Origin of the sequence: Campylobacter ureolyticus ACS-301-V-Sch3b, assembly GCF_000413435.1 — a bacterium.
In the GTDB taxonomy this organism is placed as follows: Bacteria; Campylobacterota; Campylobacteria; order Campylobacterales; family Campylobacteraceae; genus Campylobacter_B; species Campylobacter_B ureolyticus_A.
This window is the reverse complement of sequence record NZ_KE340327.1, coordinates 1-57671: the sequence shown is the minus strand read 5'-3', so window position 1 is coordinate 57671 and position 57671 is coordinate 1. Positions and strand designations below refer to the sequence as shown.

Below are 57671 nucleotides of genomic sequence, written 5' to 3'. Positions count from 1 at the left end.
GTTTTTACAAAAAGTTTTTGAATTTGTCCACTAACTTGAGCTCCAACATCTATTAAATTTTGCGCACTAACTTCACCAGTTGCAACCACAACATTTGCAAAATCCCCTTTTGTTGGTTTAATAGTAAAATAATCAACCTCTTCTTTTTTATTAAAAAACTTAAAACAGGCTAAAACAACAAGTAAAATTACTATAAAAAATATCCACTTTTTTTTCATAACTCTCTTTTCATATTTTATTTTATCATTATTTTAAAAAGATGATACTACTAAAATGTAAATAATATATAAAATTAACTGTTTTTTAGCCCATAATATTTCATTATTTTTTTATGAACGAGTAGCGAAAGATAGATTATACCACCACCAATTATAAGTTTTAAAATATCAGCTTTTGCTCCAAAAAATATTAAATTTACTAAAATTGCAGTTGGGATTAAAGCGTTATTCATAATAGCCAAAACACCACTATCAACTTCGCAAGCTCCTTTGTTCCATAAGAAATATCCAACTGCACTAGCTCCTACACCAAGCCATAAAATAACTAAAATTTGAGTTAAGTTAAGAGCTGTTTTTGAACCATCTCCAAAAATCAAAAATGCTACAAAACAAGGTATTATCGCTCCTAAAAAGAAAAATCCAAAATTATGCATTTGGTCTTTAAGTCCCTTTTTTTCAAGTATAAATTTATAAGCACTTTGACCAAAACCAAAACAAATATTTGCTCCTTGAATAAGTAAAAAACCTTTTAAAAACCCCTCATTTATATTTCCAAATTTAATTATAAAAGCTCCAAATACTGCAAGTCCGACGCTTAAAAGATAAAGTTTTCTAAATTTAAAACTAAATAAATCATAAAAAATAGTAACATAAAAAGGAGTAAAAATAGTAAATAATGCAACTTCAACAACGCTTAAATATGAAAAACTTGCATAATAAAACAGATACATCACACCAATTTGAAAAGCTCCTATAAATGCTGTTGTAAAAGCTAATTTAGGATTATTAAACCGCATAAATGGTAAAAAGCAAATTAATGCAACACCAACTCTTAAAAGTGCTAAAAATGTGCTATCAACACCTTTTAAACAAACACCAATCAAACTAAAACTAAAAGCCCACATAATGGTAACAAAGATGAGTTTATTCATATTTTTCCCAAATTTAAAATTTTCGCATAATTATAAAAAGTTAAATTAAATAAAAACAAAAGACATAAAAATGTCTTAAAAATCATCTATCATAGACCAAAAAGGAGGGTTAAATGATCTCTTATGAAGTTAGCATAAAACAAGGTGATTTACTTGATGAAAAAGCTGATATTTTAGTAAATCCATCAAATACTCTAATGCTACTTGGTAGTGGTGTTTCAAGGGCATTTTTTTGTAGATGTGGCGGTGGAGAGCTTGAATGTTTGATGCAAGAAAAGCTTAAAAATAGCCCTTTAAAGCCAGGTGAAGTTATAAAAACCATATCAAATAATGAAAATTTCACTCATATTTTTCACGCAGCTGTTTTAAACTATACATTTAAAAATCTGCCAAAATATCCAAATTTAAATGTTATTAAAAATATTCTAAACAATATTGATAATGAAATTTTAAGATATGGCAAATTTGACATTAGGCTTGGAATTCCTCTCATTGGGTGCGGTATTGGTGGGCTTAGTAAAAAAGAGGTGATAAATTTGTATAAAAAACATTTTATTAAAAACAATAGTGCAAATATAAAGTGTAGAGTTGTGATATATGGATATACAAAAGAGGATTTTAATCTAATTTAAAAGATACTTTTTATTTTGCACTATTGCAATATGACTTATTTTAAAAACTATAGACTAATATAGCCCAAAACCACACATGCAAAAACTCCAGCAGCAATAACTAAGAGCTGTGCTTTTCGCTCTTTTTTATTGGCAAAGAAAGTTATCATCAAACCAGAGAGATAAAAAAGCATCAAAGAAAAGCCAAAACTTATTGATAAAATCCTAAAATACCAGCCAGTTTTGTCTTTGTGAAGCATGATGATATTGCCCAAAAAACTTCTTTTCGTAGTAGTTACAACAAGCTCATCTTTTGCCTGCTTGACGTTTATGCTATAACTTGCAGTTCCCATAGTAAGCCCACCTTGCTTTTTGTCTTTTTTGAGCCCTACATCGCTTGGAATTCTTATATTTTGCTCTTTTAAAAATTGCAAAACCGCCTCTTGTTCCGCTCCTTTTTGCAAAACCAAATTTGTTTTATAGCTGTTTTTTGTAGCCATAAAATCTTGATTGGCGCCAAAGATATAAGCAAGCCCACTAACTGCATAAAGCAAAGCAACTGGTAGAAAAAATAGACTCAAATAGATATGAAACTGACGAAAAAATTTATATCTGTTCATAATGCACTCCTTTTATGATAATGAAAATTATAACATAATAATTAAATTTTTTATTGAAATTCGGATAGATAAAAGGATAATTTTAAAATGAAAGATGATAGTTGTATAAACTCAAATTCTGCTGTTTTTACCCCTCTTGCAAAAAGACATAAAAATGTCTTAAAAATCATCTATCATAGACCAAAAAGGAGGGTTAAATGATCTCTTATGAAGTTAGCATAAAACAAGGTGATTTACTTGATGAAAAAGCTGATATTTTAGTAAATCCATCAAATACTCTAATGCTACTTGGTAGTGGTGTTTCAAGGGCATTTTTTTGTAGATGTGGCGGTGGAGAGCTTGAATGTTTGATGCAAGAAAAGCTTAAAAATAGCCCTTTAAAGCCAGGTGAAGTTATAAAAACCATATCAAATAATGAAAATTTCACTCATATTTTTCACGCAGCTGTTTTAAACTATACATTTAAAAATCTGCCAAAATATCCAAATTTAAATGTTATTAAAAATATTCTAAACAATATTGATAATGAAATTTTAAGATATGGCAAATTTGACATTAGGCTTGGAATTCCTCTCATTGGGTGCGGTATTGGTGGGCTTAGTAAAAAAGAGGTGATAAATTTGTATAAAAAACATTTTATTAAAAACAATAGTGCAAATATAAAGTGTAGAGTTGTGATATATGGATATACAAAAGAGGATTTTGATCTAATAAATGAAATTTTTAAAAAGGATATATAATGCAAAATTTAGCTAAATTTCGTTCTATTTCAGATATGCATGAGTGGGCAAAAGCAAATAATGCTCTAAATTTCAGAACTTATAAAGAAATTTATGAGTTAAAAATAAAAATTTATGATGAGATTGTAAAAAATGATGTAAGTCATTTAGTAAGTCTTGATGGGCTTTTTGATGATGAAAAGTTGGTGGAGTTTATAAATCCTAAAATGATCTTGTTTTTATCTATCTCTATACCAATAACACTTGCTCATCTAAAGATAGAATATGCACATAATGAAAACTGGAGAGAGGAGATGAATGATGAAAATCGTAAAAGATTTTACAATACAAATGATCTATATGATGATTATTTTGATTTAAAAGAGTCTTATAAATTTATAAATTTAACCCCTAGAGTTCCTAAAAATCCAAAAGATTTTAGAAATAGAGATATTGCAAAAAAACATAGGCAATATCAAACAGATCTTCATTGGCTATGCCAAAAAGAGATAGGACTTCTTGCTGAAATGCTAAAAGAAAGTAGATACTTAGTCTCACAAGTGTGCCAAATGAGCTCTAATATAACTTTACAAATTTTACAAAGAAGGTTGGAGTCTGATTTTTTAAAGTATTTGGAGAGGTGAAATTTAGTCTATCCTAGAAAAACTAGGATAGACTATTTCAATTTGTAGCTAATTTAGGCTATCTTTTAGCAATTCAATCATTTTTTCTCTATGTTCAAATGAATTTTTACAATTCCAATCAGGATATTTTTCTAAAGCTAAAAGCATTTTAAGGCTTTGGATAGATTCACCTTTATATATCCACTCTTTTATGGCTTCTTTTTTCATCCCAACACTTTTATTTCCCAAAGATGAATTTCTACTACTAGTAATCAAAGCTAAATTTCCAAAATAGTTTATTTTTTCATCATCAAAATAATGCTCTTTTTCTTTACTTTGTGGCTGTATATGCTCAACCGAACCAGTTTTTGTTATGTAAAATCTATCATAAATGTTTTGTCTGTTTTTAACATCTTCCCAAAAATTAGATTTGCTTTTATTTTCTATCTCTTCGCCTAATTTTTTCCACAAAAGATAGTCAAGCTTGTAGAAAAAATAGTGAGGCGTGTCAGTTCCTTGATCTAATAAATCTTCTAAGTTTTTATCTTTTATCAAAGCTTGCATTCTTTCTTTGTCTATTTCTTCCAATTTACCAATATGTTTGTCTACATCACCCAAAGTTTCGCACTTTTCTAGATATTTTACTAGCCACTCATTGCTGCTTTGAACTTCAAATAAAAGTTGTATCATTAATAATTTTTTATCTCCAAATTTTTGGATATATTTGTTTTCCAAATCTCTTTTAAAAACATACTTATCAAAAAGTTTTCTATATTTTTCAAGTTCGGTAATAAAATTCTTATTTAATTTTTCTTCATTAAATATATATTCTTTAAAGTTTTTTATAAGATTTTCAGGGTCAAGTGGCATTTTTTCATTTAAAATTTTAGCTACAATTGCCAAAAACTCTTCAAAATCAACTATGCTTTTTACTTCTAAAATCTCACTATTATCTGGGCTATTTTTTTGATTTTCTTTTTCATCTGCATCAGTAGAAGCTAAAATATCATTTATTGAGGCTTGCTCAATTGAGCCAATATTATTTAATTTTTCATCATCATAATAATGCTCCATATCCTCGCATTTTTCCCAAATTTTTGCTAAATTTTCTCTCTTGCACTCATCGGCTTTACTTAAAAACAGGGCTTTTAAAATATCACTTTTTCTAAGTTGTATTTTATTTAAATTTATAGCTTCAAAATAGTGTTTTTCATCCATATTTTCATCTAATGTAGTCATTGTAAAATAAACTTTTTTAAGCATTTTTTGTATTTGTGCTTTATCACTATCTTGTTTATATTGTCTAAATATAAATTTGCAAATTTCGTTTAAACTTTGCATTTTGAAATTTAGGTTTTTAAAATCAATATTTTTTAAATTTTCATTATCCTCATCATCTACCAAATATCCAATTTTATAAAACTCCAAGTCAGAGTCAGTAAATTTAGCTAGCAAATACAGAGTCATAAGACGTTGCTGTCCATCTATTAGCATAAGTGTGCCATCTTTTTGCTCTTTAACAACAATATTTCCTATATAGTAAGAACTTTCATCGTCTAAATTTGAAACATCATTTTCATCTAAAGAGTGTCCTAAAGCATCATTTATCAAATTTTCAACATCTCCATCATCCCAAGAATACTCTCTTTGAAAAAATGGTATTTTAAAGTTAAATTTTTTTTCTGCTAAATTGTCTAAATTATATTTTTTTATTAATTCACTCATTTTTTATCCTTTATTTAATTTTTATGTTATTAAAAGAAATTCTTTCAATATTTTTTATTGCAAAATCTTTATCTTTTAAAAAGGTTTTATTTTTTAGTAAATTATCTATATTTTCTTGATATTCGTTTATCTCATAAAATTTGAAAAAATCAAATTTCAAATCATACTCTAGTCTTTCTATTAGATAAAAACTATAATCACTACTTAAAATTTTATTAAAAACACCTTTTGTAATATAGACCAGCTCTATAGAATTAACATCAATTCTGCCATACCTAGCAAGCACTACAAACAACCTAACAAAAACATTTTCATAAAATTTTTCAAAATTTTCATCAAAGCCGAATTTATCCACATAAACTAGTAAAAGCATCATCATTGCTTGATTTAAAAGCCATTTAGTGGAAAAATCAGCTTTTTGTTTTAATATTTCATAAATACGGGCATACTTGAAAGTATAGTCAAAAAACATCATTCCGCCGACTATGTTTGAGCTAAATTTAAAATCTTGTAAATTTAAATTTTTGCCCTTTATCTGGGTTTTAAACTCATCTAAAACAAAATTCTGACGATTTATCCAAGTGCCAAAAGTAAAATTCCTATCATAAAACATTAGTCTTAAAATATAAAGATCATTTATAACACATTTTAATAATTCTCTCATACTCCAATGATATGAATCTACACGCATATTTTCATACTTTTTCCACTCTTTTGCAATCTGCTTTTGTATGGAAATATCCATATCACCCAAATGCATAAAATGGTGATTTTTTAGCAAATCAACATCATCGAGCTTTTTACCACGAGAATTTTGTGTATCAAAAAACTTAAAAGCCTCATCTAGGTCTTTAGTTTTTATATAGGTCACCACTAGGTTATTTAAGATAAATTCTATAAGATCACCTTTTCTTTCAAAATTTGAAAAATAGCTTTCTATAAAACTATAATTTCTTTTTAAAGCCTCGTTTGAGTTTATGTTTATATTTTCTAGTAAATTTATCTTTTTCTTCAAACTTTTTAATATCAAAGCTATTGTAGTAAGGCGTTGCTGCCCATCAACGATATTTAATTCATCATTTTCCTCATGTAAAATTATATTTCCTAAAAGATATTTATTATTTTTCAAAAAACCATCTTTTATATCTTCACAAAGATATCTTACATTTTCAAGTTTCCATTTATATGGTCTTTGATAAAATGGAATTTTTATATTTTTACTATAAATATCTTCCATGCTTATTTCGCCTATGTTATTTAAGATATTATCCATCCCACTCTCCTTAAATTTAAAATTTATTTGTAATTATACATTTTGAAAGTTAGCTTTTGTCTTTAATAAACATCTCTGTTTTAAGAGGTCAAAATACTCATCTGCGCTATTTACATCTAAAAATTTCATACTTCTTTTTACTGATTCAAAATCACCAATTGTTATATTGCTTAGCTCCAAAAATGAGTTTAAAAGCTCCTCTTTTGGCTTAAAGCCTAAATTTTCACATCTATTTTGAAAGATATCTTTAGCTTGCATGAAATTTAAAGGCTTTAACTCCACCATAAAATCAAATCTTCTTAAAACCGCGCTGTCTATTAGCTCAAATAAATTTGAAGTTGATATAAAAATGCCATCAAAACTTTGCATTGAGGTTAAAAACTCATTTACCATAGTTAGCTCCCAACTTCTAGCAGCTTTGTTTCTACTAAATAAAAAGCCCTCTATCTCATCGATTAGCAAAATCGCATCTTTTTGCTTAGCCAGTAAAAAAGCATTTTTTATATTTCTCTCATTCTCGCCGATATAAGGTGACAACAGATCACTTCCAGTCTTTATAATAAGCTCTTTTTTAAGCTTATCAGCCAAATAAAAAGCATAAGCACTTTTACCACTTCCACTTGGCCCATAAAGACAAATTCTTACATCATTTTTTACTTTATTGGCTAGGTTTTCAAGATCATAATCAGAGTTTAAAAGTGAGATATCATACTCTTTTGGAGCGTATTTTATCTCTTTTTTAAACTCCACGCCGCCATACCCAAAAGCATTGAGAGTATTGTTTGTAAGAAGCTTAAACTCATTTGAAGCATTTTTTAAATTTAGAGTTTCTATGACTTTGCTAACTTTGGCAATAGTAGCTGGTTGTAGATCGGGTGAGCTGCTAAAAAGCTCTTTTGTTTTATCATCTACCATATTTTTGGAGTATTTATTGATGATTTTGAGTTTTTGGTTTTTAGGGATATCTTTAAACTCCATTATGAAGTCAAATCTTCGTAAAATCGCCTCATCGATACATCCAACATCATTTGTGATATAAATAACAACTCTTTTATTGTTTTCAAGAGCGTAGTTTACAAAAGCTTTATTGTCTTGTTTGTCGTTGGAGTTAAGATTGAAAATATCCTCAGCCTCATCGTAGATAAAAATTGTCTCTTTGCTAACGAAATTTGATATAAAATCTATACTTGCTATCCTTGCCATAGAATTAACAATGTCATAATCATCGAAATATGATTTTATACCAAGCCCCAAAACATTGCATTTGTTTGCTATTAGTGAGCAAATTTCGCTTTTTCCAACACCTGGCTTTCCATAAAACAAAATATTTACCCCTTTAAGCTCATTTTCAATAGAGTATTTTAAATATGGGATTAAAACAGCTAAATCTTGCTTTATATGGTCAAAATCATTAAATTTAAGATTACTAGAAGATAACTCATAAGTGTAGTATTTGATAAATTTATATATGCCGTTTTCAACAAGCAGATATTTTAAAAAATCATTCTTTGTGTCGATTATATTTGCACGGTACCTGGAGCCGCCGCAAAGCTCTACCATATATCTAAAAGAGTTTTTTAACTCAAATGCCTCTTTTATCTTTTCTATTGGCTCGTTTAATATCCTGGAGATAAAGGTGTAAATTTCTAACTCGCTTTTATAAGATGATGTCATTTGATCCAATATATAAGAGCTATAATTTAAGACAACAGCGCCCATTCTAATGATATTTACTTGCGTGCTTGTAAGGTTTAGGGTATTTTGCAAGAAATTTAGATTTTTTTCCAAAATATCGTCTTTGTCTATCTTAAACTCTTTTTCATAAACATCAAGCTTTTCTTTTAGTTTGTTTAAAATCAGAGGAATTTGATCTTTTTCAAGCTTTATATCTTTATCCAAATACTCATACAAAATAGCCACTCTACCATCCATGAGTTTTAAAATAGTATCCAAATGAACAGCTACTCTAAGTTCCATTAATCTTATAATCTTTTGATAATAACTCATAAAGCCCTCCTTGATAAATTTATGATAAAATTATAAAGTCTTTCAAAGACATTTTTTTGTCATCATCTTAAAAAGGATAAAAATGGCAACGCAAGAAACTTTAGAAAAAGTAGCAAAAATTTATGAGCTACTTACAAAATCGCCAGTTAGCGAGGATTATTTATGCAAAATATTTAATAAAGATAAAAGAACTATCGCAAGATATATAAAAATTTTAAAAGATGATGGAATAAATATAAGGCTAAACAATAAAATTTATAGCATAACAGATCTAAAAAAAGATGAAAATGATGTTGTTTTTAGCCTTGTAAAAAACTTCACCCAAAATCAAGGGTATGAAATTTATCAAAAATCAAAAGGTCTATTTAAAGAGATCAATAAAGAGTATAAAAATGCTTTTTTTATACAGCTAAAAAACGAAAATTTAGATAGCAACGACCTGGGGTTTTTTAAAAGTTTGGCTTTGGCAATTGAGAATAAAGAGATTATAAACTTTACTTACAATGACTATAAATTCAGAGTCAAACCGCTTAAAATTGCAAATTTTGATGGTTTTTGGTATCTGCTTTGTTTGGATGCAAATAAAGATGATAAATTTAAAAAGTTTCACCTAAAAAGTATAAAAAACTTAACTATTTTAAATGAAAAATTTATAAATACAAAAGATATCGAGGTAAAACTTAAAAATGCCAACTCAATCTGGTTTGATATAGATAGCCAAGGTTTTATAGTTGAACTTTTGGTTGATAACTCTATTTTAAAATTTTTAGAAAGAATTCCACTAAAAACACAAGCAATCATCCACAAGCAAGATGAGAGCGAAATGCATTTAAAAGTCTCAAACTACTATGAAATCGTGCCATTTATCTTACAATTTATCCCATTTATCAAAGTCATTGCCCCAAATGACCTTAATGAGTATTTAAAAAACTTACTAAGTGAGTATTTAAAGTCAATTTAGATCCAAAATAAAACTTATTAAATTAATCTTTTATATAAATTAAGGTAAAATAGCCAAACTATATAATTTTAAAAGGTTGATAAATGAGTGAGATTTCAGTTGTGATTTTGGCTGCTGGTTTTGGAACTAGAATGAAATCAAACAAGGCAAAAGTACTTTTTGAACTATCCGGAAAGCCTATGATTTGCCATATATTGCAAAAGGCTTATGAATTAAGTGATGATGTAAGTGTTATATTAAATTATCAATTTGATGAAGTTAAAAAAATAGTTTTAGATAGCTTTGCAAATACAAAAATTTATAAACAAGATGTTGAAAATTTCCCTGGAACTGCTGGAGCACTAAAAGATGTTAAGCTAAATTCAAAAAAAACTATTATTTTATGTGGCGATATGCCTTTAATAAAACCTGATGATATAAAAAAGCTTGCTAGTTTTAAAAGTGATGCTGCACTAAGCGTGTTTAGGGCAAAAAACCCAAAAGGCTATGGACGAGTTATAACAAACTATAATAATGAAATTTTAAAAATAGTTGAAGAAAAAGATGCAAATGAGGATGAAAAAGGCATAAATTTAGTAAATGCTGGATGCTATGCTTTTAAAAGTGAAGTTTTAGCTAAAATTTTACCACTTATAAACAATAATAACGCTCAAAATGAATACTATCTAACAGACAGCATAGAAATAGCTAAAAGTATGAGCTTAACTTGCCAAGCTATTGAGGTTAGTGAAAAAAATTTTATGGGAATAAATGATAAATTTGCTTTAAGTATTGCAGAAGAGATAATGCAAGATAACATAAAAGAAAATTTAATGAAAAATAGTGTTAAGATGAGACTTCCAAAAACTATTTATATAGATTGTGAGGCAAAATTTCAAGGAGAATGTGAGCTTGAAGAAAATGTAAGTATAATAGGAAAATGCGAGATAAAAGACAGCATCATAAAAAGTGGAAGTGTTATAGAAAGCTCTAAAATTGATAGCTCTGATATTGGACCACTTGCACATATTCGTCCAAAATGTGATATAAAAAACTCTCATATTGGAAATTTCGTAGAGCTTAAAAATGCAAAAGTAAATGATATAAAGGCTGGACATTTAAGCTATTTAGGTGATTGTGAAATTGATAGTGGCACAAATATCGGCTGTGGAACTATAACTTGCAATTATGATGGAAAAAATAAATTTAAAACTATAATTGGAAAAAATGTGTTTGTAGGAAGCGATACGCAATTAGTTGCACCTGTAAATATCGCTGATGATGTTATAATCGCCGCTGGCTCAACTGTTACAAAAGATGCTAAAAGTGGGGATTTAGTAATAAATCGAGTAAAACAAACTAATAAAAGTGGGTTTTACTATAAATTTTTTGGAGATAAAAAATGATATTAAAAGATAAAAAAATACTTCTTGGAGTTTGTGGAAGCATAAGTTTTTATAAGGCTTTTGAAATTTTATCAAGTCTGAAAAAACTTGGTGCTGATGTTTATGTAATGCTAAGCGATGGAGCTTTAAAATTTGTAAATTACGAGGCATTTGAAGCATTAAGCAATCATAAAGTATTATGCACTAAAACTGAAAATTGGCAAGAAGGAATTAACCACATTGAATATTCTAAAATGGACCTTATAGTTTTAGCACCAGCTAGTGTAAATTCTATAAATAAACTAGCTCATGGCTTTTGTGATAATATTTTCATCGAAACACTAATAGCTTCAAAAGCTCCTATTATCATAGCTCCAGCTGCAAATACAAATATGCTTGAAAATGAAATAACAAAAGATTCTATAAAAACATTAAAAGAAAAAGGTGTTAAATTTATTGAGCCAGTTACAAAAACTTTAGCTTGTGGAGATGTTGGAAAAGGAGCTCTTGCAGAAATTGAAAGCATTATAAACGCGGTAAAAAAAGAGTTTTTAAAAGATGATTTTTATACTGGAAAAACAGTTATTATTACAGGCGGATCAACAAGTGAAAAAATAGATGATGTAAGAGTAATAACAAATCTTTCAAGTGGAAAAACCAGCAAAGCTTTAGCTGATGCTTTTTACTTGCTTGGGGCAAATGTTATTTTTATAAGTAGCTATGAATATAATGTACCATACAAATTACTTAAATTTGATAGTTCTTTTGGACTTCAAAGTGCTCTTTTAACGCAAAAAATGAATGCTGGAGATATCGTTATAATGGCAGCTGCGGTGAGTGATTTTATCCCAAATAAAGTAAAGGGAAAAATAAGCAAAGATGATGTCGATGGTGTTTTAACTCTAAATTTTAGAAAAAACGAAGATATCATCTCTAAAATCACAACTCCTGGGGTTAAAAAAATAGGATTCAAACTCGAAGTAAAGCAAAGCTCATCAGTTGATTTGGCAAAAAAAGCATTAAAAGATAAAGGACTTGATGCAATTTGCTTAAATGTTTTAAACGATGTTTTGACCTTTGGTAGCGAGAACACAAAAATAAGTTTTATATCAAAAAATAAAGATATTGAAACTATTGAGGGTCCAAAACAAAGTGTTGCATTTAAATTAGCCGAACTTATAAAAAGCCTTTTTGATGAATAAATTAAATCACCTTGCCATTATAATGGATGGGAATGGTAGATGGGCAAAAAAAAGAGGATTTATTCGAACAAAAGGTCATGATAGTGGCGCAAATGTAGTTGAAAATGTAGCTAAATTTTGTATAGATAAAGATATAAAAAATCTAACTTTATATGCTTTTAGCACTGAAAACTGGGCTAGACCAAAAAGTGAAGTTGAGTATTTAATTAAGCTTTTTAAAGAATTTTTAATAAAAAAAGAGGAAATTTTTATAAAAAACGAGATTAAATTTGAAACAATTGGAGATTTGAGCAAATTTGATGATGAGCTTTTAAATTTAATCACAAAAATAAAAGAAAAAACGGCTATTTTTAATAAATTAACTTTCACCTTAGCTGTAAATTATGGCTCAAAAGATGAGATAGTAAGAGCGGTTAAAAAGTTAATCTCAAAAGGTGATGAGATAAATGAAACTACAATTAGTCAAAGCCTTGACACAGCAAAAATAGGCGATGTTGATTTGCTAATTCGAACAGGCGGAGAACAAAGGCTATCAAATTTTTTACTATGGCAAGCAAGCTATGCTGAGCTATTTTTTACCCCTACTTTGTGGCCTGATTTTTCATACAATGAACTTGAAAAAATAGTAGAAAAATACACAAAAATTCATAGAAAATTTGGAGGACTCTAATGATAATTTTATCAATTTTTTATTTTATAATTGGCATTTGTGTAGCATCTTTTAGCAATGTGTTAATTTATAGACTTCCAAAAAATGAAAGTATAAATTTTCCAGCATCACACTGCCAAAGTTGTAAAACTCCTTTAAAATGGTACCACAATATTCCACTTTTTTCTTGGATTTTTTTAGGTGGAAAATGTGCATTTTGCAAAAGTAAAATAAGTCCTCAATATCCATTAGTAGAGCTTATGGGTGGAATTTTTATGCTAATTGCGCTATATAAAGAGTTTGAATTTAATGGCTTTAATTTTTCACAAAATGAGTATCTTATGCTTTTTAAGGCCTTAATGATAGGATTATTATTTATAATTTTACTTGCTTCAAGTGTGGTTGATTTCCGTTACACTGCCGTTCCTGATGCTCTTTTAAACTCATCTGTAGTTATTTCCTTACTTTATGCATTTAGTTTTGATGGAGTTAAAAATGCTTTAATATTTGCAGCAATATTTTACGCAATAAGATTTATTTTAAGCAAGCTTAAAAAAATGGAAGCTATGGGACTAGCTGATATTTATCTGTTTGCTTGTATGGGTGCTGTTTTGGGTCTAAATTTAGGATTTTTTGCTATATTTATAGGTGCAATTTTAACTTTGCCATTTTATGCAGCAGTAAGGCAAAAAGACTATGAAATGCCATTTTTTCCATTTTTATCAATAGGACTTTTTGTGGTTTATTGCTTTGATGCTTACTCTTTAAAGTTTTTAAATTTTGTAATGTATGCATAAATAGATAAAATGAGTCCAGTATGAATAAAATAAATAGATATTTACTATCAAGTTTTATAAGTAGTTTTGCCTCACTTTTTAGTGTTTTATTTTTAATAATGTCGATTGTTTTTTTTATACAAATTGCAAAAATTACTTCTTTTATAGAGATAAATAGCTCTGAACTTTTTAAATTATATCTGTTTATGTTACCTAGAATTTTAATTTTTACAACACCAATTGCCTTTTTTGTTGCTCTAGCGGTTTCTCTTTTTAGGCTTTCAAGAGAAAATGAGAGTATTGTTATATTTACTTTTGGCTATCCATCTAAAAAAATAGCTAGATTTTTTTTGTTTCTTTCGGCTATTTTATCCATAATTTTACTTTTTACTTCACTTATAATGATGCCTTATGCAGAAAATTTAAAAGATAATTTTGTCGATTATAAAAAAACACAAGCAACTTTAAACCTTAAATCAAGCGAACTTGGACAAAAATTTGGTGAATGGCTTATTTTTATACAAAGCGATGAAAAACTTAATAAAAATACAATTTATAATGATTTAATAATGTATGCACCAAAAAAAAATGATGAAAAAGAAAAAATTATCTTAGCAAAAAAAGGCGAGTTTAAAAGCGAAGATAGTGTTTTTAAAATGATTTTAAGCAACGGACTTATCTATACAGTTGATAAAAATATTCATATAACTTCATTTAAAAATATGATAATTCGCTCAAATCCAACAGGCCAGATAAGAGATACAAACTCAATAATTAATTATTGGATGAGTGCAAAAACCGATAAAAAAAGAGCAAAAGATTTAAGCATTTACACACTTGTTTCACTATTTCCATTAGCTAGTGTTTTATTTGCGATAAGCCTTGGAATTGTTACTTATAGATATGAAAAAGGGTTTGTCTATGTTGGAGTTTTTGGAGTTTTATTTAGCTATTTTGCAAGTATTATGCTTTTAGCAAAAAAGCCATTTATTGCAATTCCTGTTGTTTTTAGTCTATTTTTCATAACCTCATTATTTGCTTTTTATCAAAAAATATCTAAAAAATACTGATGAAAATAAAATTAATATACTCTTATAATGGTTCAAATTTTAGTGGCTCGCAATCTCAACCACATAAGAATTCAGTTGAGGATAGATTAAAAATGGCACTTTTTAGGGTAGGAATATTTGAAAAACTTACAACTGCTTCAAGAACAGATAAAGGAGTTCACGCACTAAATCAAGTAAGCACTACAAATTGTGGGGAATTTTGGGATTTAAACAAACTAAAAGAGCAGCTAAATCGCCACGCAAGACCTCTTATAAATATAAAAAAAATTGAAAAAGTATCTAGTGAGTTTCACCCAAGATTTAGCGCTAAGAAAAGAAGTTATAAGTATATTTTAAATCACTCAAATTTTAGTCCTTTTTTAGAAAATTTATGCCTTTTTTATGATGAAATTGATGTAGAAAAACTTAATTTAAGTCTTAGTAAATTTATTGGAAAACATGATTTTAAAGAGTTTATGAAAACAGGAAGTGATATAAAAGATAGCATTAGAGAGATTTATAAAGCTTATGCGTTTTCATATAAAAATCTTACGATTATCAAATTTCAAGCAAATGGCTTTTTAAGATCACAAGTTCGCTTAATGGTAGCAAATGCCCTAAAAGAGCAAATTTCAAACCAAAAATTTAGCTTAGAAAAGCCAATTACACGAATTCCAGCCTCGCCAAACGCTCTTTATTTAGAAAGAATTTTTTATTAAAAATTTATATATTTACTACTTTTGTTATTGGTATTTTATAAATTTAGATAAACATTTATTTCACTTTTAAAATATAATGAGTTGTATAATTTTTTAATTTGCTATTTTTACAAATAACTATCTTTTACTTGTTTTTTTCAAGATAGTCTTTGTTAATTTTCTTTATTTTATATAATTTATTCTTTTATCATTCCAGCCTCTATTAAGAATTGGCTTGGTTTATACTCAATTTTTCTTATTTTATCATATTTTGCATAGCTTAAAATAAGCTCATCTCTAGCTCTTGTAACAGCTACATAAAAAAGCCTTCTTTCTTCTTCTAGACTGCCACCACTTGCCATAAGCTTTAAATTTGGAAAACGGTTTTGTGCAAGATCTACTACAAAAACTTGAGCAAATTCCAAGCCCTTACTTGCGTGAATACTTAGCAAATTTACACCCTCACCTTCACTCATCTCTCCAGCCCCAAGTGTTAAAAAACTATAAAAACTCTCTATGTCTTTATAATTTCTAGTTAAACTTACTAAAATTTCACATTTTTGATAAATTTTTTGAATATTTTCTTTTTTTAACTCTTCATCAACCTTGCCACTTTTTAAGGTTGCTCTTTTTGTAGCAATATCATCTACAATTATGGCAAAAGCATTAGAATAAACTATATCTTTTAGAATTTCTCTTGATGAGTTTATATTTGTTGTTTTTAACAAGAGATTATAAATTTCACTTAACATATAAGCTGCACTATTACTTAATTTTGCATATTTAAGTACTGGATTTTTTATAAAATTTTGATTTATTTTTACTTCATCAAACCTTGAAACTTCATCAAAAATATCTAAATCATCAAAAAGTCCAAGTTGATAGTTTTTCTTTTTAGTTTCATAAATTTTTGCTTCCTTATCTGGATTTAAAAACCCTCTTATTATATTTCCCCCTCCAAGAGAATTTAGTGCATCATAAACTTCCTTTGAAACGGCTGCGCCAACACCCTTTGCATATTCAAAAATCTGCATAAAAGCCATAATATCTTTTGGATTTATTAAAATTCCTATAAAATTTATTAAAGACTTTATTTCCCTGTTCTCAAAAAAACTAACACCTCCTTTTCTTTTTGAAGCAATGCCTCTTTCTCTTAAGCTAGCTTCAATACCATCGGCACTTGAATTATTTCTAAAAATAACAGCAATATTTGTTTTTTCAAATTTAGAAGATTTTATTATATCAGCAATTTTTGAGTATTGAGCATAAATTTCATCAAATATTAAAAGTCTAGGATTTTTAAACTCTCCATTTCTATTTACGCTTAAATGTTTTTCGTAAAGTCTTGGATTATTTTCAATTACCTTATTTGCGAGTGCTAAAATGCCTTTCGTAGAGCGATAATTAATATTTAAAGCATAAATTTTAGCATTTTCATAACGAGTCTTAAATGAAGCAATTATATCAATATTTGCCCCATTAAATGCATAAATACTTTGATCGTAATCTCCAACACAAAATAAACTTTTCGTGTTAAAGGAATCTATTAAGCTTCCCTGAAGAGAATTTGTATCTTGATATTCATCAACTAATATTTCATTAAAATTTAAAGGAGCTCCTTTTTTAAGCTCACGTTTCATTTTTAAAAGCAAATCATTAAAATCAACATATCCAAATTTTTCTTTTTCTTCTTCAAATTCATTTAAAATATCTTCATAAATTTCAACATAAACACTTTGTTCTCCATAATTTTCAACAAACCAATTATAAAAATTTCCATCTATTATTTTATTTTGAAAAAGTGAATATATATCGTATAGATAAGCTCCAGAATAAGGCTTAACATCACTGATATTGTTAAATTTACGTTTATCAACCAATGATTTAAGTAAAATTTTAAGCTCGCTTGGTTGTTTTAAAACAACATTTTTTCCAAGAGATCTTAAAAGCGTGTAAGAAACTGAGTGAAATGTACCAGCTGTAATATCTGCGGTTATTTTTTTATCAAAATACCGCTCTAGTCTTGCAATCATCTCTTTTGAAGCTTTATTTGTAAAAGTTAAAAGAAGTATTTTTTTAGGATCTACACCGTTATTTAAAAGATGTGCAATTCTTGCAACAATTGTGGATGTTTTTCCAGTTCCTGCACTTGCAATTACTAAATTTCTTCCAAGTGGTGCAGTAGCAGCTGCTAGTTGATCTTTATTAAGTTTTGAAAGTGGCAAATTTATCTCCTTAAAAACTGTAAATTATACTTATAAAGGATAAAAGAGGGGTAAATTTATCTTTATTTTTAAGAAAAAAAATAAATTAAAATATTTTTTATAAAAAGCTTGACAATAAGCTTATTTTATACTATAATTTGATTTCATTTTTAAGTAATGGGGTATCGCCAAGCGGCAAGGCAATTGGTTTTGGTCCAATCATTCGGAGGTTCGAATCCTCCTACCCCATCCACTTACTTTTATCGCAGAGTGGAGCAGTGGTAGCTCGTCGGGCTCATAACCCGAAGGTCGGAGGTTCAAGTCCTTCCTCTGCAACCAAATCACCATTTTATCGATGTTTTAAAGCATACTTAAATTATTCTTAATATTTAAATTTTAACTACTCTTATATTTGTTTAAGTTCATACTGAATTTATTAAACTTTCGATTGTTTTTTTAGAGTTTTTTATATCAGTTGTTATATATCTTTGAGTTGTTGTTATATTTGTATGACCCAATGTAAAACTAACCTGCCCTACTGACAAGCTTAAATAATTTATAAAATATATATAGCCATAGTTGATATTTTAATATCTAATTTTAAAAACTTCTTTGATTTTATTGTTTAAACAAACTTAAACCAAACAATATAAATTTTACTTTATTATATTTATATTTATAAAAATTATTGTATTATCTTTAATATATTTTGAAATTAAGGAGAAAATATGAAAAAAAGTTTAATTAGTTCTTTGGTGGCTGTAAGCTTAGCTACATCTTTATTTGCTGAGAAAATTACAGTTGGCGCTACACCTGTTCCACATGCTGAAATCCTAGAAGCCATAAAACCTGAACTTAAAAAAGCTGGATTTGATCTTGAGATAAAAGAATTTAATGATTATGTCATTCCAAATTTAGCTACAAATGATGGTGAAATTGATGCAAATTTCTTCCAACACATTCCATACCTTGAAGAATTTAATAAAAACAAAGGTACAAATTTAGTAAAAACAGTGGCTGTTCATTTAGAACCAATGGGAATTTATAGTAAAAAAATAAAAGATTTAAATGAGCTTAAAGATAAAGCCAAAGTTTCCATTCCAAATGATCCAACAAATGAAAGTAGAGCCTTGGATGTTTTAGCTGATGCTGGTCTTATAGAGCTTGATAGTAAAGTAGAGCTTAAAACTCCACTTGATATAACAAAAAATCCTAAAAATTTAAACTTTGTTGAAATTGATGCAGCAAGTGTTCCAAGAACCTTAGACGATGTTGATATCGCTGTTATTAATACTAATTTTGCTTTAAATGCAGGATTTAACCCTTTAAAAGATGCTTTAAAATTAGAAAGCAAAGATAGCCCTTATGCAAATGTTGTTGTTGTAAAAAAAGGCAATGAAAATAGTGAAAAAATAAAAGCTTTAGATGAAGCTATCACTAGCCAAACAGTAAAAGATTTTATTGAAAAGAAATATAACGGGGCAATTTTACCAGCATTTTAAATAATTAAAAAGACGGAAAAATTCCGTCTTTTTTTAACTTAGCCAAAAATTTTATAAATATCTTCTAGCAAGAAGTATTTTTGTTCAGCAGTTCCTTTATAGAATGGATCGATTGTATCTTTGAAAGTTTTTCTAAAAAAGCCTTCTTTGCTTAATTTAACCAAAGTATCGTTAACAAAATTTAATAAATCTTTATTTCCTTTTGCAACACCAACACCTAAGAAATCAGATGCACCTAAGTTTTTAATATTAACTTCCATGTTTCTATCAACAACAGGATAAGCTAAAACTATCAAATTATCGTTTGCGTAAGCGTCACCTGCTCCATCTCTTAGCATTCTATAGCACTCATTAGAGTTAGGACAACCTACAGTATCAAAACCTTTTGAAACAAAGTAAGCTTGACCTGTGGTTCCATTTTCGACTAAAACCTTTTTACCTCTAAGATCTGATTCTTTTTTTATGTTATCACTCTTTTTAGTTAAAACACCGATATTTACTGAAAAATAAGGTAATGAAAAATCAATTTTTTTCAATCTCTCATCGGTAATTGTAAAAGTAGCAAGTAAAATATCAACCTTATTTTTTTCTACAAAATCAAGCCTTTGATCGGCTCTTGTAGCAACAAACTCAACTCTTCCACCCTTATCTTTAAAAAGATTTTGGGCTATAGCATTAGCAAAATCAACTTCAAAGCCAGTAAAAGTACCATCAACTAATTGACCAAATGGGGGCTGTTCTGTAAAAACACCAACCCTTAAAATACCTTTATCTTTTATTTCAGATAAAGAATTTGCAAATAAACTACCTAGAAATATAACACTAGATAATAAAATCTTTTTTAACATTTTTTCTCCTTTAAAAAACAGTCACTATTATAATTAAATATATCTTAATGAGAGCTTTATTTTTGAGGATTTATCTATATAATTTATAAATTTCACCCATAAAATGGAGCTATTGTTTTCGCTTCTTATAAAAATAAAAATATACAATAAAAGTTAAAATTACAAAAAGTAGAAGTAGAATTGTTATGATATGAAGTTTTTCTTTTAAAATAGTTTCATTTTGACCTAAAAAATATCCAAGCCCAAGCAAAATAACTACCCAAATTCCAGCACCCAAAGTTGTAAATAAAGAAAATTTAAAAACATTCATCCTTGCTAAACCTGCTGGAAGGCTTATATATTGTCTAATTCCTGGAATTAAGCGGCAATTAAAAGTTGAAATTTCACCATGGCGTTTAAAAAAACTTTCAAATTTTTGCATTTTATCATCATCAATGCCTACATATTTGCCATATTTTTCAATCAAACTTCTACCAAAAAAATAACATAAATAGTAATTAAAAATAGCGCCTATAAGTGATCCAAATGTCCCAGCAAAAAAAGCTAAAAAAATATTCATCTTGCCTTGAAAAACAAGATATCCAGCTGGTATCATCGCAACTTCACTTGGAAATGGGAAAAATGAGCTTTCTAAAAACATCATACAAAATATACCTAAATATCCCCAACTTTCAACCAAATTTACTATAAATGTGATTATTTCACTCAAATTTTACCCTTGTTTTTTAATCAAAAAAGCGATAGCTCTTTTTTCTTGCTATTTAACATATCTATGACATCTTGTTTATTTGCCAAAACAACTGCGTACTTAAAATCATAACTTGTCTTTATCTCTTCTAAGCTGTCATATTCAATATCGCTTTTTAAATTTAGTTTTTTTGGTGACATTGAAATTATCTCTTTACCAAATTTATCTTTTAAAAACTTAACTTCTCTTAAAAAAAGCTTGGTATCACTCTCAACTATAAAAGCTCTATAGCTTTCTCCAAAAGCTTTTATATTATAAAATTTATCTATAAAAATGCTTTCAAAATGCCCAATATTTCTTAAATCTTTAAATTTGATAAAAACATTATTTTTATCCATAAAATTTAAAATAGAGTAAGCTTCAGGCAAAAAAATTTGTGGCAAATTTAAATTAAAAATTCTATCCTTATATTCAAAGTTTAGAAAAAATAAAGATCCATCGATTAAAATTTTAGCATCGTTTTTTAAATTCAAAGTCTCATAAACAGGTGAGATTTCTTTTAAAAATTCTAAATCATCATATAAAAAAACATCACCTTTTTTTGAATTTATAAAATTAATAAAAACTTCATCTAAATTTTTACTTAAAAATTTTGTATTTCTACTAAGAGTTGAATTTTTTAAAATTTCTTTTTCAACTGGTCTTAAAAATAGATTTTTAACAGAGTTTGAGACAGCAAAAAACTGCGCTATTCTAAGTTTTGCTTTGTTTAAGTTATCAACTTTTATATATGCGATTTCGTTATTTTTAACTTCACACTTTTTATCAAAAATAACAGCGTAAGCGCCATTTTCTATCGCTTGATAAATTTCTTTTTCATCACTACTTAAAAACGCACTTCCCAAACTCACATCTTTAAGGCTTATAGCAAAGTTATCAACACTTGAAATTTGTGGTTTTGCAACCAACTTTGCATTTATTAACCTTACAAGATTTTCTATTCTCATCCAACTATTGCTCCATTTTTAACTTTGGAAAGAGTTGAAAGCAAGGTTAATTTACCATCTTCAGCACTTAAAATCATACCCTCACTTAAATGTTTAAAAATTTTAGCAGGCTTTAAATTTGCCAAAACACAAACTTGTTTTCCTATCAAATCTTTAGGATTATAGTATTTAGCTATGCCTGAAATTATTTGACGAGGATTTTCTTCTCCTAAATCAATCTTAAATTTCAATAACTTATCACTACCTTCTATGTTTTCACATTCTAAAACTTCACCAACTTTTATAACTATATTTTTAAAATCATCAAGAGTTATTAAGTTTATTGTCTTATCTTCTTTTGTCTCAACACCAACAGGAGTTTGCATCAAAGGCTCTTCAATCTTAGCAAATAACGGCTCACACTCACTTGCTTTAAAATCCAAAAGTTTATTTTCATTAATTACTTCATTATATGTTTTTGTTGAAATTTCAAAATTTAAATTCGAAGCAATTTTTAAAGCTGTTTTTGGCATAGCTGGACTTAGTAAAATAGTTGCTCTTGCAAGCAAATTTGTAACCATCGAAACTAAAGCAAAAGCTTTTTTATCTTCACCATTTTTTATTAGATTCCATGGCTCATATTTTGCAATGCTTAAATTTGCTAAATTTAAAATTTTCCAAATTTCATCTAAATATCTACTTGTTGAAATTTCACTAATTTCTTTTAAGGCATTTTTTATATAGATTTCACTTTCATTAATTTCATCTTTAAAATACTTTAAAACATCGCTACTATCAATAATAAAATTTGAATATTTCTTACTCATTCCAACAATTCTATTTAATAAATTTCCCAAATCATTACAAAGCTCACTATTTATTCTTGTGATTAATGCCTTTTGAGAAAAATCACCATCTTGTCCAAAAGGAACCTCTCTAAGTAAAAAATATCTAAATTGCTCTAGCCCGTATGCATCTGCTACTTCTTTTGGATTTATTACATTTCCAAGAGATTTGCTCATTTTTTTACCATCTCTTGTCCACCAGCCATGAGCTGCAATAGTTTTTGGCAAAGGCATATCAAGGCTCATTAAAAAAGCTGGCCAATAAATCGCATGAAATCTTAAAATATCTTTACCGACCAAATGCAAAGTGTTTTGCCAAAAATCCATATTTTTTTCATCTCTTAAATATCCAAGAGCTGATGGATATATCAAAAGAGCATCAAGCCAAACATAAATAACATGTTTTGCTTCATTTAAATTTGCAGGTAATTTAATACCCCAATCAAAACTTGTTCTTGTAATGGAAAGATCTTTTAAGCCACTTTTTACAAAATTTATAACTTCGTTTTTTCTATATTTTGGCAAAATGCAGTCTTGCTCATACCATTTTAAAAGCTTATCTTCATATTTTGAGAGCTTGAAAAAATAACTCTCTTCTTCTAAAATACTAGTTTGCTTCCCACAATCTGGACAGCACTCACCATCAACAAGCTGATTTTCAGGGAAAAAACTCTCACAACTTACGCAGTAATGCCCTTTATATTTACCTTTATAAATATCACCTTTTTCAAGCATTTTTGAAAACGCACTTTGAACAGTTTTAATGTGATCTTTATCAGTAGTTCTAAAATATTTATCATAACTTATTTCAAAATAATCCCAAAGATTTTTAAATTTCATACTAACTTCATCTGCATATTCTTGTGGTTTAAAACCTCTTTTTTTAGCTGCTTCTTCTATTTTTTGACCATGTTCATCTGTTCCGGTCATAAAAAATACTTCATCGCCTTTTAATCTATAAAATCTAGCAATTGTATCAGCTATAATTGTTGTATAAGCATGTCCAATATGTGGAATATCATTTACATAATAAATTGGTGTTGTTATAAATCTTTTCATTGTTGTCCTTAATCTTAAATTTAAAAATCAAAATCGCCCTGCTTGCCTTCGCTTAAATACTCATATGTAGCTTTTACATACTCATCTCTAAGCTTGCAATCTAACAATTTATTACAATCAAAACAAGTTTTTAAATCATGATCTTTTTGGCAAGTTTGCACTTTTTTAAGCATTTCTTGTTGAATTTCTTCATAGTTATTCATTATTTTTTCCATAAAATGTGTGCATTTTTTCTATCTCATAAGATGATCCAAAAAAACAAGGTGTTGTTTGATGAATTTTATCTATCTTTATCTCAAAAAGAGATTTTGAAAATCCATCGCTTGTTTTTCCACCTGCGCTTTCATAAATTTTAGCAAAAGGAAGCACTTCAAAAACAACTCTTAATTTGCCATTTATATGATCACTTGTTGCAGGATAGCTAAAAAGCCCACCACCTTTTAATAAAATTTGGTGTAAATCAGCAACCATAGCACCACTATATCTAAGCCTATATTTTTCATCAAAAAGGCTTTTTACAAATTTTGCGTGAGTCTTACTCCATGCCCATTGACTAGCACCTGTGGCATTTAGATTTCCTTTTTCTTTTAGTTTTAATTCTCTAACTTTTTTAAACTCACTGTTTTCATCAAGTCTATATAAAATAGGCGTTTTATCACAAATCACCATTTCAAGTCTTGGACCATAAAGACTATAAAGTGAAAGTATCAAATTTTGAGGTTTTATTTCATTTTTATAAATTCCAAAAATACTTCCAACAGCGAAATTCACATCAACTAAGCTTGATCCATCAAGTGGATCGTAAGCTACGATAAACTCACCATTTTCATTTAAATTTAAAGCCTCATCTTTTTCTTCACTTACTAAAGCTTTAACACAGCTTAATTTTGATAATTTTTTTGTTATGATTTCATCACTTAAAACATCAAGCTTTAGTTGGGTATCACCGGTTTTATTTTGATGATTGCTATATGATAAATCAGCGTATTTTAAAGCTTTACTAATTTCTAAAACAGCTTCTTTTATTGAATTTATTAAAATATCCATATTATTCCTTTATAAAGTTTATTTTACAGTTTTTTAGCATTTTCTAAAATCCATTTTGAAATATTTAAATCGTCATTTACATCAAAATGCTTTAACTCTCCACTATATTTGAGATTATTTGTTGCAATAGCATTTGAAAATTTTAAATAACTTTCTTCAATACTATCTCTAAAAATAGAAATTCTAGGAAGTGGGAGCGTTTTTAAACCCTCAACTATCAAAATATCAAAATTATCTATCATTTTTACAATATCGTTTAAATTTTTTTGTGACTTATTAAAATAAGTTGTTCTTGTAGGGCTTGTAACAACCACGTCCACACCAAGACTTGAAAATTTATAACTATCTTTTCCCTCGACATCAAATTTAGCCTTATCGCTTGGATCGTGCTTTATAATAGCTACTTTTAAATTACTTTCCAAAAAGCGCTTTGCAACCTTTAAAATCAGAGTTGTTTTTCCAGAATTTGAAGGCCCTGAAAATGCAATGCCTAATCTTTTCATTAATTTTCCTTAAAAAAAGTTTTTAATTATATCTATTTTAGGCTATAAAAAGGCTAAATTTGATAAAATATATAAAAATTTATTAAAGGCGTTGCATGAAAAAACTAAATTTATTTATTTTAGTACTTATTTTTTTAACTGGTTGTGCTGAAAAAAAAAGTGATTTAGACCCAGTTAAAAACGAGCTTTTAGCCTATACACAAAAATTTGAAAGTATTAATGGTAAAAAACGATATTTGGCAGTTTCAACATACTTAAATCCTGTTTTAAAAAATAGCGATAAAGAAATTTTTATACTCTCATCTTACCCAAAAGAAGAGATTGTTTTACTAAATTCAATAAATATAAATAGTGATTTTGACTTAAATATCACAAAACTTGATTTAGATGATGAGCTTTTAAAAATGACAAATATAAATCTTCCTTGGAGTAACCACTATAAAATCACTTCAAATGTTAAAAATAGCGATTATTTAACATTAAATTATAAAACTCAAAGTGGGATAAATGCAAATTTGAAATTTCTAAAAGTTTCAAAATCGATGTATTGGAATCCACAAATTAAACTTGATAACTAAACAGCTTCCTTAATTTCGGAAGCTGTCACTTTTAGCTGGAACTAACAAATCACTCAAAAGCTCAATAATAGAGATATTTTTTTTGGGTTCTAAAATTTGAGAATAGATAAAATAATTTGATAAAACTCTTTTTGCATACTCTCTACTTTCTTCATAATAAACCAATTCCATTGATAAAAATGGCTCAAATTTACCAGCATTAAATAAATCCCCTCTTGTTAGCATTTTTTTAGTAAAACCAATGCCACCATTATATGCATAAGCTACAAAAACAGGACTATAAACAAGTTTTTCAAGCCAGTCTAGATGAACATTTGCCATATCATAAGCCATTTTTGGGTTAAACATATCATCTTGGTCAAAGTCTTTTAAACCGCCTTTTTTCGCCCAGTCATTTGCCACAAAAGGCATAAATTGCATCATTCCAAGCGCATAAGAGATAGAAACAGCACTTTGAATGAATCTACTTTCTTGTCTTGCAAGAGCTAAAATCATAGCTTTTCTATGTAAATTTTGCCCGTTTAAATAATCCAAAAAAGGAAGTGGATAAAAGTTATCTTTATAGCCTGATAAAATATTTGAGATATAAATATACTCGCCAAGGGTTTGTTTAGTGTCAAATTTATTGGCTTCATTTTTTAGATTTGCTTTATCCATTTTAGAAATTTTATTTTTAAGTCTTACCCAGCTAAATGGATCAGTTGGATCATAGCCTTTTGGAGCTTCATTTTTAGTTGGATTTGGAATAACCAAATTTAATGTTTTATTAAATCCAGCAAGCTCTTTTGCATACAAAGAATATATATTTATATTATCACTTTTTGCCGTATTTAAAAGATCAACTTCATTACTGCTTACTAAATACGCCCATAAATTTGTTTTGTCTTTATCAATGACAGACTTAAATGTTGAGTTTGCAACCTTAAAAAACTCATAAGCTTTATTCAAATCATCATATAAAACTGCATTAATCCCTAAGTAAAATGCCCCCAAAGAGTTAAATTTTGAAGCATTTGCATCTAAAAAAGACTTTCTTAAATTTGCATATCTTTTATTTATAACAATATCTGATATAAAAGAGTTAAAAGCTTTTTCTTTGCCTAGCTCGTTTGCAAATTCCTTACTTAAAGCAATGTTAAAATCACTATTTTTTTGACTTTGAGAAAGTGAGTTATAATAACTAAAAAAATTTTTTGTATCTAAATTTTTAGCAAAATAAACAGCTGGATTCTCAGAACTCATGCCTTTTAAAAGTCTTAATTTATCTGGAAAATTTGCAAAGTCTTTTTCTAGGGACTTTAATGTTTGTTTGTTTAATTTTTTTAAAAAAGTCGGAGTTGATCTTTTAAGCTTACAAGTTAAGTTTGCATCATTTATATTTTTAACCCAAAAATTTTTACACTCATCGTAAGGTTTTGGCTTTGGGATGATTTTATAAATTTCTTTATTAAGTTTTCCTCTATTTCTATAAATTTGCTTACTTAAAGCTTTTACCTCATCTTTTTTATAATTTGTCTCTGTAATATAACGATAAATATAATAATCTTTTGCCAAAGATTTAGGCTCATTTTTAATCTCATCATAGCTTTTTACATTTGCATTTAAAAAGACAAGGCTTAAAAACAAAAATAGTATAAACTTACATCTTATAGGCATAAATTTCAACCAATTTTATAAAGAATTTATCTATAAAAGTAAGGGCTAATAAAACTATCATCGGTGCAAAATCAAGCCCGCCAAATGAAGTCGGGATAATCTTTCTTATATATCCATAAACTGGCTCAGTTAGTCTAAAAACTACTTGAACTAGTTTGTTATATGGATCTGGATTTGTAAAGCTTATAACAGCGGCAACTATGATAACAAGCGTGTAGGCAAAAATCAAAATATGCAAAATATTAACAAGTGCTAGCAAAAAAGTTTTTAAAATTAACATTTACTTACTATCTCCTTTATATCATCTTTTATAAGTGGATAAAGCTCACTAAGTTCTGGTCCGTGAGTTTGGTTTGTAAGCAATATCCTTAAGCTCATAAAAAAGTTCTTTCCTTTAAGATTAGTTAATTTCATTAAATTTTGTTTAAATTCATTGAAATTTTCATAAATTTCCACTTTTGAAATTGCATTTTTTATCAAATCTACATATTCCTTGTATTCACTTGGAATAGTTTTTTTAGAATAAATTTGAGAAATTTTATTTTTAATTTCAGGGATTAAACTTCCTTCTTGAGTATAAAATCGTATCAAATCACCAAATTTAATATCCATTTCAAAAAGTTCGCTAAGTCTTTTATTGCTTGCTATTTTAATATGCTCTCTGTTTATTTGAGTTAGCTTTTCTATATCAAATTTAGCAGGACTTTTAGAGATATTTTTTATATCAAACCACTTAATTGCATCATCTAAAGTAAAAATTTCACATGGAGTTTTATTTCCTAAAAGAACTAGGTAATTAAGTATTGCTTCAGGCAAATATCCACTATCAAGTAAAAATTTAACTGATGAGTCTTTTTCTCTTTTACTCATCTTTTTACCCTCTTGATTTAAAATAATTGGAAGATGTGCGTAGCCTATTTTTTTATCATATCCAAGTGCTTGTCTTATTAAGTCTTGCTTTGGAGTGTTACTTACGTGATCTTCACCTCTTATTACATAGCTTACATCCATAAGCATATCATCAATACTACAAGCAAAGTTATAAGTTGGAGTTTTATCTCTTCTCATTATCACAAAATTATCTATATTTTCAGGCTCAAAAACAAGCTCGCCTTTTATATCATCTGTAAATTTCATAGCATGAGATGGCTTTTTCATCCTTATAACAAAAGGCTTTGTTGTATCTAAAACTTCCATATCGCTAAGCTTTTCACAAGTTCCATCATATCTATAAGCCACGCCCTCATCTTTAGCTTTTTGCTTTTTTGCTGCAAGCTCTTCTTCTGTGCAAAAACAACAAAACGCTTTTTTATCAATCAAAAGTTTATTTGCAAATTCTCTATGAAATTTTAAATTCTTACTTTGATAATAAAGCTTATCCCACTTTATGCCAAATTTTATTAAAATTTCTTTTATATCTTCATCTTTTCCATCTATATTTCTTTCTTTATCCGTATCTTCAATACGCAAAATATAACCTTCATTTTTCTGTTTGGCAACAATATAGTTAAATATCGCGGCTCTTAAATTTCCTATATGCATATCACCAGTCGGTGATGGTGCGAAACGATACATAAATTCTTCCTTTTTTAAAATATTTTGTAAGATTATATAATAATTTTTAAAATTTCAGTTTAAAAGAGCTTGTTAATTTAGCCTTGATATAATATTTATAAATTTAATTTGAGAAAAGAAGAAAAAATGTTAAGAGAAATTCCTATTTTTAAAGATTTATCCGATGAAGAGCTTGATAAAATAGAAAATATAAGCATTATAAAACACTATAAAAAAGGTGAAATATTTTTTTTAGAGGGAGAAAAACCACTTTATCTAAGCATACTTTTGGATGGAAAATTAAAAATTTATAAAACCTCTCCAAAAGGAAAAGAGATATTTATCCATGAGATACTACCTATAAATTTTGTGGCTGAGCTAGCAAATTTTGAAAACATAACTTATCCAGCAAGCTCATCTTTTAGCGAAGATAGCACAATTTTAAGGATAGATTATTTAAAATTTGAAGAGATGTTTTTAAAAAACTCACAAGTTGCATTTGCTTTATTAAAGTCATTTTCCGCCAAAATAAAAGCTATGAATAAAGTCATAATTAAAGAAATTATTTGGGATAGTGAGGGAAAAGTTGCAAATTTTATATGTGAGAATTTCGAAGCTTTTCAAACACTAAAATATTCAAATATAGCTAAAATTTTAAATATATCTCCTGAAACATTTTCAAGAGTAATTACAAAATTTAAAAAACTTGATCTTTTAAAAACAGATGAAAATGGAAAAATTGTAGATTTTAACAAAAAAGAGCTTTTAAAATATTTTAAATTCTAAATTTAACTATCTTTAAAGATATTTTTTAATAAAATAATATTAAATTTAAAGAAAGGAGAAGGCCGTTTTATGAGAAAAAGTAATATGAAAAAAGGTTTTACAATGGTAGAGCTAATTTTTGTCATTGTTATTTTAGGAATTTTAGCTGCTTTTGCACTGCCAAGAATGGCTGCTACAAGAGATGATGCTGAAATTGCGAAATTTGCTCAAAATTTATCGACTTTGATAACTGATATTGCAGCTTATCAAACATCTCAGGCAAATTATGATAAAAAAATATCTAATATGACCTATGTAGATGTTAAAGACAATCAAGATTATAAAGCAACGCTTGATATAAGAAATAAACCTTGTATTGAAATAATTGCTTATAACGATGATGATAGTGCAAACAATATAAGAGCTGGAATGTTTGAGATAAAAACAGTAAATAACAATGAAAAGCTCTGCAAAAGAGCACTTGAATTGCCTGCTATAAAATCATATTTGCAAAGTAGAAGCAAAATATTTTTAGGTGAAAAACCTAGTTTTTAATGGGTTTTTTTGATATAATTGTTTAAATTTCATATATGTATGAAAAAAAGGAGAAAATATGAATAAAAAAGCTTTTACTATGATTGAGCTAGTTTTTGTTATTGTTATTTTAGGAATTTTAGCAGGAGTTGCACTTCCAAAACTTTCAGTTACAAGAGATGATGCTACGATGGCTAAAGTCAGGGCTGATTTAGCCTCTATAAGAAGTGGTATAGCACTCGATAAAAGCAAGGCAATGATGGAAGGAAGATTAAGTGAATGGAAAAAAGATGCTAATATAGAAGCTCTTGCCAATGATGGCTTTAAAAGTGTGGTTCAAGGTGGTATAAAAGAAGGAAATGCAAGAAATGGTTGGACTTTTAGTAAGACAACCGCAACTGCTTGCGTAGCAGGAAAATGCGCCACTTTTGCATTAGTAGGAGATAAAAATGCTTCTGGACAAGCTGGTGATTTTATTTGTATAAAGGATTACTGTAATCTTTTTGAATAAATGTTTTACTACGAAGTCTTTATTTTAGGTCTAAATTTAAGACCTCTAGCATATCATTCTAAAACTAAGCTCGGAATTTATAGCTTAGTTTTAGTTTCTCTTTCAAAAAATACAAAACAAGCTGTAGTTTTAAAAGAAGTCAAAAAGCCAAAATTTCAAACTTTAGAGATTTTAAGTATTTGTGATGAGAAATTTAGTGATATTCAAAAAACTTTGGCTAAGTTTATAAACTACTATTATGCTTGTAATTTAGGCATGGTTTTTAAAATTTTTACTCCATTTAAAAGTTCAAATTTTATAAATCATAATTTTGATAAAACTCCAACATTAAGCCCACTTCAAAGCAAAGCTTTAAATTTTACAACAGAACATAAAACAAGCCTTATATTTGGTGATACTGGAAGCGGGAAAAGTGAAATTTATATTTCACTAATAGTAAAAGAGTTAAACTTAGGAAAACAAGTACTTTTTTTAATGCCTGAAATTTCCTTAACTCCACAAATGGAAAAAAGATTAAAAGAGTATTTTGGCGATTTTGTAGGTGTTTGGCACTCTAAAATAACACCTAAAAAAAAAGAGATTTTACTTAAAAATTTTGAAGATGGAAAGATAAAATTAATTGCAGGAGCTAGATCGGCTCTTTTTTTACCATTTACAAATTTAAGCCTTATAGTTGTTGATGAAGAGCATGATGATAGTTATAAATCAGCCACAAAACCACGATATAATGCAAGAGATTTAGCTATTTTTTTAGCTAGTAAATTTGATATAAAAGTAGTACTTGGCTCAGCTACGCCTTCACTTACAACTTATAAAAAACAACCTTTTTTTAGGCTAAAAGGAACATTTTTTAAAAGCAGTAAGGAAATAATTTATGATGAAAACGAAACTGAAATTTCACCAAAAATTTTAAGAGAGATAAAAACTTGTCTTGAAAACAAAAATCAAGCTATTGTTTTTTTACCCACAAGAGCAAATTTTAAATATAAACAATGCACAAAATGTGGTGAAATAATAAAATGCCCATTCTGTAGTGTTGGAATGAGCATTCACAAAAATAAAAATGCCTTGATTTGCCACTATTGTGGATATACAACTCATAAAAATACAACTTGCCAAAAATGTGGCGGAGATACTTTTGAAGCCAAAAGAATGGGAACAAGTGAGGTTTTAGAAACTCTTCAAAATGTCTTTAAAGAAGCAAAAATTGCTAAATTTGATAAAGATGAAATAACAACACAAAGAAAACTTACAAATTTATTAAAAGACTTTAATGATAAAAAAATAGATATTTTAGTAGGCACTCAAATGCTTAGTAAAGGGCATGATTATCACAATGTAAAACTAGCTGTGATAATGGGTATTGATACTGGACTAGCGTATGCTGATTTTAGAGCAAGAGAAAAAACCTTGGCTTTATGTATGCAAATAGCTGGAAGAGCTGGAAGAGTCGGCAATGCAAAAGTATTAATACAAACAAAACAAGCTGATTTTTTTAAAAGTTATCTAGACAAATATGATGAGTTTTTAGAAGATGAAACTGAGTTTAGAGAAGATTTATATCCACCTTTTACTAAAATTTTAAGAGTTTTAATATCACATAAAGATGAAAAAACTGCAAATGAAATTACACAAAAATGCCTAGAAATCATACCTAAATTTAAAGATATCGAAGTTATTGGACATGGAAAAGCCGTAATTGAATACATTGCTTCAAAATTTAGATATGAAATACTACTTCGCTCACACACTTACAAAAATTTAGTAATGCTTTCTCATGTGCTTGAAAAAATTCCTTTTGTTGAAGTTGATATGGATGCAATATTTTTTAGCTAAACTTTAATTAGCGTATTTTATTAGATCTTTTTTACCTGCTTCTTTAAAACCTTTTAGTCTAAGTCTGCAACTATCACAAACTCCACACGCCAAATCTTCTCTTTCATAGCAACTCCAAGTATATTGCAAAGGGACTTTTAAACTAAATGCTTTTTGAACAATCTGAGCTTTACTTAAATGAACTAATGGAGTTAGGATTTTTGTTTTAATGCTTGTTTCTCGCCCTAAGTTAATTGATTTTTCCATGCTTTTTATAAACTCTTGGGAGCAATCAGGATATCCACTACTATCTTCTTCAACTACTCCTATAAATATCGCCTCACACTTTTCACGCTCGGCTAAAGCTGCTGCAATGCTTAAAAATATACCATTTCTAAAAGGAACATAAGTTATTGGCACCTCATTGCTTAGTCCATCTTTTGGAATTTCTAAACTCCTATCAGTTAAAGCATTAGCCCCAATTTGAGAAATAAAACTAACATCTAAAATCTCTTTTTTAACAACCTTTAACTCATCACAAATTTTATTAAAACACTCTTTTTCCTTATTCATAGTTCTTTGATTATAATCAAAATGAAGCGCAACTATCTCATAGCCTTCGTTTTTTGCTATATATGCTGATGTTACACTATCCATTCCACCACTTATTATACAAAGTGCTTTTTTCATTTTCACCCTTTTATATTATAAATTTTGGTATAATCTTAGCCAAATTTAACTAAAAAAGGATTTTAAATTTGATAAGTTGCGATGAGAAATATCCTAAAATTTTAGATTTAATTGCTAGTGAATTAACAGATGCTGAGATTGAGCTTATCTTTTTAAACACTAGCGAGATGCATGATCTTAATAAAAAAGAAAGAAACATAGATAAAACAACTGATGTTTTAAGCTTTCCTTATGCTAAAATACCAAATTTTCCACTTGGTTCAGTTGTTATAAATTTAGATCTTGCAGATGAAAAATCAAAGGAGCTTAAACACAACTTAGATGATGAAATCGCCCTACTTTTTACACATGGATTACTTCATATTTTAGGATATGATCACGAAATAGACAATGGAGAAATGAGAAAAATGGAAGAAAAAATTATAAATAAATTTAATCTTCCAAAAAGCTTGATTGTAAGAAATTCATAGACTACTATTATTTTTAAATGTTGCTTCGCCCATTGTTTATCCTTTTTAAATTTTATTTATTATAATTTTATTACTTTTAAGTAATAATTTAGTTACTATTTTTCATTTACTTGTTGTCGCCAATGTAAATTACCTTTTCCTTATCATCTTTATTTGCTCTTAAAAAACTGAACATATTATAATGTTTTTGGTAGTCATTTCTCCACGATACCATTCCTTTAGTAGTAAAAGTTCCATTTTTATCTGAGCAATGTTTATCGTAATAATTTATTGTAATATTTAAATTCCTAAAGTCCTCTTTTGTTCTATCACCACTTATCAATGATTTTTTTCTTTCATTATAAAAAAAAATATAGTCCTCATAACACATATCATACTCTCTTTTCATAAGTTCTTTTGAAGGTTGTCCTGAGACATTATGTTCAAGTAGTAAATCTAGCATTGGTTCGAAGTTTGGGATATCTTCTAGCGGTTTATATAAACTATGGTTATATTTTAATTCATCCATAGATAAATTATAGTCAAACATATCTCTTTTTGATTGTTTTGCAAGAATTATAAGATTATCAATATCTTCTTTTGTAAAAAAATCATTTATGGAATTTCCAACCTCTACTTGGTCGTATTCATTTATACGATTATAGGTATATGGTTTATAACCATCTCTAAATGCCATTTTTGCAAGCTCATAGGAGTTGCTATAAACTAAATAATCAAAAACATAAACTGCTGGTTTTGAATGGTCGTGATTAAATTCTATATCTTTATAAATAATATTAACATTATCTCCATCCACAATTAGTTTTTCTGTGTTGTAGTAATTTGGCAAGTTAGTTAAATAATATTGTATAACTTTTGCTTCTTCAAATTTAATCCCATTATTAAGTAAAATTTTAACTACTTTTATACTATTCATAGATAAAGCATAAGCAAAAGGGTTTAAACCTTGCTCATCTTTAGCTCTGATGTCTGCACCAAGATTAATTAACTCTTTTGTTGTGTTTTCATCTCCCCAAAAACTAGCATACATTAAAGGTGTAACTCCGCCATACAATATATAATCAACACTAATATTATTATCTTTCATAAAAGATAAGATTTTATTTGTATTTTTTGACTTAAGAAGTTTTTTAAGTTCTATATCTTTAAGTGGCTCTTCAACTACATTTGGCTTTGAGTTATAATCTATATCCCAATACCTAAAACTAAAGCTATCAACTTCTTCTTGAGTCACATACTTTGAAATTTCAGAACCTGGTTTTATAATGGTATCAGCTGTAACTGTAAAATGAGAATTTTGAGAGAGTTCAAATTTATTATAAACTATAAAAGCAACTAAAACTAAAGTTATAATTATAAATGAATTTAAAAATTTGTTTTTCAAATTTAACCTTTAAATGTAATGAAGAAATTATATAACTTTGTTGCTTAAAATCAATTTTCAAAAAGTTTTATTTTTAATGATAACAATAAATATATTATAGATAATATTTTAAAAAGAGATAAAATTTAAGGTGCCAAATTTAGCACCTTAATTGATTTATATAAATTTTGAGTAACTGTTTAAGTGACATAAACTAAATTTAAGCCACTTTGAAGATAAGTTTTACTCAACTTCAGCATCTATTACATCATCGTCATTTTTCTTGCCACTTTTATTATCAGCACCGGCGTTATTTGCACCAGCATTTTGACTTGCTGCTGCTTTATACATATCTTCAGCAACTTTACTTAAAGCTTGAACCTTGCTATCAATTGCCTCTTTTGTAGCACTCTCATCTTTTAAAGTAGCTTTAAGATCATTTAAGGCACTTTCAATTTTTGCTCTAACATCACTAGGGATTTTTTCACCCATTTCATTTAGAGTTTTTTCAGTTTGATGAGCTATACCATCGGCTTGATTTCTTGTTTCAATAAGCTCTTTTCTCTTTGAGTCCTCTTCTTTGTGAAGCTCGGCATCTTTTACCATTTTATCAATCTCTGACTCACTTAGTCCGCTTGATCCAGTAATTCTTATATCAGTTGCTTTTCCAGTTGCTTTATCTTTAGCTGAAACTGTTAAAATACCGTTTGCGTCGATATCAAATTGAACTTCAATTTGTGGGATACCGCGTTGAGCTGGCATAATGCCCTCAAGATTAAAATTACCCAAAGTTTTGTTATCTTTTGCAAACTCTCTCTCACCTTGAAGTACATTTATAGTAACTGCAGTTTGGTTGTCTTCTGCAGTTGAGAAAACTTGAGATTTTTTAGTTGGTATTGTTGTGCCCTTTTCAATAACTTTTGTCATAACGCCACCAAGTGTTTCAATTCCAAGGCTAAGAGGTGTAACATCAAGTAAAAGTACATCTTTTACATCACCTTTTATAACAGCACCTTGGATAGCTGCACCAATTGCTACAACCTCATCAGGATTAACAGATTTATTTAACTCTTTTCCACCAAATGCTTTTTTAACTTCTTCTTGAACTAAAGGAACTCTTGTTGAGCCACCTACCATTACGATTTCAGCGATATCTGAGTTAGATACTCCAGCATCACTCATAACATTTTTAAGTGTTTTAATTGTACTTGCTACCAAATCCTCAATCATACTTTCAAATTTAGCTCTTGTTAGGGTTTTTGTTAAGTGTTTTGGTCCTGTTGCATCGGCTGTAATAAATGGTAGATTTACAGTTGTTTCCATTGCTGAGCTTAACTCTTTTTTGGCATTTTCAGCAGCTTCTTTAAGTCTTTGCATAGCCATAACATCATTTTTTAAATCAATTCCACTTTCACTTTTAAACTCTGCTAAAAGCCAATCAATTAGCTTATTATCAAAGTCATCTCCACCTAAAAACGCGTCCCCTCCAGTTGCCAAAACCTCAACGACATTATCTCCAGTTTCTAGAACTGTGACATCAAATGTTCCACCACCTAAATCATAAACTACGATTTTCTCACTCTCTTTTTTATCAAGTCCATAAGCCAAAGCTGCCGCAGTTGGCTCATTTACTATTCTTAAAACATTTAAACCTGCGATAGTTCCGGCTTCTTTTGTAGCTTTTCTTTGACTATCGTTAAAATATGCTGGAACTGTAATAACAGCATCTACAACGCTTCCACCTAGATAACTTTCAGCATCTTCTTTTAATTTCATCAAAACTTTTGCTGAAATTTCTTGTGGTGTATAAACTTTACCATCGATCTCAACAGCTGCTGCACCGTTTCTATCAACTATTTTATAAGGAAGTCTTTTTTGTGCTTCTTTAGCATTGTTCTCATTCATCATCAAACCCATTATTCTTTTTATAGAATAAATTGTTTTTGATGGATTTGTAACAGCTTGACGCTTTGCAGTATCACCTACTAAAACCTCACCCTTATCTGTAAAAGCAACAATTGAAGGAGTTGTGTTTTTTCCCTCTTTATTTGGGATGATTTTACTTTCGCCTCTTTCAAATATTGCAACTGCTGAATTTGTTGTTCCTAAGTCAATTCCTATAACTTTACTCATTTTTTATCCTTTTTATTAAATTTATTTTTATTTTACTACAACAACCATTGCTGGTCTTAAAACTCTATCTTTATACAAATATCCTTTTTGATAAACTTGATGGATATCTCCACTTTCTTTTGACTCATCTTCAACTTGATTTATCGCATTGTGGATATTATGATCAAATTTACCATCAGTTTCAATTTGCTTGATACCTTGTTTTTCAAGACTTCTTAGCATCATATCAAGACACTGTTTTACACCATCTTTTATCTTGCTTGCCAAGTCATCACCTTGTGTTTGTATCTTTAAAGCCTCTTCTAAAGCATCAATTACTGGTAAAATATCCTTTGCAAAACTCTCGCTTGCATAAGCAACTGCGGTAAGCTTTTCTTTTTCAAGACGCTTTTTGATGTTTTCAAAATCTGCATTTGCTCTATAAAATTTATCAGTTAGTTCACTAAGTTCATTTTGAAGCTTTATAACCTCATCATTTTGTGAGTTTTTATCTGATTTTTCTTCACACTCACACTCTTTGTTATCTGTACAATCAGCTTGATTGTTTATATTTTCACACTTATAATCAGCACAAAAACCATTTTTTAGTTCATCTTGATTCATGCTGCCTCCATTCCTATAATATTAAAAAATTTTTCATAATCTTCATAAACACTTCCTGCACAAAGCATAGTAGCATCACTGTTTTTATAAACAACATCTGTTTTTATACCCATAAATCCTTGTTCAAAAATCGGATAAAAGAGTAAATTTTTACTAAATTTTGTTGTTATGCTTGGCTCAAAAAGCATTTTAAATCTTTCATCTTCAAATATTTTATATGCAATTACTTCATTTGCCATAAACTTAATTTCAGATCTTTTAAGCTCCTTTAGCTTAGTTCTAAGATCACTTAATCCAACTTGAATAGAAATTCTCTCCAAGTCTTTAAGCTCTGTTCCAACCAAATTTAAAAGTAAATCATAAACTCTATAATCAAATTTTAAAACAATTTCACTTCTTGAAAAACAAAGTATAATAAACCTATCTCTATAATTTATCACCTCATTTAAAATTTCATTATCTGAGCTAAAAATCATACAATAAATACTAAATTTATCTAAAACTTGCTCTAAAACTTGCTCATTTACAATAAACTTTTTGTCTAAATTGCTAAGTTTTTTCTCCCAATAGTTTTTCATAGTCAAAACAGTTGGCATTCTACCGCCGCTTATGTGAAGCTGCTTTAAAGCACCCTCATCGCTTAGCTTTTTAAAATAAACTCTAATGGTTGAAGCTGGGATCAAACCATCCATTCTAAGACCTAAATCAACAGAGCCAATTGGAGTATTTTCATCCAAATAAGCCTCTATTATGTAATTAAGTATTAAATCTCTTTTATTTATCTTCATCCCATAAAACCTCAAATAAACTTGCCAAATCTAAAAATACATTTTAAATTGGCTTTTAATGTTAGCACTCTATATTTTAAATTGCTAAGTGGTATTATACAATGTGAGCGTTACAATGTCAAGTATTTTATATAAATTTATTAATTTAATTTTATTTAGTCTCTAACACTCAACTTTTAAAGACTAAATAATACTTTTAATTTATATTTTTTAGATAAAATAGAGATTAAAAAACAATAAAGGGAAATTTTTGCAAACAGTAAATAGCGAATATTACGCAAAACAAGAAATAAAAAAATCAACTTTTTTGTCTTTTTTAGTTCCGTATGAGCTTTTTGATAAAACCCATGAGAGATTGAAGGCTGAGCATCCAAAAGCAGTTCATATAGTTTGGGCTTATAGGTTTTATAATAAATATCTTCAAATCGTTGAAAACCAAAGTGATGATGGAGAGCCAAAAGGCACAAGCGGACCACCTGCACTAAACTCTTTAAGAGGTGCTGATATTATAAATGCTGGAGTTTTTATAGTAAGGTATTTTGGCGGCATAAAGCTTGGTACTGGAGGACTTGTAAGAGCATATAGTTCAAGTGTAAATCTAGCTATTAGCCAAGCTGAATTAATAGATTTTGAGATAAAAAATAGCTGCTCATTTTTTGTCCCATTTAGCCTGATATCAAGATTTGAGTATTTTCTAGATAAAGAGGGCTTAAAATGCCAAAAAGAATTTGGAAATTTTGGAGCTTGTATTGAAATTTCAGTAAATAAAGATGAGTTTATAAAGTTTTATGATTTTTGTAAAGTTTTTTTGATAGATGAGTTTAAATTTTTATCAATTCCGCTTTTTGCAAAAGATATTTTAAAGGATTTTTAATGATTAAAAAGTTAGTTTTAGCATGTTTTGTATTGTCTTTTTTATTTTCTAACGAGACAAATAGCTCAAATTTTAAAGAGTTTTTTGGTGAAAATAGTGAATTTAAACATCCACAAATGGATTTTTGTCAAAGAGATAAAAATCTGTTAGAACATAATATTACAAAATCAGACTTAAAAAAGGGTGAGGTTTTTATACATGGTGGAAATACTGTAAAAAATAAATTTTTAGTTTTAAATAAATTTATAGACTCTAAAAAAGTTATAGATAATTTAAATGAAATTCTAAAAAAAGAGTTTCAAAATGACAAATTTAAAGAGTTTGAAAATTCACTTAGTTATGAAATTTTTGCCTTTAATGTAAGAAAAAAAGGCTCTAAAACAGAGTTTGAATTTGTAATAAAATACAAAATTACAAACCCTTTAAATAAAAAAGAGTTTAAAGAAAAAGAAATTTCAAATATTGTTAATTTAAAAGAAAACTCTAGTGATGAAATTTATAAAGAAGCTTTAAATATTATAATGCTAGAAATAAAAAATAGTATAAAAAATACAAATGGCAAATAAATTAATTATTTGTCTAGGCTTTTTATAAACTTTATATTTTATTTATAGCTCTTTTGAACCAATATGCTTTATTATGTGCTATGTCTAATAAATGACATTTTTTGCGAAACTTTTTTTTGCGTTGTTAAAACCAAAACTATATACCTTTTCTTTTGTTAGAACTTTAATATTTCATTATATTTTATATCTAAGTATTATTTTTTCAACGCTTTCTCTACTCATTTTTTTCTCCTTAACCTAATTCATATTATAAAAAAAGTTATTTTAGAATTTTCTATATTAATTTTCTTTTTATCTAAAAAATATCTCTTTAATAAATTTCTTTCCTTTTCGTCATTTGGCAATATATTTATAAATGTGTTTTCATCACTTATAACAACAGCATCAAACAATTTATATTTAAAAATAAGACCACCGTTTTTTAAATAAAGTAAAAATTTAGGCATAAATATGCAAAAACAAAACCCAAACAAAATAAAAAACATCTCTTTTAAGCCTTTAAGCAATAAACTATGAAAAAATATTATAAATAAAGATAAAAATATAAAAATAACAGCTATTTTATTATATAAAATACCACCATATCTATCATATTTTATACTAAATGTTCTTCTTACCTTTTTAATATTTTTTAATTTTATTTCTCTTCGTGGATTTAAATAGATAATAGATGAATTATTAAAACAAATAAATCTAGTATTTGCACTTTCAAAATATTCTCTAAAATAAGCAATACCGGAAATCATTGCTATTATACTTGTATATAAAAAAGATTGTGATTGTTCAAAATATCCCCATGTTAAAAGAACTAAAAAAATGCAAGTTATGGATGAAATAAAAAATAAATTTAAATTATTATCTTTTATAATAATCGGCTCTTTATCGTAATCTCGTTTATTTGAATTTGTTTTATTGTTTGAAATTTGAGAATTGTCTGAATTTAAATTTTCATCTGAATTTAAGCCATCTAATTCATTATTTGAATTTTCATAATGGTTATTGCCTAAATTTACTCTATTCTTAGGTCTATTATTTCTTAAATACTCTCTAAGTTTTTCTTTTTTTATCATCACTCAAATTTTAGCCTTTTGTTGTTTTTATAAAATTAGCTTATTTTAATATTTTAAATCTTAAATATTATTCAAATTTTATCTTAGCTTAAATATTTTAAAAGATTGTTATTTTTATAGCTAAATTTCAAGCTGTTTTTTGCAACGCTTTCTCTATTTGTAATTTATCCATTAAAATGTAATTAATTTTTTAGTTTTATCAATATCAATACCCAAATTTTGCAAAAAATACTCTCTAATTTCATCATAAATTTGTTCATTATAAAAATATATAAAATAATATTTTTGATTTGATAGCCATATGCCAGTTCCTGATTTTGGATCTATAATAGGCTTAGCTACAATTAAAATAGGAAAAATTCTAAATCCACTTAAAGTTTTATTTATCCATAAATATAAAAGTACTTTAAATATTATATTTGCAAACATTTTAGACAAAAACCAAGATATAATAATATAATAAATTTCCCTTGGCAAAGGTTTTGTTGCATAAACTATCCAAAGAAAAATTATAAAAACCACAAGAACCAAAATAAATAAAATAGATTCGATATCAAGCTTATTTTTCCAAAAAGGTTTTAGTAAACAATTTGGCACTTCGTTTATATTAATTTTTCGTTTTAATTTGCCATTTAGCATATAATTAATAGAATTATTTGTAAAATAAAGCCTGTAATTATCTCTTATAACATGGGCATAATAATCGTAAAAAACAAATACAAAAGGCACTATTAAAGGAACAAATAAAAGCCAAATTTCTATTTTTTCATCCATTACCAAACAAAGAATATAAAACATAATAGTTGTACCAATAGTTACTGAAAAATACTTCAACGAAACACCAAAAAAATAACTATAATCTTTAATAACTATCGGTTCTTTATCATAATCGCGTTTATTTGAAAAAGTGTTAAATGCCGTTTTCAAAACAAAATCCTTGTTTTTATACTTTATAAATTTTAGAATTTAAAACTTCGATAATATCAAACAAAGCCTTAATCTCATCTAAGATATTTTTAGCTGGATTATTTGCAACTGTGCTTTTATAAATATCTAGTTTTAAATGGTTGTATTTTTCCCCAATGTGAATGTAAATTTTAAGAGCTACTGCCTCTATTTAAGCATAAAGCTTTCATCTGCAAAGTTTTTAACATCATCTAGGTCGTGAGTAACTAAAATCGAAGTTATCTCAAGGCTATCTAAAATTTCTTTTATATCGGTTCTTATTTTTGTCCTTAAACCTGCATCAAGAGCACTAAATGGCTCATCAAGAAGTAAAAGTTTAGGCTTTATTGCTAACGCCCTTGCAAGTGCTACTCTTTGTTGCTGACCACCACTTAAAGCATGAGGATAGAGATCTCTATACTCACTCATTCTAATCAGCTCAAGCATCTCATCAACTCTTTTTTTATCATTTTTTATGCCAAAGCCTATATTTTGCCAAACCTTAAGATGTGGAAAAAGCGCATAGTCTTGAAAAAGATAGCCTATATTTCTTTTGTTTGGTGGTAAAAAAGTGATATTTTGACCATCTAGCCAGATCTCTCCACTATCTAAATTCTCAAAGCCACTAATTAGTCTTAAAATCGTGCTTTTGCCACTTCCACTTTCGCCAAGTATTGCTAGACGTTTTCCTTTTTGCAAAGAAAAGTTTAAATTTGAGATTAAATTTTGATCTTTTTTATATGAAAAAGAGACATTTTTTAGCTCTAAAAACACTATTTATCCTTTTAGTTTATTTAAAATTACCAGCAAAGCTAAACTTATGCCAACAACCACAATAGCAGGAGCCGCACTTAAAGCTAGCTGCTCATCACTTGCATATCTATCCATTTCAAAAGCTAGAGTTTTTAAATTTGGCGGAGTCAAAAGCGAACTTAATGGAAGCTCTTTGATTATCTCAATAAAAACAAGTATAAATGAGCTTAAAATAGCTGGTTTTATCATTGGCAGATCTACCAAAAAAAATGTTTTTAGTTTTCCTTTTCCAAGACTTAAAGAGGCTTCATAGTATTTTTTTCCTTGTTGGTTGAGACTATTTTGGACTCCCATATATCCTAAAGACAAAAACCTGATCATATAAGCAAAGACCAAAACCAACGGACTTAATGTTAAAAAAAGAGTTGCTTTCACCTCTAAAAGCCGATATAACCACTGCATTGACTTGTCGATATTTATAAATATCGCAAGCATCGAGATACCTACAACTGAACCTGGAATGCTATAGCCAATATTTGCAAATGAAGTTGCTATTTCCTTGATCTTGCCCTCTTTTAGCCTCAAAGACTCGTTGATAAACAGAGAAAAAACTACTATCAGCATGGCTGAAAATGTTGTAAGTAAAATTGTATTTTTGCTTAGATTGAAAAGCGAAATTAAATTTATATCACTATAGCTTTGATAAAGCCAGATAAAAATGTGAAGAAGTGGCAAAAACAAAGCTACCAATAAAAGTAAAAAAATTAGACAAACAACAGCAATTTCGCTCTTTTTACTTAATTTTTTGGCTCTTATCTTTTGTCTTTTTGTAACAGTTATAGCATATGGTTTTTGCAGTAACTTTTGAACTATTATGATAAAAAAGACTAAAAAAAGCAAAATCGAAGCAAGTTTTATAGCTGCATTTAAGTCGCCATACCCAACCCAAGCCTTATAAATTCCTGTGCTAAATACATGAAGTCCAAAATAGTTTGGCACTCCATAAGCATTCAGGCACTCCATCAAACAAAGCGTCATACCGCTTATAATTGCAGGTTTGCTAAGAGGCAAGATGACTTTAAAAAAGGTTTTAACTTGAGTGCAACCTAAATTTTGCGATGCTTCTATATAGTTTTGCGGAAACCTTTTTAAAAATCCTCTTAAGATGATATAGACATACGGATAAAAAGCCAGTGTTAGCACAAAAATAGCACCATAAATATTCATAATGTCAAAATGGACTCTTATATCAAAATTTTGCCTTAAAAAAGTTACTAACCAGCCAGAATAGCTGAAAAAATCAACATAAATATACCCAAAAAGATAGCTAGGGATTGCAAATGGCAAAATAAGGGTAAATTTGAAGAAATTTTTAAATTTATACTCATAAAATGTCTCAAAATAGGCTAAAAAAGTTCCTATAATGCCTGTAAAAATTCCTGTAAAAAAAAGTATTATAAAGCTGTTTTTTATGTAAAACTTAAGCTGTGTTTTAAACAAAAATTCAGTCGATTCGTTTGTTTGGTTAAAGATCCCAAAAAATATATAGATAATTGGAAATATTACAAGAGCCAAACAGACGAAAGTAAAAATAAGAGGTGCATCGCACCTCTTAAAGCGCCTTATCATTCGCACTATTTCCACATTACCTCATCAGCTATCATTTGAGCTTTTGTGAGGTTTTTGCCTATTTCATCAAAATCAATCTTGCTTTTCTTAAACTCTCCCCATGATTTTACGATATCAGCAGGCTCTGCTTTTGGGTTGGCTGGAAACTCAAAATTTGTCTTGGCAAAAATTTCTTGTGCTTTTGGAGTTGTTAAAAACTCTATAAACTTAACTGCGTTATCTTTGTTTTTAGCATATTTTGTAACACCAGCACCGCTTAAATTGATGTGAGTTCCTCCATCGTTTTGGTTTGGAAAAAATACCTTTAAATCTCTAGCAACCTCTTGCTCTACTGGATCTTTTGAAACAGACATTCTACCCATATAGTAACTATTCATTATGGCCACACTTCCAACACCTGAAACTATGGCTTTTGCCTGATCTCTGTCATTTCCCTTTGGAGCTCTTGCAAAATTTGCAACCAAGCCTTTTGCCCACTCTTTTGTCTTTGCCTCGCCATCTTTTGCTATCAAAAAGGCTATTAGGTGTTTGTTATATGATGATGTTGATGAGCGAGTTAAAATTTTGCCTTTAAATTTATCACCGCTTAACGCCTCATAGGTTGAGAGCTCTTTTTTGTCTATCTTCTTTGGATCATAAACCAAAACTCTAGCACGGTATGTGATACCTACCCAGTTTTTATCTTTGTCCATCAAATCTAGCGGTATATTTTCATCTACAATTTTTGAGTTTATTGGCTGTAAAAGCCCTTTTTGCTTTACATTGTAAAGATCGCCAACACCAACTGTCATAAAAACATCAGCTATTGTATCCTTGCCCTCAAGCTCAAGTTTTTGAGTAATCGCCTCTATCTTGTCTTGTATGACATTTACTTTGATGCCTGTCTCTTTAGTAAAAGCATCAAAAACCATCTTATCTGAGTCATAATGTCTTGAAGAATAAACATTTACAACAGAGTCTGCAAACAAAGAGCTTGCAACAATCAAAGCCGAAAAAATAATCTTTCTCATCTTTTTCCTTTATATAATGATATTAATTATTATAATTTACAATAGTAAACAAATAGTAATTTATAAATAGAATTTGGTGGTTTATCTTTTTTACTATAGATATAATAAACATAATAAATATCTGTAAGAAATTCACTATTAAAAAATAGTTTTGATATTTGCAAAACATATAAAATTTACATAAAAATAAAAAACAAAAGGCATTATGAATAAAAAATAATTTATACTAGAAACTTTAAAATATAAAAATATAAAAAATTTATTATAAAAACAATAAATTTTAGTTTGATAAATATACTAAAATAGATGGTGATTTATTATTTTTATATCGCTTGATGATATTACTGTTCTTATCAAAACAAAATCCTTATTTTTATACTTTATAAATTTTAGAATTTAAAACTAAAATTTCAACAATATCAAGCAAAGCGTTAATCTCATCTAAGATATTTTTAGCCGGATTATTTGTAATTGCACTTTTATAAATATCTGGTTCAAAATGGTCGTATTTTCCCTCAATGTGAATGTAAATTTTAGAATTTTTAAAATTTATTTTAATATCATCACCAAAATTTTTAGTTAAATTTGCTATTTTTTCTAAAAATAAAGGCGTTAAAATATACATTGTATTTATAGGATTATCACTAAAAACCTTAAATTTATCGTTAAAAAGAGCATTATCCATCAAAATATTATGCGATTTAAAATTGATAATTTTTTTAGAAATTATAGTAGTTTGTGAGTTTATCTCTTTTGAAAAATCAGCCACAAAAAAGACTCCACCAAAATTAGAATCACTAGAATTAATAAAAACTTCAAAAAACTTAAATTTAGTGCCAAATTTTTCACCTTCTATGACATCATCTAAATAATCAACTTCTGATGAGTTAAAAAAACCACTACTTTGTAACAAAATTCTATCAAATTTATTTGACATTTTATGACCTAGATATTTAAATCCTTGTTTTTCAATGAAATTTTTAACATAAATAGTTTTGAAAGAGATTTTATACTTTTTTATTTCTTCAAAAATATAAATCTCTCTGTTTTGATAATAACAAGCGTAATAATATATGATAAAAGCTAATATAATTATTGCAATGGTACTTAAATCAAACTCTAAATATGACCCATAACCCATTAAAGCACAAACTACAAAAGGAGTTAATAAAATCAAAAACACATGAAAAACCGCTTTAATATCACGGTTTTTCAGATTTTTAAGGGTATCTTTTCTATATCTTTCCAGTTCTAAAAGATTCAAAATTTTATCCCATTATCTCAAATTTCTTAAAAAACTCCTCATCTTTTTCTACTAGTCCTCTTTTTATTAAGCTTTCAATAACATCTTTTGAACAATTAACCTCTTTTGGCCACTCTCTTTCATATCCATCAATTTGGCTTTTTTCTGTTGCATCTATGCAAATTTGATCTCTGTTTGTATAAATATCTCGAAGTGCATCAATATTATTTGTAATTCTCCAAACACTAATATATGGGTTATTTACATCATTTTTTGTATCTAAGAATATTAAGATTTTAAAATATTTTCTAAGTTTTAAAAGCTCATTAAAACATTTTCTAACAATATCTTTTTTATCGTAATTTATCAAAACTACTGGATTTTTTGTATCGCAAAAATATTGTTTTAAATTTATAATATTTTTGTCTATTTTTTTAAATTCCTTTAAAAGCTCTTCATTGCTTAACATTTCAGCCTCTTTTGGCTCTAAGTCTATAGTAGCATCAATGCCAAGTTTTCCACCAAAGCAAGAATTTGGGCTTGCGTGATCAAGCTGATCACAAACACCTTCGCTAAAAAATAAACTTTTTGAAGTTATACGGTTTAAAACATATTTTCCAAGTTCATTAAAATCATTTAAATTTGGAGCGTCACTATCAACGAAAATAGCATGTTTTACAAAACTCATCTGACCAACTCCCCAAAAAGCATGCATCATTTGTTTTGCATGAGCTGGATACCAAGCATTTATTTTAGCTAGTATTAAATTGTGAAAAACACCATTTTCAGGCATATTATAATCAACTAAATCTGGAGCTGTAACTTTAAAAAGAGGTAAAAATACCCTCTCTGTTGCATACCCCATATATTTATCCTCCAAAGGCGGCTTTCCAACAACTGTTGCGTGATAAATAGGAGCATTTTTATGAGTTATAGCAGTTACATTCATAACAGGAAATGGCAAAATAGGTGTATAAAAACCTGTGTGATCACCAAATGGACCCTCATCTTCAAGCTCATCTGGATCTACAAACCCCTCAATAACAAAATCACTATCATGTGGAATATAAATATCATTTGTCAAACTTTTTACAAGTTTTGCAGGACTTTTTCTAATAAAACCATAAAGAAGCAATTCAAAAATACCATGTGGAAGAGGTGCTTGACCGCACCAAATATAAAGCGGATCTCCGCCAATTGCCACAGAAACTGGCATTTTAATACCAGCTTTTTTATATTCGTTAAAGAAATTTGCTCCATCTTTATGAATTTGCCAATGCATACCAAGTCTATTTTTAGAATAAACCTGCAAACGATACATTCCTAAATTTTGAGTTTCTCCATTTAAATCTTTGGTGTAAACTTGCCCCATAGTTATAAAAGGTCCACCATCTTTTTCCCATGTTGTAAGATGCGGTAAGTCATACAAATCAACATTCTCACCTAAGATTTTATTTTCTTGGCAAACACCCTCGCCTTTTAATTTTTTAATAAAAATATTTTTTAGTGAATAAAGATATTTTAAAAAATCAAATTTATCAGCTAAATTTGTAGGTTTTTTTGGTTTTAAAAGTGAGGTTATCTCATCTGCTATTTCATCTGGAGTTTTTCCTAAAATTAAATTTAAAGCTTCAAAGCTTCCAAATGTATTTGTTAAAACAGGAGGATAAATTCGCCCATCTTTACTAATAGGGCGAGTAAAAAGTAGTGCCTTAGAATCCTTTTTTTTAACCTCAATGTAGCTGATATGTCCAATTTCTCTATCTATATCAACTGGCTCATCAATGATCTTTAAAAGTCCAGCTTCTTTAAATTTTTCTACCCACTCTTGCATAATTTATCCTTTTTAAAGTTTTTTTAAAATCAACTAACTATTATTTGCCATTTTTTCAGCTTCTTTTAAAAGCTCTTTTGCACCTTCTTTTATAAACTCATCAGCTAAATTTTTACCAGCTGTTTTAAACTCATCTTTATCTATAATAATGCTTTTTTTAATGAATTTACTTCCATCGGGAAGTCCAACGACAGCATTTATTTTTATATTATCATCTATAACTTCAGCATTTACACCAATTGGCACTTGACATCCACCCTCTAATGCTCCAACAAATGCTCTTTCTATTGTTATTTCCATAAAAGCTTTTTTATCATTTATAAAAGAGATAAGACTTAAAATTTCACTACTATTAGGGCATTCAATTCCTAAAACACCCTGTCCCATTGCTGGAATCATCTCATCTTTACTAAATTTATAAATATGTTTAACTTCTTTATCAAGCCCTATTCTTCTAATTCCTGCAACAGCTAAAATAATTGCATCAAACTCACCATCTTTTAGTTTTTTAATCCTAGTATTTACATTTCCACGAAGTGGTAAAATTTTAATATCTGGTCTAAGCATTTTAATTTGCATCTGTCTTCTAAGGCTAGTAGTTCCAACTCTTGCACCATTTGGAAGATCTTTTATTGAAGCAAATTTTTCACTTACTAATGCATCTCTTTCATCTTCTCGTTTGCTTACTGCACCCAAAATTAGTCCATCTGGAAATTCCATAGGAACATCTTTTAAGCTATGAACAGCTAAATGACTCTCACCATTTAGCATACTAACTTCAAGCTCTTTTGTAAAAAGTCCCTTTCCACCTATTTTTGATAATGGACTATCAAGAATTACATCACCTTTTGTTTTCATACTTTTTATTTCTACTTCAAGTTTATGTTCTTTTTCAATCTCACTTTTTATAAACTCACTTTGCCACATAGCTAAAGCACTTTTTCTTGAAGCAATTATCAATTTTTTCATATTTTTCCTTTTTATTTATCTCTTTCATCTATAATTTCAACATCTATAATATCATCATCATAGCTTGTTTTTGAGTGTTTTTTATTTCTAGATTTTAAATCGATATAATCTTTTGATAAAAAACGCATTACAATACTTGAAATAATTATTAAAAAACCTATTGTATCTGATAAAATACCAGGAATAAGTAAAAAAAATCCTCCTAATGCAATGCCAAAATTTCCTGAAATATCTTTTGGTGAAATGGTTCTAAAATCTCTTAATAAATCTAACATTCCAAATTTTGATATTAAAATAAATCCAACGCCAATACTTAAAATAACTTCTAATAAAAGAGCAAAAAAACCATACTTGTAAATAAACATCATTACAAATAAAGTCTCTAAAATGGCGTATGGAAGTAAATATTTTCTCATAATAAAATCTCTTTTATCTTATTTAGTGCTTCATCTTTTGAAATTTTTTCTTTTATTAGACCAGCTCTTTTTATAAACTCAACTTCACCGTTTGCTAAATTTTTACCTACAATTAAGGCGTATGGAAATCCAATTAATTCATAATCATTCATTTTAACGCCAAATCTTTCATCTCTATCATCAAGAATAGTTTTTATTCCTAAATTTTCACATTTTTCATAAATTTCATTTGCAAAATTAATTTGATTCTCATCTTTTATATTTGAAATTATTATTTGAAGTTTAAAAGGAGCTATTTTTTCATTCCAAATTATTCCCTTTTCATCGTGACTACTTTGAACGGCAATTGCGATAAGTCTTGTAACTCCAATGCCATAACAACCCATAAAAAATGGTACCGTTTTGCCATTTTTATCTAAAAAAGTAGCATTCATAGGTTTTGAGTATTTTTGTCCTAGTTTAAATATATGCCCTGCCTCAATGCCTTTTGTTTTTTTCAAAATAGCACCACATTTTGGACAACAATCACCCTCATTTACAGCTACCAAATCTTTAAATCTCTCATCTTTAAAGCTTGAAACACTAAAGCCAATTATATGATAATCTTTTTCATTTGCTCCAACTATCATCTCTTTTTGGTCTTTTAACTCATTGTCTATAAAAAACAAAATATCTTTTGGAAGTTTAGCTGGTCCACAAAATCCAGCTACAAGCCCAGCTTCTTCTATCTCTTCTTGACTTGCATCCATAAGTTCAAGCGCAGAAGTCGCATTTAAAGCTTTTACTTCTTGAAGTTCATCGCAACCTCTTATGAAAAATACCACTATTTTAAAGCTGTCATCTTCAAATTTTGCTTTTTTAATAATTGCTTTTATAGTATAAAATTTATCAACTTTAAATAAATTAGCAATTTCATCAATTGTTTTTAAATTTGGTGTATGAAATTTACTCATCATACTACTTTGCGGTGGCAAATTATTGCAAGTTTTAGGCTTTCTTTTGGCAGCTTCGATATTAGCAGCATATTTACAGCTCTCACAAACCAAAATATCATCTTCACCGCTATCAGCCAAAACCATAAATTCCTTACTTCCACTTCCGCCAATTGCTCCACTATCTGCCTCAACAGCTCTAAAATTAAGTCCTAATTTTGTAAAAATGGAAGTGTAAGTTTTATACATATTATCAAATTCTTTATCTAAGTCCTCTGTGCTTGAATGAAAACTATATCCATCTTTCATAACAAACTCACGCCCTCTTAAAAGTCCAAATCTAGGTCTTGCCTCATCTCTAAATTTAGTATTTATCTGATAAATATTTAATGGGAGCTGTTTATAGCTGGTAATTTTATTTTTTACCATATTTACAGCACTTTCTTCATTTGTAGGACTTATTACAAAATCATTTTCTTTTCTATCCTTAAATCTTAAAAGTTCTTTTCCATAAACATTAAATCTTCCACTTTCCTTCCAAAAATCAGCCGGAGTTACAACGCTAAAATTTACTTGTATTGCTCCACTTTTATCCATTTCTTCTTTTATAACATTATAAATATTATCATAAACCATTTTTCCTAATGGCAATAAATCATAAAGTCCACTTCCATTTTGATTTATAAAACCAGCTCTTATTAGATAGATGTGACTTTGTAAAACTGCATCTTTTGGTGCTTCTTTTGTTGTTGGTATGAAAAATTTGCTAAATTTCATCGGTGTTGCCTTTTGCTAATAAATTTATATCTGAGTATTGTGAAGTATATTTTTCAAATTCATCTTTTATATCAAAAATATCTAAAATTAAATCCACAGCACAAGCATCATCACTTTCTAAATTTTTTAAATTAATGGTAGGCTTGTGAAGATATGCTTTAAAAACTTGATGAATTAATTTTCTTGCTTCCTCTTGATCTGAATGCTTTAAATAACCTTTTTCAATAGCTTTTTGTATTTCATTTTCAGCTATTTTTTTGGCATTTAATCTTAAAGCTTTAATAATTGGAGTTGTTGCTAAAGTTTGAAGCCATTTGAAAAACTCATTTGTATATCTGCCAACAATAGCAAAAGCTATTTGAGCCTGTTCTTCACGCATCGCTAAATTTAATTTTACAATTTCTTGTAAATCATCAACGCTATAAACTTTTAAATTTAATGATTCTGTAATTTCAATATCTCTTGGAACAGCGATATCAAAAAAATATCTATCAAACTCACACTCTTCTATAAAAGTATCATCAATGACAATTTTTGGGGAAGCTGTGGCACTAAAAATAAGCTGATGAGAGTTAATAACATCTTTTAAATTTGAAAAAGGCTCATATTTAATATCTGCATTTAACTCATTTATCAAATTTAAGGCTCTTTCTTTGCTTCTATTTACTAAAATTATTTTGGCACCACTGCTTAATAAATGCTTACAAGCTAGCTCACTCATCTTTCCAGCACCAACAACAACTGCTGTTATGCCTTCTAAACTCTTAAAAATTTCTTTTGCTTTTGATACAGCTACACTTGAAACAGATACTGGATTTTTAGAAATTTCAGTTTTATTTCTAACTTCAGCAGCGCATTTAAAAGAATAATCAACTGCCCTTTTTAAGTTTAAATCAGCATATTTGCCATCAATTGCAAATTTTAAAGCATCTTTTAACTGTCCTACTATCTGAGTTTCTCCAATAACTAAACTATCTAAAGAACTTGCTACCAAAAAAAGATGATGAAGTGCTCCACTAGCATAATATATATCGGCTCTATTTTCAAGCTCATTTAAAGCCACACCACTTGTTATAGACATAACTTTTAAAATATAACTTTGAGAAATTTCTAAATCATTTACAAAAGCCATAACTTCAACTCTATTGCAAGTACTAAGCAACATGCACTCTGATATACTTTGATTTGATAAAATAAGCCTTAAAACCTCTTCTTTTTTCTCATTACTAGAAAAAGATAGTTTTTCTCTTATATCAATATCTGTGTTTTTATGTGTAAAACTTATACTTAAAAAATTCACTAAAACTTCCTATCAACCATATTTTTCATTATATCTATAAGTTCGTTATTTTTATATTTTTCTATAGCTTCTATGCCCTCATTTGCTATAAATTTTGCCTCATTTACGCATTTTTCAATTATTTTAAACTCATTAAATTTATCTTTTACCCATAAAATTTCATCGCTACTAAGTTCTTTTTTAAAATAACTTAATAATGTTTTTTTATCTTTATCATTTAAATTTTCATAAAGATAAATATATGGAAGAGTTGTTTTTCCATCTTTATAATCACTTAAAGCTGGCTTTCCAAGAGTTTCATCGTCGCTTACAATATCTAAAATATCATCAACTATTTGAAAAGCAATACCTAAATTTCTACCATATTTTGCAAATTTATCAGCGTCATAACCTTTTAAAAAAGCCGCACATTTTGCACTTGCTTCTATTAAAACGGCTGTTTTTTTATAAATCATCTCAAAATAAAGAGATTTATTACTATTAAATTTTTTACTAAGCTCAATATCCATTAACTCACCAATACTTAGCAATGAAACAGCTGCTGATACATTACGAGCAATAAATTTATCAAATAAACTAAGCTCAAAATACCCTTTTGAATATAAAATATCTCCAAGCATAATAGCATTTTTAGAGCCATATGTTGCATTTATAGAGCTTTTTCCACGCCTTGTGTCACTTTCATCAATAACATCATCATGAAGCAAACTTGCTGCATGAATCATCTCAATAACTGCACAAAGCTTTAAGCTTTCATCGCTTACTCCAGCTATTTTTAAGATAAGTTTTGAACGAAGTTTTTTTCCAGAACTGATGTTTAAAAACATTGAATTAGCTTTCTCATAGCAAAATTCTTCTACAAAACCTTTCATAATTTCATCGATTTTATTTAAATTTTCCATTTTCACTCGCTATTTGATAATATGTTTGAACTTAGCTGTATAAAGATATCATTTAATTCATCTTGTATTGCTTCATTGTCTAGGTTTGAAATAGTTAATTCTTTATCTTTTAAAGTTTTTTTTAAATGCACAAATTCAATAAGCAAATTTTCAATCTCAGTTTCAACTATATTTTGATTTGCGTTAAAAATGATATCGAAAAACTTCTGCCTAGGTGAGCTTTCAAAAATATCCAAATTTTACATCCTTAAAAAATAATTATCTCATTATATCAAAAGAAAGTTTTAATTTTGATAAAAATAATTTAAAATAGAATTTAACGCTTCATTTGGTGTATCAACTCCTTGCATAAGTCCTTTGCCAAAACCCCAATTAGCATGTAGATATTGTATTTTAGCGTTTGAAGATGCAGCTTTATCTTTTAAGCTATCGCCAATAAAAATAGTTTTAAAAGATTTATTGTTTTTAGAGTGATGATTTATTATTTTTATAAGCATTGTTGGATCTGGTTTTTTAGGATTTTCTTCATCAAAACCAATTATGTAGTCAAAATATTCAAAAATTTCAAGTTTTTTTAGTATTTTTTCAAGTGATTTATTAGGTGCATTTGAAGCAAGAGCTATGGCAATATTTTCTTTTTTTAATTTCTCTAAAAGATGTTTTATGCCACCATAAATCGTAGCATACTTTTCATAATTTTGCCTAAACAAAACCTCAAATCTATCCATGAGCTTTTGCGATGGTGTGATGCCTGGGTAAAACTCTTTTATATAATTTTTAGTTGGATCATTTATAATTTTTACTATAAAATCACTTTCTAAATTCGGTTTTAAATCTAGCTCTTTTCTAGTAGTATTTATAGTGCTAGTTATCGCTTTGCTACTATCAACTAAAGTTCCATCCATATCAAAAATAACTAAATTCATACATCTCCTTTTTTGAGTATAGTATACAAATTTTGCTTTTGATATGGTTAAATAAATATTTTAAAAATCAATAAAATTTGTCAATTGTGGGCAAATTTCTTTCTTTTGACTATAAACAGTTTTAATTTTAGTTTTTAATTTTTCAAGTTTTATCTCTTTTTCTTGTTTTGTGTCAAAATTTACAGTTAAATTTTGAGTTGCAACAAAACTTACATTTAAGGAAGTTATAAGCTTTTGACAATATTCACAATTGTTTTCATCACACTTTTGTGATAAGTAGCTTAAGCACTCATCTTTAGTTTTATTTCTGCACTCATCAGAGATATCAGCAAAGGCAAATGAAACAAAACAGGCTAACAAGATAAAAAGTAATTTTTTCATATAAATCCTTAAAAAATTTTGGCATAAATGACTTTCATTATATACTATTTTTCTTTTATTTTTACTTAAAAAAAATACTAAATAAAATTATTTATTTTTTAAAATTACACATATAATTATAACAACTTCATAGAAAAGTGTTAAACAGTATTACTTATCTTAAAAACTTACCTTTTAGCACTCCAAATCTGTCATTATCAGGTATTTGCATATACCCTAAACGCATTATTTCTCTTTTATTACCTGCTTTTTGCAACTCTTTTAGATGTGGTAACAACTCATCAGGGGCTAAAATCTTATCTGTTTTTTTAGCTAAATCTAGCGTTTTACTTAAAAACTCGTTATTTATCCTCCTACTAGCCATTTTATAAAGAGTTTGAGGAAGCACCCTTGCGATATCTGTTACTTCTCCCATTTTAGCTCTTTCATCTGCTGTATAATCACGCCTTATTTTTATTTTTGTATTTTCATTAGCCATTTTTAAAAGTGTTTTTTCATCATAAGGCTCATTTAGTATCCATTTTCCACCTGTAGAAAAGCCCTTATCCCCTTTAACAGCTATTTTATTAAGTGCTTTTAGTCTTTGATACTCTCCTATACCAATGGTTTTTTCAAGTCCTCTTTTATAAATTGGGTCTATCCCAAAAGCTGATGAACTACTACTTATCCAGTCTTTAAACTTTGACTTTAATCCCTCGTTTTCATAGATACGGCTTAAAAAGTTTCCGCTAAACTCTTTTGCAGTATTTTCATCTACTAGCTTAGCTCCTACTTGATATTCAAACTCTTTTATTATTTGATTTTTAACATCATTTGCAAACTTTCTAATTTCAGGGCTAAGGCTTTCAATACTTCCATTATTTGCTAAAAAGTCATAAAAAGCTTTGTTATCTTTCTTTGATAACTGATTTAAAACACCACTTAAATTTACATACTTATTAAACATAGCATTTAATTCACCAGTTACACTATCTCTTACTTTTTCATAACTTTTATCTAAGGTATTAGCAAATAGATATTTTATATTTCCAACATTGCCACCGATATCGCTCCAAGTTTTAGATGCCTCTTTGCTTAAAAACTTATTAGCAACACCAACTAAGCCTTTATCCACTCCTTTTTCAATTGCTTTATCTATTCCTTTTGGAGTTTTTATCATATTTTTTACTAGATTAACGGCTGAGTGAGAGATGCCACCAAAGTTCGATGCCCCCATTCCCCCTAAAGCTCCAATTATAAAGCCCTCTAGTTTTTTATCTTCAGGCGCTGAATAAGCTCCTATGCCACCACCTACACCACCAGCAACTATGTTTTTAGCCATAGCTTGAGTGGTAAAACCACCTTTCATTTTATCATTGTTTAAGGTGTTTTTAGGTATATTATCTGTATTAGAGGTTAAGGGTGGATGAGAAGAAGTCAGTTCTCCCTTAAATTTACCGCTATAAGCTGGCAGGTTCGCGGTATTGCCCTTAACCTCATCTGGAATATCTCCTTTTATTTTCTTATATGAAGTTATTACCCACTTATTATCTCCAACTTTATCATATCCTTTTGCAAGACCTACTAGATAGAAGTTATCGCCTTTTTTAAGCCAAATAGTTTCAACGCCATTTTTATTGACTAATTTGCCTTTACTTATTATCTCATTTAACGCCTTGCCAACTGCATTTACATCACTACCAAACTCACTAAAATCATCAATATGTTTATCTAGTATTTTTCTAAGCCCTAACCTTGTATCGCCCCAAACTAAGTCAATATCGCCTAAATCTTTTTTATAAAACGCCCCTGCAACTTGCCCTTGTTTTTCAGCTAAAAGCTTGTTAATTGCTCCGTGTGGGTTGTGGTAAAACTCAGCATAGTTTTTGCCAAACTCTTTTATAGGAGTGATATTTAGTTCTTTTTCTAAATTTATTCTTGCTAGGTCTTTTTCTTCGCCCTTTATTATTTTTATAAAAACACTACATATCTAATAAAATCTATATTTACATCATAAATCTTTTTTGCAATAAAATTTTAAACTAACCACCATTATCTAAATAAACACATAAACAAGATAAAAGATAAAATAAACAAACAAGCAAATAAAAAGCATTTAAAATTAAATTTGATTAGATATGTTTAAAATAAACATTGTAATAAATATCGGATAAGTAAATAATTAAAAATATATAGATATTATAAAAACAAAGTCCGCAGTGACCTACTTTCCCAACATCCCAGTAAGGGAGAGTATCATCAGCCACGATGTGCTTAGCTTCTTGGTTCGGGATGGAGCAAGGCGTTTCCACATCTGTATAACCACGGACAGTGTTAAATAAAAATATTTAAATAAATACTCTTATTAAACACTGTTAGTTAAATTGTTAAAAGTCTAAGTTTTAATATTTAAAACTATAAAACTTGTTTAAAGGATAATTTATCCTTAACAAGGAAGTGATGCTTATAAAAATAAGATAAGCAAACGAGCTATTAGTACTGGTCAGCTAAATGACTTACATCACTTACACACCCAGCCTATCAAACTTATAGTCTATAAGAGCTCTTAAAAGAAGATTAATCTTGGAGTTGGCTT

At 28.2% G+C, this 57671-nt stretch carries 57 protein-coding genes, 2 tRNA genes, 2 rRNA genes and 1 pseudogene (1 of these 62 running past the window's edge); 21 read left to right on the top strand and 41 right to left on the bottom strand.

Annotated features, from left to right (window positions below; genetic code table 11):
* Both HMPREF9309_RS05435 and HMPREF9309_RS05430 read right to left on the bottom strand, forming a co-directional pair.
* Positions 1-218, bottom strand: the 5' end (the start) of a protein-coding gene (locus HMPREF9309_RS05435) for an efflux RND transporter periplasmic adaptor subunit (RefSeq protein WP_016646917.1). The gene continues 952 nt to the left of window position 1, outside the view; only the first 218 of its 1170 coding nucleotides appear in the window; the start codon lies at positions 216-218; the stop codon falls past the left edge of the window.
* 74 nt (positions 219-292) lie between these two features.
* Complete coding sequence (locus HMPREF9309_RS05430) at positions 293-1150, bottom strand: EamA family transporter (protein ID WP_016646916.1); 858 nt, start codon at positions 1148-1150, stop codon at positions 293-295.
* A gap of 113 nt (positions 1151-1263) precedes the next feature.
* On the opposite strand from HMPREF9309_RS05430, the gene HMPREF9309_RS05425 reads away from it, so the two are divergent.
* Entirely contained in the window at positions 1264-1782 is a 519-nt protein-coding gene (locus tag HMPREF9309_RS05425; RefSeq protein ID WP_016646915.1) for a macro domain-containing protein, read from the top strand.
* A gap of 47 nt (positions 1783-1829) precedes the next feature.
* Here the strand turns inward: HMPREF9309_RS05425 and HMPREF9309_RS05420 are convergent, their stop codons facing one another.
* Entirely contained in the window at positions 1830-2381 is a 552-nt protein-coding gene (locus HMPREF9309_RS05420) for a PepSY-associated TM helix domain-containing protein (protein WP_016646914.1), read from the bottom strand.
* A gap of 197 nt (positions 2382-2578) precedes the next feature.
* On the opposite strand from HMPREF9309_RS05420, the gene HMPREF9309_RS05415 reads away from it, so the two are divergent.
* Both HMPREF9309_RS05415 and HMPREF9309_RS05410 read left to right on the top strand, forming a co-directional pair.
* Positions 2579-3121: a macro domain-containing protein gene (locus HMPREF9309_RS05415; RefSeq protein ID WP_016646912.1), complete on the top strand. Its 543-nt coding sequence runs from the start codon at positions 2579-2581 to the stop codon at positions 3119-3121.
* Positions 3121-3744, top strand: coding sequence for a hypothetical protein (locus tag HMPREF9309_RS05410; RefSeq protein WP_016646911.1), 624 nt, complete (start codon positions 3121-3123; stop codon positions 3742-3744). The genes HMPREF9309_RS05415 and HMPREF9309_RS05410 overlap by 1 nt, the downstream gene beginning before the upstream one ends.
* A 48-nt stretch (positions 3745-3792) precedes the next feature.
* Here the strand turns inward: HMPREF9309_RS05410 and HMPREF9309_RS05405 are convergent, their stop codons facing one another.
* Genes HMPREF9309_RS05405 through HMPREF9309_RS05395 form a run of 3 tightly spaced genes read right to left on the bottom strand, consistent with a single transcriptional unit; the run spans position 3793 to position 8728 of the window.
* The gene (locus HMPREF9309_RS05405; protein ID WP_016646910.1) at positions 3793-5448 is read right to left on the bottom strand and encodes a DUF262 domain-containing protein; all 1656 of its coding nucleotides are present in this window, start codon (positions 5446-5448) and stop codon (positions 3793-3795) included.
* A 10-nt stretch (positions 5449-5458) separates the two neighbouring features.
* Positions 5459-6721 carry a DUF262 domain-containing protein gene (locus HMPREF9309_RS05400; protein ID WP_016646909.1) on the bottom strand — a complete coding sequence of 421 codons (1263 nt, stop codon included), beginning with the start codon at positions 6719-6721 and terminating at the stop codon, positions 5459-5461.
* Between the two features lie 33 nt (positions 6722-6754).
* Positions 6755-8728, bottom strand: coding sequence for an AAA family ATPase (locus tag HMPREF9309_RS05395; protein WP_016646908.1), 1974 nt, complete (start codon positions 8726-8728; stop codon positions 6755-6757).
* An 82-nt stretch (positions 8729-8810) separates the two neighbouring features.
* Here HMPREF9309_RS05395 and HMPREF9309_RS05390 point away from each other — a divergent pair, with 82 nt between their 5' ends.
* The 7 genes from HMPREF9309_RS05390 (at position 8811) to truA (ending at position 15448) form a co-directional block, all read left to right on the top strand.
* Positions 8811-9689 (top strand): WYL domain-containing transcriptional regulator, encoded by an 879-nt coding sequence (locus HMPREF9309_RS05390; RefSeq protein WP_016646907.1) that lies wholly within the window; start codon positions 8811-8813, stop codon positions 9687-9689.
* A gap of 83 nt (positions 9690-9772) precedes the next feature.
* Positions 9773-11074 (top strand): bifunctional UDP-N-acetylglucosamine diphosphorylase/glucosamine-1-phosphate N-acetyltransferase GlmU, encoded by a 1302-nt coding sequence (gene glmU / locus HMPREF9309_RS05385; RefSeq protein ID WP_016646906.1) that lies wholly within the window; start codon positions 9773-9775, stop codon positions 11072-11074.
* Positions 11071-12255 carry a bifunctional phosphopantothenoylcysteine decarboxylase/phosphopantothenate--cysteine ligase CoaBC gene (gene coaBC, locus HMPREF9309_RS05380; RefSeq protein WP_016646905.1) on the top strand — a complete coding sequence of 395 codons (1185 nt, stop codon included), beginning with the start codon at positions 11071-11073 and terminating at the stop codon, positions 12253-12255. The genes glmU and coaBC overlap by 4 nt, the downstream gene beginning before the upstream one ends.
* Positions 12248-12925, top strand: coding sequence for a polyprenyl diphosphate synthase (gene uppS, locus HMPREF9309_RS05375; protein WP_016646904.1), 678 nt, complete (start codon positions 12248-12250; stop codon positions 12923-12925). Before coaBC ends, uppS begins: the two co-directional genes overlap by 8 nt.
* Positions 12925-13701 carry a prepilin peptidase gene (locus tag HMPREF9309_RS05370; protein WP_016646903.1) on the top strand — a complete coding sequence of 259 codons (777 nt, stop codon included), beginning with the start codon at positions 12925-12927 and terminating at the stop codon, positions 13699-13701. The genes uppS and HMPREF9309_RS05370 overlap by 1 nt, the downstream gene beginning before the upstream one ends.
* 20 nt (positions 13702-13721) lie before the next feature.
* Positions 13722-14750, top strand: coding sequence for an LptF/LptG family permease (locus HMPREF9309_RS05365; RefSeq protein WP_016646902.1), 1029 nt, complete (start codon positions 13722-13724; stop codon positions 14748-14750).
* Positions 14747-15448 carry a tRNA pseudouridine(38-40) synthase TruA gene (gene truA, locus HMPREF9309_RS05360; protein WP_231370850.1) on the top strand — a complete coding sequence of 234 codons (702 nt, stop codon included), beginning with the start codon at positions 14747-14749 and terminating at the stop codon, positions 15446-15448. Before HMPREF9309_RS05365 ends, truA begins: the two co-directional genes overlap by 4 nt.
* Positions 15449-15624: 176 nt before the next feature.
* Here the strand turns inward: truA and HMPREF9309_RS05355 are convergent, their stop codons facing one another.
* Entirely contained in the window at positions 15625-17652 is a 2028-nt protein-coding gene (locus HMPREF9309_RS05355; RefSeq protein ID WP_016646900.1) for an ATP-dependent helicase, read from the bottom strand.
* A 157-nt stretch (positions 17653-17809) separates the two neighbouring features.
* Between HMPREF9309_RS05355 and HMPREF9309_RS05350 the strand changes: the two genes are divergently transcribed.
* The 3 genes from HMPREF9309_RS05350 (at position 17810) to HMPREF9309_RS05340 (ending at position 19133) form a co-directional block, all read left to right on the top strand.
* A tRNA-Gln gene (locus HMPREF9309_RS05350) sits at positions 17810-17884 on the top strand.
* A gap of 11 nt (positions 17885-17895) precedes the next feature.
* A tRNA-Met gene (locus HMPREF9309_RS05345) sits at positions 17896-17970 on the top strand.
* A 389-nt stretch (positions 17971-18359) separates the two neighbouring features.
* Positions 18360-19133: a MetQ/NlpA family ABC transporter substrate-binding protein gene (locus HMPREF9309_RS05340; RefSeq protein WP_016646899.1), complete on the top strand. Its 774-nt coding sequence runs from the start codon at positions 18360-18362 to the stop codon at positions 19131-19133.
* Between the two features lie 38 nt (positions 19134-19171).
* Here the strand turns inward: HMPREF9309_RS05340 and HMPREF9309_RS05335 are convergent, their stop codons facing one another.
* From HMPREF9309_RS05335 to mobB, 7 genes are all read right to left on the bottom strand, one after another.
* Positions 19172-19981: a transporter substrate-binding domain-containing protein gene (locus tag HMPREF9309_RS05335; RefSeq protein ID WP_016646898.1), complete on the bottom strand. Its 810-nt coding sequence runs from the start codon at positions 19979-19981 to the stop codon at positions 19172-19174.
* 109 nt (positions 19982-20090) lie between these two features.
* Positions 20091-20690 (bottom strand): DedA family protein, encoded by a 600-nt coding sequence (locus HMPREF9309_RS05330; RefSeq protein ID WP_016646897.1) that lies wholly within the window; start codon positions 20688-20690, stop codon positions 20091-20093.
* Between the two features lie 20 nt (positions 20691-20710).
* Positions 20711-21676, bottom strand: coding sequence for a hypothetical protein (locus HMPREF9309_RS05325; protein WP_016646896.1), 966 nt, complete (start codon positions 21674-21676; stop codon positions 20711-20713).
* Positions 21673-23559, bottom strand: coding sequence for a methionine--tRNA ligase (gene metG / locus HMPREF9309_RS05320; protein WP_016646895.1), 1887 nt, complete (start codon positions 23557-23559; stop codon positions 21673-21675). Before metG ends, HMPREF9309_RS05325 begins: the two co-directional genes overlap by 4 nt.
* Before the next feature lie 20 nt (positions 23560-23579).
* Complete coding sequence (locus HMPREF9309_RS05315) at positions 23580-23762, bottom strand: hypothetical protein (protein WP_016646894.1); 183 nt, start codon at positions 23760-23762, stop codon at positions 23580-23582.
* A complete protein-coding gene (locus HMPREF9309_RS05310; RefSeq protein ID WP_016646893.1) occupies positions 23755-24606 on the bottom strand; it encodes a class 1 fructose-bisphosphatase in 852 nt (283 codons plus the stop codon). Before HMPREF9309_RS05310 ends, HMPREF9309_RS05315 begins: the two co-directional genes overlap by 8 nt.
* A gap of 23 nt (positions 24607-24629) precedes the next feature.
* On the bottom strand, positions 24630-25109 hold the full coding sequence (gene mobB, locus HMPREF9309_RS05305) for a molybdopterin-guanine dinucleotide biosynthesis protein B (RefSeq protein ID WP_016646892.1): 480 nt from the start codon (positions 25107-25109) through the stop codon (positions 24630-24632).
* A 95-nt stretch (positions 25110-25204) separates the two neighbouring features.
* Between mobB and HMPREF9309_RS05300 the strand changes: the two genes are divergently transcribed.
* Positions 25205-25687, top strand: coding sequence for a hypothetical protein (locus HMPREF9309_RS05300; RefSeq protein ID WP_016646891.1), 483 nt, complete (start codon positions 25205-25207; stop codon positions 25685-25687).
* A 9-nt stretch (positions 25688-25696) separates the two neighbouring features.
* Here the strand turns inward: HMPREF9309_RS05300 and HMPREF9309_RS05295 are convergent, their stop codons facing one another.
* From HMPREF9309_RS05295 to gltX, 3 genes are read right to left on the bottom strand one after another with little or no spacing between them, the layout of a single operon-like run.
* On the bottom strand, positions 25697-27343 hold the full coding sequence (locus tag HMPREF9309_RS05295) for a lytic transglycosylase domain-containing protein (RefSeq protein WP_016646890.1): 1647 nt from the start codon (positions 27341-27343) through the stop codon (positions 25697-25699).
* Positions 27327-27623 (bottom strand): YggT family protein, encoded by a 297-nt coding sequence (locus tag HMPREF9309_RS05290; protein ID WP_016646889.1) that lies wholly within the window; start codon positions 27621-27623, stop codon positions 27327-27329. Before HMPREF9309_RS05290 ends, HMPREF9309_RS05295 begins: the two co-directional genes overlap by 17 nt.
* Positions 27617-28918, bottom strand: a complete 1302-nt coding sequence (gene gltX, locus HMPREF9309_RS05285) for a glutamate--tRNA ligase (RefSeq protein ID WP_016646888.1) — start codon at positions 28916-28918, stop codon at positions 27617-27619. The genes HMPREF9309_RS05290 and gltX overlap by 7 nt, the downstream gene beginning before the upstream one ends.
* Positions 28919-29044: 126 nt before the next feature.
* Here gltX and HMPREF9309_RS05280 point away from each other — a divergent pair, with 126 nt between their 5' ends.
* From HMPREF9309_RS05280 to HMPREF9309_RS05265, 4 genes are all read left to right on the top strand, one after another.
* Positions 29045-29683, top strand: coding sequence for a Crp/Fnr family transcriptional regulator (locus HMPREF9309_RS05280; protein ID WP_016646887.1), 639 nt, complete (start codon positions 29045-29047; stop codon positions 29681-29683).
* An 84-nt stretch (positions 29684-29767) separates the two neighbouring features.
* A complete protein-coding gene (locus HMPREF9309_RS08780; RefSeq protein ID WP_414526228.1) occupies positions 29768-30217 on the top strand; it encodes a type II secretion system protein in 450 nt (149 codons plus the stop codon).
* A 58-nt stretch (positions 30218-30275) separates the two neighbouring features.
* Positions 30276-30707, top strand: coding sequence for a type II secretion system protein (locus HMPREF9309_RS05270; RefSeq protein ID WP_016646885.1), 432 nt, complete (start codon positions 30276-30278; stop codon positions 30705-30707).
* Entirely contained in the window at positions 30708-32543 is a 1836-nt protein-coding gene (locus HMPREF9309_RS05265) for a primosomal protein N' (RefSeq protein ID WP_016646884.1), read from the top strand. It begins immediately after the preceding gene.
* Positions 32544-32546: 3 nt separating this feature from the next.
* Here HMPREF9309_RS05265 and queC read toward each other — a convergent pair whose 3' ends face one another.
* Positions 32547-33212 (bottom strand): 7-cyano-7-deazaguanine synthase QueC, encoded by a 666-nt coding sequence (gene queC / locus HMPREF9309_RS05260; RefSeq protein ID WP_016646883.1) that lies wholly within the window; start codon positions 33210-33212, stop codon positions 32547-32549.
* Between the two features lie 68 nt (positions 33213-33280).
* Here queC and ybeY point away from each other — a divergent pair, with 68 nt between their 5' ends.
* Positions 33281-33682: an rRNA maturation RNase YbeY gene (gene ybeY / locus HMPREF9309_RS05255; RefSeq protein WP_016646882.1), complete on the top strand. Its 402-nt coding sequence runs from the start codon at positions 33281-33283 to the stop codon at positions 33680-33682.
* A 106-nt stretch (positions 33683-33788) separates the two neighbouring features.
* Here the strand turns inward: ybeY and HMPREF9309_RS05250 are convergent, their stop codons facing one another.
* From HMPREF9309_RS05250 to HMPREF9309_RS05235, 4 genes are all read right to left on the bottom strand, one after another.
* Positions 33789-35066, bottom strand: a complete 1278-nt coding sequence (locus HMPREF9309_RS05250) for an ankyrin repeat domain-containing protein (protein ID WP_016646881.1) — start codon at positions 35064-35066, stop codon at positions 33789-33791.
* Between the two features lie 222 nt (positions 35067-35288).
* Positions 35289-37178 carry a molecular chaperone DnaK gene (gene dnaK / locus HMPREF9309_RS05245; RefSeq protein ID WP_016646880.1) on the bottom strand — a complete coding sequence of 630 codons (1890 nt, stop codon included), beginning with the start codon at positions 37176-37178 and terminating at the stop codon, positions 35289-35291.
* Positions 37179-37205: 27 nt separating this feature from the next.
* Positions 37206-37781, bottom strand: a complete 576-nt coding sequence (grpE, locus tag HMPREF9309_RS05240) for a nucleotide exchange factor GrpE (protein WP_016646879.1) — start codon at positions 37779-37781, stop codon at positions 37206-37208.
* Entirely contained in the window at positions 37778-38569 is a 792-nt protein-coding gene (locus tag HMPREF9309_RS05235; protein ID WP_016646878.1) for an HrcA family transcriptional regulator, read from the bottom strand. Before HMPREF9309_RS05235 ends, grpE begins: the two co-directional genes overlap by 4 nt.
* 250 nt (positions 38570-38819) lie before the next feature.
* On the opposite strand from HMPREF9309_RS05235, the gene HMPREF9309_RS05230 reads away from it, so the two are divergent.
* Positions 38820-39443: an IMPACT family protein gene (locus tag HMPREF9309_RS05230; protein WP_016646877.1), complete on the top strand. Its 624-nt coding sequence runs from the start codon at positions 38820-38822 to the stop codon at positions 39441-39443.
* Entirely contained in the window at positions 39443-40009 is a 567-nt protein-coding gene (locus tag HMPREF9309_RS05225) for a hypothetical protein (protein ID WP_016646876.1), read from the top strand. Before HMPREF9309_RS05230 ends, HMPREF9309_RS05225 begins: the two co-directional genes overlap by 1 nt.
* Positions 40010-40251: 242 nt before the next feature.
* Here HMPREF9309_RS05225 and HMPREF9309_RS09145 read toward each other — a convergent pair whose 3' ends face one another.
* The 19 genes and pseudogenes from HMPREF9309_RS09145 to HMPREF9309_RS05135 form a co-directional block, all read right to left on the bottom strand.
* Positions 40252-41079 carry a hypothetical protein gene (locus tag HMPREF9309_RS09145; RefSeq protein ID WP_016646875.1) on the bottom strand — a complete coding sequence of 276 codons (828 nt, stop codon included), beginning with the start codon at positions 41077-41079 and terminating at the stop codon, positions 40252-40254.
* Between the two features lie 171 nt (positions 41080-41250).
* Positions 41251-42006, bottom strand: coding sequence for a hypothetical protein (locus HMPREF9309_RS05215; RefSeq protein WP_016646874.1), 756 nt, complete (start codon positions 42004-42006; stop codon positions 41251-41253).
* Between the two features lie 186 nt (positions 42007-42192).
* Positions 42193-42798, bottom strand: a complete 606-nt coding sequence (locus HMPREF9309_RS05210) for an ABC transporter ATP-binding protein (protein WP_016646873.1) — start codon at positions 42796-42798, stop codon at positions 42193-42195.
* A 3-nt stretch (positions 42799-42801) separates the two neighbouring features.
* Positions 42802-44406, bottom strand: coding sequence for an ABC transporter permease (locus HMPREF9309_RS05205; RefSeq protein WP_016646872.1), 1605 nt, complete (start codon positions 44404-44406; stop codon positions 42802-42804).
* A 5-nt stretch (positions 44407-44411) separates the two neighbouring features.
* Entirely contained in the window at positions 44412-45416 is a 1005-nt protein-coding gene (locus tag HMPREF9309_RS05200; RefSeq protein ID WP_016646871.1) for a Fe(3+) ABC transporter substrate-binding protein, read from the bottom strand.
* A gap of 373 nt (positions 45417-45789) precedes the next feature.
* Positions 45790-46680, bottom strand: a complete 891-nt coding sequence (locus HMPREF9309_RS05195) for a DUF3137 domain-containing protein (RefSeq protein ID WP_016646870.1) — start codon at positions 46678-46680, stop codon at positions 45790-45792.
* Positions 46681-46684: 4 nt separating this feature from the next.
* A complete protein-coding gene (locus tag HMPREF9309_RS05190) occupies positions 46685-48493 on the bottom strand; it encodes a menaquinone biosynthesis decarboxylase (RefSeq protein WP_016646869.1) in 1809 nt (602 codons plus the stop codon).
* A 33-nt stretch (positions 48494-48526) separates the two neighbouring features.
* Entirely contained in the window at positions 48527-49462 is a 936-nt protein-coding gene (gene hemC / locus HMPREF9309_RS05185) for a hydroxymethylbilane synthase (RefSeq protein ID WP_016646868.1), read from the bottom strand.
* Positions 49463-49473: 11 nt separating this feature from the next.
* Entirely contained in the window at positions 49474-49878 is a 405-nt protein-coding gene (locus HMPREF9309_RS05180; protein ID WP_016646867.1) for an FxsA family protein, read from the bottom strand.
* Entirely contained in the window at positions 49875-51587 is a 1713-nt protein-coding gene (locus HMPREF9309_RS05175; RefSeq protein WP_016646866.1) for a proline--tRNA ligase, read from the bottom strand. The genes HMPREF9309_RS05180 and HMPREF9309_RS05175 overlap by 4 nt, the downstream gene beginning before the upstream one ends.
* A complete protein-coding gene (gene hemA, locus HMPREF9309_RS05170) occupies positions 51577-52887 on the bottom strand; it encodes a glutamyl-tRNA reductase (RefSeq protein WP_016646865.1) in 1311 nt (436 codons plus the stop codon). Before hemA ends, HMPREF9309_RS05175 begins: the two co-directional genes overlap by 11 nt.
* Positions 52887-53789 carry a polyprenyl synthetase family protein gene (locus HMPREF9309_RS05165; RefSeq protein ID WP_016646864.1) on the bottom strand — a complete coding sequence of 301 codons (903 nt, stop codon included), beginning with the start codon at positions 53787-53789 and terminating at the stop codon, positions 52887-52889. Before HMPREF9309_RS05165 ends, hemA begins: the two co-directional genes overlap by 1 nt.
* Before the next feature lie 2 nt (positions 53790-53791).
* Complete coding sequence (locus HMPREF9309_RS05160; RefSeq protein ID WP_016646863.1) at positions 53792-54025, bottom strand: DUF2018 family protein; 234 nt, start codon at positions 54023-54025, stop codon at positions 53792-53794.
* 48 nt (positions 54026-54073) lie between these two features.
* Positions 54074-54715: an HAD family hydrolase gene (locus tag HMPREF9309_RS05155; RefSeq protein WP_016646862.1), complete on the bottom strand. Its 642-nt coding sequence runs from the start codon at positions 54713-54715 to the stop codon at positions 54074-54076.
* A 60-nt stretch (positions 54716-54775) separates the two neighbouring features.
* Complete coding sequence (locus HMPREF9309_RS05150; RefSeq protein ID WP_016646861.1) at positions 54776-55096, bottom strand: hypothetical protein; 321 nt, start codon at positions 55094-55096, stop codon at positions 54776-54778.
* A gap of 154 nt (positions 55097-55250) precedes the next feature.
* The gene (locus HMPREF9309_RS05145; RefSeq protein ID WP_016646860.1) at positions 55251-56444 is read right to left on the bottom strand and encodes a hypothetical protein; all 1194 of its coding nucleotides are present in this window, start codon (positions 56442-56444) and stop codon (positions 55251-55253) included.
* 156 nt (positions 56445-56600) lie between these two features.
* Positions 56601-56924 (bottom strand): annotated as a pseudogene (locus HMPREF9309_RS09215) (putative barnase/colicin E5 family endoribonuclease); the annotation flags it as partial.
* 362 nt (positions 56925-57286) lie between these two features.
* Positions 57287-57405 (bottom strand): 5S ribosomal RNA (gene rrf / locus HMPREF9309_RS05140).
* A gap of 143 nt (positions 57406-57548) precedes the next feature.
* A 23S ribosomal RNA gene (locus tag HMPREF9309_RS05135) occupies positions 57549-57671 on the bottom strand; the annotation flags it as partial.

What these genes read in the sequence shown, in the direction of transcription:
- HMPREF9309_RS05430 (WP_016646916.1), bottom strand. Translation starts at nt 1,150, where the DNA reads ATGAATAAACTCATCTTTGTTACCATTATGTGGGCTTTTAGTTTTAGT.
- HMPREF9309_RS05425 (WP_016646915.1), top strand. Translation starts at nt 1,264, where the DNA reads ATGATCTCTTATGAAGTTAGCATAAAACAAGGTGATTTACTTGATGAA.
- HMPREF9309_RS05420 (WP_016646914.1), bottom strand. Translation starts at nt 2,381, where the DNA reads ATGAACAGATATAAATTTTTTCGTCAGTTTCATATCTATTTGAGTCTA.
- HMPREF9309_RS05415 (WP_016646912.1), top strand. Translation starts at nt 2,579, where the DNA reads ATGATCTCTTATGAAGTTAGCATAAAACAAGGTGATTTACTTGATGAA.
- HMPREF9309_RS05410 (WP_016646911.1), top strand. Translation starts at nt 3,121, where the DNA reads ATGCAAAATTTAGCTAAATTTCGTTCTATTTCAGATATGCATGAGTGG.
- HMPREF9309_RS05405 (WP_016646910.1), bottom strand. Translation starts at nt 5,448, where the DNA reads ATGAGTGAATTAATAAAAAAATATAATTTAGACAATTTAGCAGAAAAA.
- HMPREF9309_RS05400 (WP_016646909.1), bottom strand. Translation starts at nt 6,721, where the DNA reads ATGGATAATATCTTAAATAACATAGGCGAAATAAGCATGGAAGATATT.
- HMPREF9309_RS05395 (WP_016646908.1), bottom strand. Translation starts at nt 8,728, where the DNA reads ATGAGTTATTATCAAAAGATTATAAGATTAATGGAACTTAGAGTAGCT.
- HMPREF9309_RS05390 (WP_016646907.1), top strand. Translation starts at nt 8,811, where the DNA reads ATGGCAACGCAAGAAACTTTAGAAAAAGTAGCAAAAATTTATGAGCTA.
- glmU (WP_016646906.1), top strand. Translation starts at nt 9,773, where the DNA reads ATGAGTGAGATTTCAGTTGTGATTTTGGCTGCTGGTTTTGGAACTAGA.
- coaBC (WP_016646905.1), top strand. Translation starts at nt 11,071, where the DNA reads ATGATATTAAAAGATAAAAAAATACTTCTTGGAGTTTGTGGAAGCATA.
- uppS (WP_016646904.1), top strand. Translation starts at nt 12,248, where the DNA reads ATGAATAAATTAAATCACCTTGCCATTATAATGGATGGGAATGGTAGA.
- HMPREF9309_RS05370 (WP_016646903.1), top strand. Translation starts at nt 12,925, where the DNA reads ATGATAATTTTATCAATTTTTTATTTTATAATTGGCATTTGTGTAGCA.
- HMPREF9309_RS05365 (WP_016646902.1), top strand. Translation starts at nt 13,722, where the DNA reads ATGAATAAAATAAATAGATATTTACTATCAAGTTTTATAAGTAGTTTT.
- HMPREF9309_RS05340 (WP_016646899.1), top strand. Translation starts at nt 18,360, where the DNA reads ATGAAAAAAAGTTTAATTAGTTCTTTGGTGGCTGTAAGCTTAGCTACA.
- HMPREF9309_RS05335 (WP_016646898.1), bottom strand. Translation starts at nt 19,981, where the DNA reads ATGTTAAAAAAGATTTTATTATCTAGTGTTATATTTCTAGGTAGTTTA.
- HMPREF9309_RS05325 (WP_016646896.1), bottom strand. Translation starts at nt 21,676, where the DNA reads ATGAGAATAGAAAATCTTGTAAGGTTAATAAATGCAAAGTTGGTTGCA.
- metG (WP_016646895.1), bottom strand. Translation starts at nt 23,559, where the DNA reads ATGAAAAGATTTATAACAACACCAATTTATTATGTAAATGATATTCCA.
- HMPREF9309_RS05315 (WP_016646894.1), bottom strand. Translation starts at nt 23,762, where the DNA reads ATGAATAACTATGAAGAAATTCAACAAGAAATGCTTAAAAAAGTGCAA.
- HMPREF9309_RS05310 (WP_016646893.1), bottom strand. Translation starts at nt 24,606, where the DNA reads ATGGATATTTTAATAAATTCAATAAAAGAAGCTGTTTTAGAAATTAGT.
- mobB (WP_016646892.1), bottom strand. Translation starts at nt 25,109, where the DNA reads ATGAAAAGATTAGGCATTGCATTTTCAGGGCCTTCAAATTCTGGAAAA.
- HMPREF9309_RS05300 (WP_016646891.1), top strand. Translation starts at nt 25,205, where the DNA reads ATGAAAAAACTAAATTTATTTATTTTAGTACTTATTTTTTTAACTGGT.
- HMPREF9309_RS05295 (WP_016646890.1), bottom strand. Translation starts at nt 27,343, where the DNA reads ATGCCTATAAGATGTAAGTTTATACTATTTTTGTTTTTAAGCCTTGTC.
- HMPREF9309_RS05290 (WP_016646889.1), bottom strand. Translation starts at nt 27,623, where the DNA reads ATGTTAATTTTAAAAACTTTTTTGCTAGCACTTGTTAATATTTTGCAT.
- gltX (WP_016646888.1), bottom strand. Translation starts at nt 28,918, where the DNA reads ATGTATCGTTTCGCACCATCACCGACTGGTGATATGCATATAGGAAAT.
- HMPREF9309_RS05280 (WP_016646887.1), top strand. Translation starts at nt 29,045, where the DNA reads ATGTTAAGAGAAATTCCTATTTTTAAAGATTTATCCGATGAAGAGCTT.
- HMPREF9309_RS08780 (WP_414526228.1), top strand. Translation starts at nt 29,768, where the DNA reads ATGAAAAAAGGTTTTACAATGGTAGAGCTAATTTTTGTCATTGTTATT.
- HMPREF9309_RS05270 (WP_016646885.1), top strand. Translation starts at nt 30,276, where the DNA reads ATGAATAAAAAAGCTTTTACTATGATTGAGCTAGTTTTTGTTATTGTT.
- HMPREF9309_RS05265 (WP_016646884.1), top strand. Translation starts at nt 30,708, where the DNA reads ATGTTTTACTACGAAGTCTTTATTTTAGGTCTAAATTTAAGACCTCTA.
- queC (WP_016646883.1), bottom strand. Translation starts at nt 33,212, where the DNA reads ATGAAAAAAGCACTTTGTATAATAAGTGGTGGAATGGATAGTGTAACA.
- dnaK (WP_016646880.1), bottom strand. Translation starts at nt 37,178, where the DNA reads ATGAGTAAAGTTATAGGAATTGACTTAGGAACAACAAATTCAGCAGTT.
- grpE (WP_016646879.1), bottom strand. Translation starts at nt 37,781, where the DNA reads ATGAATCAAGATGAACTAAAAAATGGTTTTTGTGCTGATTATAAGTGT.
- HMPREF9309_RS05235 (WP_016646878.1), bottom strand. Translation starts at nt 38,569, where the DNA reads ATGAAGATAAATAAAAGAGATTTAATACTTAATTACATAATAGAGGCT.
- HMPREF9309_RS05225 (WP_016646876.1), top strand. Translation starts at nt 39,443, where the DNA reads ATGATTAAAAAGTTAGTTTTAGCATGTTTTGTATTGTCTTTTTTATTT.
- HMPREF9309_RS09145 (WP_016646875.1), bottom strand. Translation starts at nt 41,079, where the DNA reads ATGATAAAAAAAGAAAAACTTAGAGAGTATTTAAGAAATAATAGACCT.
- HMPREF9309_RS05205 (WP_016646872.1), bottom strand. Translation starts at nt 44,406, where the DNA reads ATGATAAGGCGCTTTAAGAGGTGCGATGCACCTCTTATTTTTACTTTC.
- HMPREF9309_RS05200 (WP_016646871.1), bottom strand. Translation starts at nt 45,416, where the DNA reads ATGAGAAAGATTATTTTTTCGGCTTTGATTGTTGCAAGCTCTTTGTTT.
- HMPREF9309_RS05190 (WP_016646869.1), bottom strand. Translation starts at nt 48,493, where the DNA reads ATGCAAGAGTGGGTAGAAAAATTTAAAGAAGCTGGACTTTTAAAGATC.
- hemC (WP_016646868.1), bottom strand. Translation starts at nt 49,462, where the DNA reads ATGAAAAAATTGATAATTGCTTCAAGAAAAAGTGCTTTAGCTATGTGG.
- HMPREF9309_RS05180 (WP_016646867.1), bottom strand. Translation starts at nt 49,878, where the DNA reads ATGAGAAAATATTTACTTCCATACGCCATTTTAGAGACTTTATTTGTA.
- HMPREF9309_RS05175 (WP_016646866.1), bottom strand. Translation starts at nt 51,587, where the DNA reads ATGAAATTTAGCAAATTTTTCATACCAACAACAAAAGAAGCACCAAAA.
- HMPREF9309_RS05165 (WP_016646864.1), bottom strand. Translation starts at nt 53,789, where the DNA reads ATGGAAAATTTAAATAAAATCGATGAAATTATGAAAGGTTTTGTAGAA.
- HMPREF9309_RS05155 (WP_016646862.1), bottom strand. Translation starts at nt 54,715, where the DNA reads ATGAATTTAGTTATTTTTGATATGGATGGAACTTTAGTTGATAGTAGC.
- HMPREF9309_RS05150 (WP_016646861.1), bottom strand. Translation starts at nt 55,096, where the DNA reads ATGAAAAAATTACTTTTTATCTTGTTAGCCTGTTTTGTTTCATTTGCC.
- HMPREF9309_RS05145 (WP_016646860.1), bottom strand. Translation starts at nt 56,444, where the DNA reads ATGAAAGGTGGTTTTACCACTCAAGCTATGGCTAAAAACATAGTTGCT.